The 56832-nt window shown below is 66.7% G+C and carries 54 protein-coding genes and 1 pseudogene (2 of these 55 running past the window's edge); 30 read left to right on the top strand and 25 right to left on the bottom strand.

Going from position 1 to position 56832, the window contains the following annotated elements:
• The 3 genes in view from ACFE6Z_RS11160 to ACFE6Z_RS11150 are tightly spaced (at most 1 nt apart) and all read left to right on the top strand, a layout consistent with a single transcriptional unit that may run on beyond the window.
• Positions 1–343 carry the final stretch of a gamma-glutamyltransferase gene (locus ACFE6Z_RS11160; RefSeq protein WP_375385763.1) on the top strand. Its footprint begins 1172 nt before the window's first position, so 343 of the gene's 1515 nt are visible here — the last part of the coding sequence; its start codon lies beyond the left edge, outside the window; the stop codon is at positions 341–343.
• Positions 340–1602, top strand: a complete 1263-nt coding sequence (locus ACFE6Z_RS11155; protein WP_375385762.1) for a M20 family metallopeptidase — start codon at positions 340–342, stop codon at positions 1600–1602. Before ACFE6Z_RS11160 ends, ACFE6Z_RS11155 begins: the two co-directional genes overlap by 4 nt.
• 1 nt (position 1603) lies before the next feature.
• Entirely contained in the window at positions 1604–2290 is a 687-nt protein-coding gene (locus tag ACFE6Z_RS11150; RefSeq protein ID WP_375385761.1) for a GntR family transcriptional regulator, read from the top strand.
• A 5-nt stretch (positions 2291–2295) separates the two neighbouring features.
• Here ACFE6Z_RS11150 and ACFE6Z_RS11145 read toward each other — a convergent pair whose 3' ends face one another.
• Entirely contained in the window at positions 2296–3774 is a 1479-nt protein-coding gene (locus tag ACFE6Z_RS11145) for a flavin-containing monooxygenase (RefSeq protein ID WP_375385760.1), read from the bottom strand.
• Between the two features lie 59 nt (positions 3775–3833).
• Positions 3834–4673 carry an EamA family transporter gene (locus ACFE6Z_RS11140; protein ID WP_375385759.1) on the bottom strand — a complete coding sequence of 280 codons (840 nt, stop codon included), beginning with the start codon at positions 4671–4673 and terminating at the stop codon, positions 3834–3836.
• A 39-nt stretch (positions 4674–4712) separates the two neighbouring features.
• Here ACFE6Z_RS11140 and ACFE6Z_RS11135 point away from each other — a divergent pair, with 39 nt between their 5' ends.
• On the top strand, positions 4713–6911 hold the full coding sequence (locus ACFE6Z_RS11135) for a hypothetical protein (protein WP_375385758.1): 2199 nt from the start codon (positions 4713–4715) through the stop codon (positions 6909–6911).
• Here the strand turns inward: ACFE6Z_RS11135 and ACFE6Z_RS11130 are convergent.
• The 3 genes from ACFE6Z_RS11130 to ACFE6Z_RS11120 are packed head-to-tail and all read right to left on the bottom strand — an operon-like array spanning position 6886 to position 9300.
• A complete protein-coding gene (locus ACFE6Z_RS11130) occupies positions 6886–7731 on the bottom strand; it encodes a hypothetical protein (protein ID WP_375385757.1) in 846 nt (281 codons plus the stop codon). The genes ACFE6Z_RS11135 and ACFE6Z_RS11130 overlap by 26 nt on opposite strands.
• A gap of 5 nt (positions 7732–7736) precedes the next feature.
• Entirely contained in the window at positions 7737–8351 is a 615-nt protein-coding gene (locus ACFE6Z_RS11125) for a bifunctional 4-hydroxy-2-oxoglutarate aldolase/2-dehydro-3-deoxy-phosphogluconate aldolase (protein ID WP_375385756.1), read from the bottom strand.
• On the bottom strand, positions 8344–9300 hold the full coding sequence (locus ACFE6Z_RS11120; RefSeq protein WP_375385755.1) for a sugar kinase: 957 nt from the start codon (positions 9298–9300) through the stop codon (positions 8344–8346). Before ACFE6Z_RS11120 ends, ACFE6Z_RS11125 begins: the two co-directional genes overlap by 8 nt.
• A gap of 121 nt (positions 9301–9421) precedes the next feature.
• On the opposite strand from ACFE6Z_RS11120, the gene ACFE6Z_RS11115 reads away from it, so the two are divergent.
• Complete coding sequence (locus ACFE6Z_RS11115) at positions 9422–11668, top strand: hypothetical protein (RefSeq protein WP_375385754.1); 2247 nt, start codon at positions 9422–9424, stop codon at positions 11666–11668.
• A 1175-nt stretch (positions 11669–12843) separates the two neighbouring features.
• Here ACFE6Z_RS11115 and ACFE6Z_RS11110 read toward each other — a convergent pair.
• The 5 genes and pseudogenes from ACFE6Z_RS11110 to ACFE6Z_RS11090 form a co-directional block, all read right to left on the bottom strand.
• Positions 12844–13002, bottom strand: a pseudogene (locus ACFE6Z_RS11110) (DapH/DapD/GlmU-related protein); the annotation flags it as partial.
• 448 nt (positions 13003–13450) lie between these two features.
• Positions 13451–14410 (bottom strand): hydroxyacid dehydrogenase, encoded by a 960-nt coding sequence (locus tag ACFE6Z_RS11105; protein WP_375385753.1) that lies wholly within the window; start codon positions 14408–14410, stop codon positions 13451–13453.
• Positions 14411–14448: 38 nt separating this feature from the next.
• Positions 14449–15303, bottom strand: a complete 855-nt coding sequence (locus ACFE6Z_RS11100; protein WP_375385752.1) for a sugar phosphate isomerase/epimerase family protein — start codon at positions 15301–15303, stop codon at positions 14449–14451.
• Between the two features lie 99 nt (positions 15304–15402).
• A complete protein-coding gene (locus ACFE6Z_RS11095; RefSeq protein ID WP_375385751.1) occupies positions 15403–16533 on the bottom strand; it encodes a M24 family metallopeptidase in 1131 nt (376 codons plus the stop codon).
• A 9-nt stretch (positions 16534–16542) separates the two neighbouring features.
• Positions 16543–17796 (bottom strand): Gfo/Idh/MocA family protein, encoded by a 1254-nt coding sequence (locus ACFE6Z_RS11090; protein WP_375385750.1) that lies wholly within the window; start codon positions 17794–17796, stop codon positions 16543–16545.
• Positions 17797–17906: 110 nt separating this feature from the next.
• On the opposite strand from ACFE6Z_RS11090, the gene ACFE6Z_RS11085 reads away from it, so the two are divergent.
• Genes ACFE6Z_RS11085 through ACFE6Z_RS11060 form a run of 6 tightly spaced genes read left to right on the top strand, consistent with a single transcriptional unit; the run spans position 17907 to position 24856 of the window.
• Entirely contained in the window at positions 17907–18701 is a 795-nt protein-coding gene (locus ACFE6Z_RS11085; RefSeq protein ID WP_375385749.1) for an enoyl-CoA hydratase/isomerase family protein, read from the top strand.
• On the top strand, positions 18698–19900 hold the full coding sequence (locus ACFE6Z_RS11080) for a glycoside hydrolase family 88 protein (RefSeq protein WP_375385748.1): 1203 nt from the start codon (positions 18698–18700) through the stop codon (positions 19898–19900). The genes ACFE6Z_RS11085 and ACFE6Z_RS11080 overlap by 4 nt, the downstream gene beginning before the upstream one ends.
• On the top strand, positions 19897–20643 hold the full coding sequence (locus ACFE6Z_RS11075; protein WP_375385747.1) for an SDR family NAD(P)-dependent oxidoreductase: 747 nt from the start codon (positions 19897–19899) through the stop codon (positions 20641–20643). The genes ACFE6Z_RS11080 and ACFE6Z_RS11075 overlap by 4 nt, the downstream gene beginning before the upstream one ends.
• On the top strand, positions 20633–21571 hold the full coding sequence (locus ACFE6Z_RS11070) for a dihydrodipicolinate synthase family protein (protein ID WP_375385746.1): 939 nt from the start codon (positions 20633–20635) through the stop codon (positions 21569–21571). Before ACFE6Z_RS11075 ends, ACFE6Z_RS11070 begins: the two co-directional genes overlap by 11 nt.
• A gap of 20 nt (positions 21572–21591) precedes the next feature.
• On the top strand, positions 21592–23586 hold the full coding sequence (locus ACFE6Z_RS11065; protein ID WP_375385745.1) for a hypothetical protein: 1995 nt from the start codon (positions 21592–21594) through the stop codon (positions 23584–23586).
• A 43-nt stretch (positions 23587–23629) separates the two neighbouring features.
• Complete coding sequence (locus tag ACFE6Z_RS11060) at positions 23630–24856, top strand: CaiB/BaiF CoA transferase family protein (protein ID WP_375385744.1); 1227 nt, start codon at positions 23630–23632, stop codon at positions 24854–24856.
• Here the strand turns inward: ACFE6Z_RS11060 and ACFE6Z_RS11055 are convergent.
• The 8 genes from ACFE6Z_RS11055 to ACFE6Z_RS11020 all read right to left on the bottom strand — a co-directional run bounded on the left by ACFE6Z_RS11055 (position 24851) and on the right by ACFE6Z_RS11020 (position 33218).
• Entirely contained in the window at positions 24851–25585 is a 735-nt protein-coding gene (locus ACFE6Z_RS11055) for a FadR/GntR family transcriptional regulator (RefSeq protein WP_375385743.1), read from the bottom strand. The two genes, ACFE6Z_RS11060 and ACFE6Z_RS11055, sit on opposite strands and share 6 nt — an antisense overlap.
• Positions 25586–25641: 56 nt before the next feature.
• Complete coding sequence (locus ACFE6Z_RS11050; RefSeq protein WP_375385742.1) at positions 25642–26553, bottom strand: carbohydrate ABC transporter permease; 912 nt, start codon at positions 26551–26553, stop codon at positions 25642–25644.
• Entirely contained in the window at positions 26550–27404 is an 855-nt protein-coding gene (locus ACFE6Z_RS11045) for a carbohydrate ABC transporter permease (RefSeq protein WP_375385741.1), read from the bottom strand. The genes ACFE6Z_RS11050 and ACFE6Z_RS11045 overlap by 4 nt, the downstream gene beginning before the upstream one ends.
• A 148-nt stretch (positions 27405–27552) precedes the next feature.
• Positions 27553–28848 (bottom strand): ABC transporter substrate-binding protein, encoded by a 1296-nt coding sequence (locus ACFE6Z_RS11040; RefSeq protein ID WP_375385740.1) that lies wholly within the window; start codon positions 28846–28848, stop codon positions 27553–27555.
• Positions 28849–28942: 94 nt separating this feature from the next.
• Complete coding sequence (locus ACFE6Z_RS11035) at positions 28943–29932, bottom strand: hydroxyacid dehydrogenase (protein ID WP_375385739.1); 990 nt, start codon at positions 29930–29932, stop codon at positions 28943–28945.
• Positions 29933–30069: 137 nt separating this feature from the next.
• Positions 30070–30945 (bottom strand): formyltetrahydrofolate deformylase, encoded by an 876-nt coding sequence (gene purU, locus ACFE6Z_RS11030; protein WP_375385738.1) that lies wholly within the window; start codon positions 30943–30945, stop codon positions 30070–30072.
• 37 nt (positions 30946–30982) lie between these two features.
• On the bottom strand, positions 30983–31855 hold the full coding sequence (locus tag ACFE6Z_RS11025) for a methylenetetrahydrofolate reductase (RefSeq protein ID WP_375385737.1): 873 nt from the start codon (positions 31853–31855) through the stop codon (positions 30983–30985).
• A 16-nt stretch (positions 31856–31871) separates the two neighbouring features.
• On the bottom strand, positions 31872–33218 hold the full coding sequence (locus ACFE6Z_RS11020; RefSeq protein ID WP_375385736.1) for an aminomethyl transferase family protein: 1347 nt from the start codon (positions 33216–33218) through the stop codon (positions 31872–31874).
• A gap of 261 nt (positions 33219–33479) precedes the next feature.
• On the opposite strand from ACFE6Z_RS11020, the gene ACFE6Z_RS11015 reads away from it, so the two are divergent.
• Positions 33480–34334, top strand: a complete 855-nt coding sequence (locus ACFE6Z_RS11015) for an IclR family transcriptional regulator (RefSeq protein ID WP_375385735.1) — start codon at positions 33480–33482, stop codon at positions 34332–34334.
• 284 nt (positions 34335–34618) lie between these two features.
• On the opposite strand, the gene ACFE6Z_RS11010 is transcribed toward ACFE6Z_RS11015, so the two are convergent.
• Positions 34619–34783 (bottom strand): hypothetical protein, encoded by a 165-nt coding sequence (locus ACFE6Z_RS11010; RefSeq protein WP_375385734.1) that lies wholly within the window; start codon positions 34781–34783, stop codon positions 34619–34621.
• Positions 34784–35055: 272 nt separating this feature from the next.
• Between ACFE6Z_RS11010 and ACFE6Z_RS11005 the strand changes: the two genes are divergently transcribed.
• A complete protein-coding gene (locus ACFE6Z_RS11005) occupies positions 35056–35478 on the top strand; it encodes a hypothetical protein (protein WP_375385733.1) in 423 nt (140 codons plus the stop codon).
• Entirely contained in the window at positions 35409–36491 is a 1083-nt protein-coding gene (locus tag ACFE6Z_RS11000; protein ID WP_375385732.1) for a DUF222 domain-containing protein, read from the top strand. Before ACFE6Z_RS11005 ends, ACFE6Z_RS11000 begins: the two co-directional genes overlap by 70 nt.
• Before the next feature lie 63 nt (positions 36492–36554).
• Here the strand turns inward: ACFE6Z_RS11000 and ACFE6Z_RS10995 are convergent, their stop codons facing one another.
• The gene (locus tag ACFE6Z_RS10995) at positions 36555–36929 is read right to left on the bottom strand and encodes a nuclear transport factor 2 family protein (protein ID WP_375385731.1); all 375 of its coding nucleotides are present in this window, start codon (positions 36927–36929) and stop codon (positions 36555–36557) included.
• 95 nt (positions 36930–37024) lie between these two features.
• On the opposite strand from ACFE6Z_RS10995, the gene ACFE6Z_RS10990 reads away from it, so the two are divergent.
• Both ACFE6Z_RS10990 and ACFE6Z_RS10985 read left to right on the top strand, forming a co-directional pair.
• On the top strand, positions 37025–37768 hold the full coding sequence (locus tag ACFE6Z_RS10990; protein WP_375385730.1) for a ParA family protein: 744 nt from the start codon (positions 37025–37027) through the stop codon (positions 37766–37768).
• Between the two features lie 88 nt (positions 37769–37856).
• Positions 37857–38144 carry a hypothetical protein gene (locus tag ACFE6Z_RS10985; RefSeq protein WP_375385729.1) on the top strand — a complete coding sequence of 96 codons (288 nt, stop codon included), beginning with the start codon at positions 37857–37859 and terminating at the stop codon, positions 38142–38144.
• A gap of 13 nt (positions 38145–38157) precedes the next feature.
• On the opposite strand, the gene ACFE6Z_RS10980 is transcribed toward ACFE6Z_RS10985, so the two are convergent.
• A complete protein-coding gene (locus ACFE6Z_RS10980; RefSeq protein ID WP_375385728.1) occupies positions 38158–38424 on the bottom strand; it encodes a hypothetical protein in 267 nt (88 codons plus the stop codon).
• Positions 38425–38631: 207 nt separating this feature from the next.
• On the opposite strand from ACFE6Z_RS10980, the gene ACFE6Z_RS10975 reads away from it, so the two are divergent.
• The 7 genes from ACFE6Z_RS10975 to ACFE6Z_RS10945 are packed head-to-tail and all read left to right on the top strand — an operon-like array spanning position 38632 to position 44325.
• Positions 38632–39195, top strand: coding sequence for a Dps family protein (locus ACFE6Z_RS10975; RefSeq protein ID WP_375385727.1), 564 nt, complete (start codon positions 38632–38634; stop codon positions 39193–39195).
• A gap of 1 nt (position 39196) precedes the next feature.
• Positions 39197–40264, top strand: coding sequence for an acyl-CoA dehydrogenase (locus ACFE6Z_RS10970; protein ID WP_375385726.1), 1068 nt, complete (start codon positions 39197–39199; stop codon positions 40262–40264).
• Positions 40264–41751, top strand: a complete 1488-nt coding sequence (locus ACFE6Z_RS10965; RefSeq protein WP_375385725.1) for a PIG-L family deacetylase — start codon at positions 40264–40266, stop codon at positions 41749–41751. The genes ACFE6Z_RS10970 and ACFE6Z_RS10965 overlap by 1 nt, the downstream gene beginning before the upstream one ends.
• On the top strand, positions 41748–42503 hold the full coding sequence (locus tag ACFE6Z_RS10960; RefSeq protein ID WP_375385724.1) for a glycosyltransferase: 756 nt from the start codon (positions 41748–41750) through the stop codon (positions 42501–42503). The genes ACFE6Z_RS10965 and ACFE6Z_RS10960 overlap by 4 nt, the downstream gene beginning before the upstream one ends.
• A 30-nt stretch (positions 42504–42533) precedes the next feature.
• A complete protein-coding gene (locus tag ACFE6Z_RS10955) occupies positions 42534–43502 on the top strand; it encodes an LLM class F420-dependent oxidoreductase (protein WP_375385723.1) in 969 nt (322 codons plus the stop codon).
• A 45-nt stretch (positions 43503–43547) separates the two neighbouring features.
• Complete coding sequence (locus ACFE6Z_RS10950; protein WP_375385722.1) at positions 43548–43796, top strand: hypothetical protein; 249 nt, start codon at positions 43548–43550, stop codon at positions 43794–43796.
• Positions 43797–43836: 40 nt separating this feature from the next.
• Positions 43837–44325, top strand: a complete 489-nt coding sequence (locus tag ACFE6Z_RS10945; RefSeq protein WP_375385721.1) for a GNAT family N-acetyltransferase — start codon at positions 43837–43839, stop codon at positions 44323–44325.
• Positions 44326–44363: 38 nt separating this feature from the next.
• On the opposite strand, the gene ACFE6Z_RS10940 is transcribed toward ACFE6Z_RS10945, so the two are convergent.
• Positions 44364–46718, bottom strand: coding sequence for an arylsulfatase (locus ACFE6Z_RS10940; RefSeq protein WP_375385720.1), 2355 nt, complete (start codon positions 46716–46718; stop codon positions 44364–44366).
• A gap of 158 nt (positions 46719–46876) precedes the next feature.
• Here ACFE6Z_RS10940 and ACFE6Z_RS10935 point away from each other — a divergent pair, with 158 nt between their 5' ends.
• The 6 genes from ACFE6Z_RS10935 (at position 46877) to ACFE6Z_RS10910 (ending at position 51215) form a co-directional block, all read left to right on the top strand.
• Positions 46877–47470 carry a ribonuclease H gene (locus ACFE6Z_RS10935; protein WP_375385719.1) on the top strand — a complete coding sequence of 198 codons (594 nt, stop codon included), beginning with the start codon at positions 46877–46879 and terminating at the stop codon, positions 47468–47470.
• Positions 47471–47565: 95 nt separating this feature from the next.
• Entirely contained in the window at positions 47566–48273 is a 708-nt protein-coding gene (locus ACFE6Z_RS10930) for a DUF2510 domain-containing protein (protein WP_375385718.1), read from the top strand.
• Position 48274: 1 nt separating this feature from the next.
• Positions 48275–49072 carry a sulfite exporter TauE/SafE family protein gene (locus tag ACFE6Z_RS10925; protein WP_375385717.1) on the top strand — a complete coding sequence of 266 codons (798 nt, stop codon included), beginning with the start codon at positions 48275–48277 and terminating at the stop codon, positions 49070–49072.
• A 71-nt stretch (positions 49073–49143) separates the two neighbouring features.
• Positions 49144–49593, top strand: coding sequence for a MaoC family dehydratase N-terminal domain-containing protein (locus ACFE6Z_RS10920; protein ID WP_375385716.1), 450 nt, complete (start codon positions 49144–49146; stop codon positions 49591–49593).
• Positions 49590–50069 (top strand): MaoC/PaaZ C-terminal domain-containing protein, encoded by a 480-nt coding sequence (locus tag ACFE6Z_RS10915; RefSeq protein WP_375385715.1) that lies wholly within the window; start codon positions 49590–49592, stop codon positions 50067–50069. The genes ACFE6Z_RS10920 and ACFE6Z_RS10915 overlap by 4 nt, the downstream gene beginning before the upstream one ends.
• 9 nt (positions 50070–50078) lie before the next feature.
• Entirely contained in the window at positions 50079–51215 is a 1137-nt protein-coding gene (locus ACFE6Z_RS10910) for a UDP-N-acetylmuramate dehydrogenase (RefSeq protein WP_375385714.1), read from the top strand.
• Positions 51216–51223: 8 nt separating this feature from the next.
• Here ACFE6Z_RS10910 and ACFE6Z_RS10905 read toward each other — a convergent pair whose 3' ends face one another.
• Genes ACFE6Z_RS10905 through aceB form a run of 3 tightly spaced genes read right to left on the bottom strand, consistent with a single transcriptional unit; the run spans position 51224 to position 55785 of the window.
• Positions 51224–52441: a pyridoxal phosphate-dependent aminotransferase gene (locus tag ACFE6Z_RS10905; protein WP_375385713.1), complete on the bottom strand. Its 1218-nt coding sequence runs from the start codon at positions 52439–52441 to the stop codon at positions 51224–51226.
• 40 nt (positions 52442–52481) lie between these two features.
• Complete coding sequence (locus ACFE6Z_RS10900; protein ID WP_375385712.1) at positions 52482–54077, bottom strand: isocitrate lyase; 1596 nt, start codon at positions 54075–54077, stop codon at positions 52482–52484.
• A gap of 55 nt (positions 54078–54132) precedes the next feature.
• The gene (aceB, locus tag ACFE6Z_RS10895; RefSeq protein WP_375385790.1) at positions 54133–55785 is read right to left on the bottom strand and encodes a malate synthase A; all 1653 of its coding nucleotides are present in this window, start codon (positions 55783–55785) and stop codon (positions 54133–54135) included.
• A gap of 237 nt (positions 55786–56022) precedes the next feature.
• Here aceB and ACFE6Z_RS10890 point away from each other — a divergent pair, with 237 nt between their 5' ends.
• Positions 56023–56832 carry the 5' portion of a helix-turn-helix domain-containing protein gene (locus ACFE6Z_RS10890; protein WP_375385789.1) on the top strand. The gene runs 615 nt beyond the window's last position, so only the first 810 of its 1425 coding nucleotides appear in the window; its start codon is at positions 56023–56025; its stop codon lies beyond the right edge, outside the window.

Below are 56832 nucleotides of genomic sequence, written 5' to 3'. Positions count from 1 at the left end.
AGCGCTGATCGAGCACGCCGACGGTGCCGTGACTGCCCTCGCCACGCCGGGGGCGGATGGCCAGGTGCAGACCCTGCTTCAGCTGCTCGCGGCGCGACGGTACGACCGCGCGGGTTGGCAGGAGGCGCTGACCCGCCCGCGATGGCGCACCGAGGATGGCAGGCTTCTCGTGGAGAAGGGGCACGCCGCCGCCGACGAGTTCACCGCTCGCAGTCACGATGTTCTCACGCGCCCTCATGGCGACCCCATCTTCGGGGCGGTCGTGATTGCGGGCACCGACGCCGGTGGACCGTTCGCCGCCGCCGATCCACGCCGTGGGGTTCAATCCGGAGGACTGTCATGATCGATCCCCACGTCGCCGCCACCATCGCGCACGAGGCAGAAGCCGAACGCGATTCACTCGTCACGCTCTCTGGGCAACTCGTCGCGGCACCGAGTGTCAACCCTCCCGGTGACACCCGACAGGTAGCTGCCGTGGTCGTCGCATTCCTCCGCGAACGCGGCATCGCAGCATCCGAGGATGCACTCGATCCCACGATGCCGTCCGTCTTGGCAACGCTCGATTCCGGCAGGCCGGGGCCGCATCTCGTGCTCAACGTGCACCTCGACACGATGCCGCCCGGTGACGAGACGGCGTGGACGCATCCGGTCTGGGAGATGACGCGCCAGGACGGCCGCTTGCAGGGTCTCGGCATGGGAAACATGAAAGGGGCCGTTGCAGCGATGGCGCATGCTCTCGTGCTTCTGGATTCGCACCGCGGCGACTGGAGTGGACGCATCACCTTCACGGCCGTCAGCGACGAGGTGGTGTTCGGCGACCACGGTGCGGCTCATCTGCTTGCTACTCGACCCGAACTCGTCGCCGACGGGCTGCTGTGCGGCGAGGGTCCCGGTTACCGCCGACTCGCCATCGGCGAGAAGGGAGTGCTGTGGCTCGCTCTGGATGCTGTCGGCGAGGCCGGTCACTCGTCATCCGTCCAGCGCGGTCGCTCGGCGACCGCGCGGCTTGCCGCGGCGGTGGTGGCTATCGACTCGTTGACGGGAGCACGTGGTCAGCTCGAGGGCGCTCTCGCTGAGACCGTCGTCGCCGATCCCGAGACGGCGCTGAGCCTCACGGTTAACGTCGGAACCATGTCCGCCGGCACATTCATCGGCCAGGTGGCCACGGCAGGGCGCGCCGAAGTAGACCTCCGTCTGCCGCCCGGAATCACCGCCGACCGCGCGCAAGCCCTTGTCGAACAAGCGGTGGCCGATGCGGTTCCTGACGGCACCGTTCGGGTGAGCCGTCTCAAGGGCTGGGACGCCAATGTCACCAGCCCGGAAAGCCCGCTCACGAAAGCCTGGACATGCGCATGGGAAGGGCTCAGCGCTGGGCAGATCCGCGCCGCGCCGATCGAATACGCCATCCGCCTGCCGGCGAGCGACGCGAGCCGCTGGCGCGCGCTCGGTGTTCCCGCCCTCTGTTACGGCCCGCAGCCCACGCTCTCGGCGGGCGTCGACGACTACGCGGAAGAGGATGAAGTGGTGCGCTGCACTGCGCTGTATGCACTCACCGCGCTCGCATTCTTGGGAAACGGCCGGTCCGCACGGGAGAATGGGTGACGTGACACTCTCCACCGCTGCCGCCCCGGGAAATCCTCTCGGCGGCGGTTCGCTGCCGACGCAGATCCACGAGTTGCTCGAAGAGGCGATCATCGCGGGCGATCTCGCTCCGGGAAGCCGACTGCGCGCGGATGAGATCGCCGCTCACTACGGAGTCAGTCGGATACCCGTCCGCGAAGCGTTCAGCGCGCTCGCCGAGGCCGGCTGGGTCGATTCCCGCCCGCGGTACGGCGTGTACGTGCGCGGTCGGTCGCGCGACGAATTGGCGGAGCTTTTCGAGGCTCGCGCCGGGTTGGAGCAGGAGATCGCTCGTCTGGCCGCCTCACGGCGCAGTGATGCCGACCTCGCGCGGATGGACGGTGTGGTCGAACGAAGCCGGCGCGCCGTCGAGGCCCGCAACACGAGCGGCCTGACGGATGCTGCGATCGAGTTCAACGCAGCCCTGCGAGATGCCGGGAAAAATGCCGTACTGACCGGGCTTTCGCTGAACTTGGAGAAGCGCGCGCGATTCTATTTCTCTCCGGTGGCTGACCTGCTCGGCGAGGAGTGGATCACGGGGCAGGAGCGTCTGCTCGGGCTGTTGCGGGCCGGCGACGAGAACGGCTCAGCCGCGTCCGCACGGCGCCATATCGAGGAGACCGGGCGCGCTGTCGCTGGACTGCTCGATTCCGCCGCCTTCACCAGCTGACCGGCTCAGACGGTCGCGGTGTACGTGCGAGCGGCGTCGCGGCGCACTGCGCGCGTATGGAAATCAGCCCACGCGATGCGGCGAGTGAGCCACCAGTAGGCCGTGACCATTCGCGGCCAGTTCTGCGTGTTGCGGCCGGTGGCGGTCGTGAACCAGTTCACGCATCCCGTGACCCAGACGCTCTTGGATGACCTCTTCTGCATGTCAGCGCTGAACGATGCGCTCGCGGATGCGGTCACTTCCATCGTGAACGGCCCACGTCGCCGCCACGCCTGCACCACGCGAGCAAGGTACGACGCCTGCCATTCGAGCATGACGAGCACCGAGTTCCACGCGGGGTTCGTATTGGGCCCGTACATGAGGAAGAAGTTCGGGAAGTTCGGCACTGCCATCCCGAGGTAGGCATCCGGGCCGGCCTCCCACGCGCGAGACAGAGCCAGCCCGTCTCTTCCCCGGATGTCGACGCTCTCCAGGAACGCGTGCGTCCGAAATCCCGTGCCGTAGACGACGACGTCAGCGGCGATCTCGACGCCGCCCTCGGTCGTCACACTGTGTGTGCTGAGATGGTCGACGCGGTCATCCAGCAGCTCGACGTTCGGTCGCTGCAGGGTGGAATACCACTCGTTCGAGACGAGGATGCGCTTGCAGCCGTATCTGTCGTCGGGCATCACCTTTGATCGCAGCACCGGGTCGGGGATCCACCGCTCCAGGTCTCTGCGGAAACGGCGTTCGGCGGGCGCGGCGAGCGCAGGCCACCGGATCAGCCGCGGGGTACGCAGCTCTTTCGAGAGATAGCTCTGCCACCGACGCAGACGCGCGCCGACCCTGCTCTGCGGCCCGTCGTACGGGTGATCGCCCTTTTCCAGGATGTAGCCGGGCGAGCGCTGAATGACGGTCACTCGGCGTGCCGTGGCGGCGATGGCCGGCACGATCTGGATGACGCTGGCTCCGGTGCCGACGACGACGACGTCGCGGTCGGTGATGTCGACCTCATGATCCCACCGCGCGGAGTGGAAGCTCGCGCCCTCAAAGGCATCTGCGCCGGGCACGTTCGGCAGGTTCGGCGTGCTCATCTGACCCGTGGCGGCGATGAGGATGTCTACGCTCTCGCGCAGACCTGAGGCGAACTCGAGCGACCACTCACCCTCGTCTTCGTGCCACTGCGCCGCGACGAGTTCTTGATCGAAGCGGATCAAAGGACGAAGGCCCAGCGCATCGACGGTGTGCTCGATGTATTGCTGAATCTCTTCCTGGGGGGCGAACCTGCGTGACCAGTCGTGCTTCGGTGCGAACGAGTACGAGTAGAGGAAAGAGGGGACATCGCACGCCGATCCGGGGTAGTGGTTCTCCCTCCACACCCCCCCGACGCGATCCGCCCGTTCGAACACGGTGACGTCCGCGCCCGCGCTTTTCAGCCGATACGCGGCTGCGATACCGCCGAACCCCGACCCGATGACCGCGACGCGTGGCGAAGTGGGTGCCATGACTTCTCCCTACTCTTTTGCAACACTATACTTTATACAGTATTCGAAGCAGATCCGAGTCAGAAGCTGGCGAACGGAAGCGCGATGACGGAGACAACGAGTCCTGCGAGCTGCCAGCGGTGAAGAGACTGGCCGAGGAACAGTCGCCCGATGAGCGCGGTCATGACCGGCGCGGCCGGGGCGAGCACCGCGACGAGCAGCAGATCGCCCACCGCCAGCGCGAGTACGAGAAGCAGGTTGCCCAGAACGTCCAAGAAGCCCACGAGAATAGGCAGAAGGACGAGGCGGCCCGGGCTACCCGAGACTGCGCCGCGACGGACTCTCCAGGCGGCGAGGGCGACGAGCCCCACTCCGGCGACGCCGAGCCGAGCGCCGACCAACGGCCACATTCCGTCTTCTGCGGGCGCGGCATTGATCAGGATCACGAACGCGGCGAACAGCACCGCGGCCAGAATCGCCATGGCCACACCGCCACGGGCCGAGATCCGCGTCGCGCGCGGTTGATGAGTCACGAGGACCACCGCGACAGCGCACAGCACGAGGCCCGTCACCCGGAACGGAGTGACCTGCTCTCCTGTAGCGATGCCGAAGACCGCGATCAGGGCACTGACGGTCAGGGCTATGGTCGCGCCGACGACGCCCACCGGACCTCTGGCGTACGCGACGTAGGCGACAGGAAGGCCGAGGCCACCGACGACCCCGGCCGCGAACCCGATGACGATCCCCCGTTCGGTCGGGACGCCCGGCAGTAGCAGCGCGAACAGGACGGCGAAGACGACCGAGGTCACCCCGGCGAGCGCGATCACGCGGGCAAGGGGGATCCTCTGCGCGCTCACACCGCCGAGCACGTTCCCGACCGAAATGACGAGCGCTTCGAGCAAGATCAGTACTACCGCCATTCGTAATATAATACGGACAACAACGGAGGATGGTTTCAGGTGGCAACGACCGCGGACCGGATCATCGAACTCGATATCGACGCGCTCGGTGGTGTCGGGAGCGCGTCCAAGGCTGCCGAGATCGTGAGCCGATTGATGCCGTTGTGGAAGGATGCGATCGGCTGCGGCAGTGTCGCCGGACTCGTGTTGAACCTCGGCTGGCTGATGGATCCGGTCACCCTCTTCTCCGGCGATCCGGGGCAGAGGCTTCCGATTCGTTCTTCCCGGCTCGCTGCATATGCCGACCTGACCTATCGCAGGCTGGGGGAGCTGGTAGCCGAGTTGCGACAAGAGGCGTTTCGCCGCGGCATCCCGACTCTGAGAATCGGGATGCTGGTGCTTGGCATCGGCGAGTTCGTGAATGAGATCGTGCGGGCGCCGGGGACAGGGACCGCGGGAACGCGGGAAGCCGCGCTCTATCAGGAGCGCGGCGAATGGTACGCCCGGCATCCCGAGCTCTTTCCGTTCTCTCCGGCCATCACCCTGCACGGGCCGGGAGTGGACTGGCGTCAGCCTCTGGGCGCGGACTCCGCCCGGTACGCGACAAGACCGTCGGGCATCGCCGGGGGCGCGTCGTTCGCCGAATTCTTCGCCGATCAGTGGGCGGCGGTTGCCGAGACGGTGGGTTTCGATCTCCTCCTGATGCGCGACGAGATGACGACGCCGGTCCACTCGGGACGAGTCGGGTTCGATGGCTCGTCGAACCCCGCAGATTCTGCGCAGGTCGATGAATGGACGACGGCTCTGGTCGCGGTCACCTCGACCGTGAAGCAACGCTCGCCCGGTACGTTCCTCATGCTCTACTCGAGCGGACTCTCTCCGACCGTCGAGCTCATCTACGGGCGGCTGGACATCGCCCGGGTCGTCGCCGAGGGTGAGATCGACGCCTGGATCGATCAGACGTGGGGCGGAGCATGGCAGGACTGGTGGGATGCCGGGTGGCAGGGTTGGAGCTTTCAGTTGAGCAACCTGCTGGCGCGGGCGGCGCTCATCGAGGCGGGTAACCGTCATCGATCCGAACCCTGTCGTCACTACCCGCTGTTCCAGCTTCTGGACGGCTGGGAGCCGTACGACACGCTTCATGACTATCCGGAGAAGCTGAAGTGGGGGATCTGGGCGTTCTCGCACGCCGCGACAAGAGCGGGCGAGACCTATCGGCCGCGCGATGGCGCGTACCTGGCGGTGGCCAACGACCGCACGGGCCGTCTGATCGGCTCCGATGATGTCGCATGGGTGGCCGAAACGGTGTCGGCGGCTGCCGAGAGCGCCTCTCACCTCGAACGCGTGCTCGGCCCAGAGCTCGTCATCCCGGGCGCACAAGCCGGCATCTACGCCTCTTCCACCGCAGAGTCCGTCGAAGACGCGGTCGGCTTCCTCGGCAAGTGGGGCGCGCCTGTGTTGGCGGCGATCGCAGCCGACCTCCGCGAGGACCAGAGCACCGAAGGTCGGGTACGGGCGGCGATCGAAGCGGATGCCGCCGGAACTGACGGCGCACCGACGCTGGTGGTGGGGGCACCCGAAGACCTGAGGAATTACGTCGCCGCGCTGCTCGGAGTCGAGCGACTGGACAGAGCAGCGCCGTCCGGCTATCGCCGTGGATTCACTGATGACCATCGAGAGCTGTCGGCGCAGTCCTGGCCGTACATGGGCAGGCGGCAAGCGACCGCGATCGTGCCGCCGGCTCACGTGATCTACGGCGGAGAGGACGGCCCCACCGCTGTCAGCGCGGGTGCCAACATCTGGTGGCTGCCGCCGCACGTCGCCAACGGCGCTGACCGGCGACTCACCCATTACCAGATCGGCACGGTCGATCCGCATGTCGCGGTCGCCCGTGCGTTCTCACGGCTTCGCGTCGACCGAGGCCTGCTGGCACTGGATCCGCTTCCTCGGCACGAAACGATCTCGCTTCACGGCTGGGTCAGCGCGGGCGTGCTTCACGTACTTATCGGCAACGTCGAGTCGGGGTGGATCGGCGATAGCCGGTATCCGCGCCGCGTGCTGGTGCGGCTGCCGGAAGAATTCCTGACCGGGTTCGAGAACCCGCACCTGGTCGTCGCCGACGGACCACCGGTGCCGGTGTGTGGCACCGCCGTCTCGGTGCGCGTCCCAGCCGAAGGCTTCGCGCTCGGTCGAGTTGTGGATCTGGAAACGTCGGGTGCGGCCGCCGCCGCGTTCACGATCGATCCCGAGATGACGTGATCGTTCCCCCTCTTACACACCGCAGGCGCACCCACCACATGAGCGGCAGCCCGGGGGTCAGCATCGTGACGCGCGCGTTCTGCACTGCTGTCGAGAGTGAATCAAAGTAACCCGTGCTCGGTTCGACGGCGATCACGGGTTCGCGGCTGAATGCGCGATTGTCGAACCACACCCCCAGATACGGGCACTGACGCGACCAGCTCATCTCCAGTCCGGCGCCGTAGCGGCGCACAAGGCGCGCTGCGAACACGGGCTCGGTCGGCTCCACGTACCACTTCCGGCTGCCCCGGGGCGGGACGGTATCGATTGAACCTTGCTCAGGGGTCAGTGCGACAACGCCTAAACCAGGATCCTGAACGTTGACGACCGTGCGCACGTGAGGGGGCAGTTCCACACGCGTCCCTGGCGGGGCAGCGAACTGGGGATGGGCCGCCCAGAGCAGGGGAACAGGCCCATCGAGCGCGAGCGCGGTGTACGACAGGAGTAGACCTGTCGATGTGGGATGGATGCTGCGCGAGAACCGATATCGCAATGATCGGCCGATGGCGACCAGGGTGTTGTCACCTTCGTGGGTGAACGGGGTATTCCACAGATCACCGTGATCGGGGACGTCGCGACCGTCCACGGAGCACGCGACGATCGACGGAACACATTCGTCCCAACCCGCCATCTCCGCGTCGACGAACGCGACATCGGGCCGGGAGACATCCTTCCCGTCGCCCTGAGCGAGCCACTCTGTTCCGCTGTCGTCCCGCAACGAGACGATCTTGGCTCCCCGCTCGGCACAGACGACCGCCGTCAGGCCGGGGCCTCGGGTCACCGATGTCACTCGCGCGCCGCGGCGATGGCCTCGAGCAGCCCGCGTGCGGTTGCTGCGGGGTCAGTCGCCTTCGTCAGCGAGCTGCCTATCCCCAGCGCGACCGCGCCTGCCGTGATCCACTCCCGCGCTGATTCGAGGGAGACCCCGCCGGTGGGCACGACCTCGAGGGTGGGGAGTGCGACCAGGACGTCTCTGAGGGAGGACGGCGCCCAGAGCGACGCCGGAAACAGTTTGACCATCGTGGATCCGGCGTCAAGGGCCTGGAGAGCCTCGGTCGGAGTCGCGACGCCCGGCAACGTATCCAAGCCGGCCGCACGCGCGCTCGCCACGACCTCGAGTCGGAACGCCGGGGAGACCACGAATCGTGCGCCCGCGTCAGCGGACCGCGCGACGTCGTCGCGGGTCAGGACCGTTCCCACGCCGATGTGCACGTCCGGGGGAGCACTGCTCGCAGCCTCCCGGACGATGTCGAGCGCACCGGGAGTGGTCAGGGATACTTCGACCACGCGCAGACCGGCCGACACCAGCGTGCGGACATCAGCCGCGGCCCGTTCGGCGCTCGGAGCGCGCACGATAGCCACGACTCCCTGTTCCCGGATCGCCGCGAGCACCTCACTCATGAGGCACCTGTGCGCCGGTAGCGAGATCTTCGGACGTCGGCAGACCTTCGATGTCGCCCACGGTCGCGACCACACGCGCCGCGAGTGTCGCACCCCGTTCGAGGGATTCTGACAAAGTGTCTCCTTTCACCAGGCCCGCCACCACGCCGGCGGCGAACGCGTCACCCGCGCCCACGGTATCGAGCACGTCGGCGGCCCGCGAGGGGACCGCTATCTCGGTCTGTCCGTCGTAGCCGACGGCGCCTTCTGGTCCCCGCTTGACGATGACCCAGCGGCATCCTTCGTCCAAGAGCACTCTCACCGCCAGGGACCGATCCTGCCCGGTGAGCAGTGCCAGTTCGTCGAGGTCGCCGATCGCGACATCCATCCGACCGCGCAGCCCGGCGAGGGCGTCCGTGAACGCGTCGGTGGGCGCCAGATGGGGCCGGAAGTTCGGATCCACGACGATGAGTGCTCCGGTCTCGCGCCCGCGCGTGACGGCATGCTCGACTGCCGCCCGCGCACTCTCGGAGCGCACGGCCGTGATGCCCGTCACGAAGACAGTCTGCGGATCGGGCTGCCACGCGGCGTCGACCCAGTCCGGCGAGAGTTCGGTCGCCGCGCTCGCACTGCGAAGATTCACCGCCCGGGCGCGCGTGAGACCTGCTGCCGGCTCTCGGACGAGCACACCCGTGCTGCGTTGGCTGCGACCGATGACCGCATCCACTCCCCACTTCCGCAGATCGCTCTCCACTGCATCGCCCAGTCCGTCCGATCCCACGATCGTCAGAAGGCGCGTCCGAAGTCCCAGCCGCGTGAGGGCGACCGCGACATTCGTCTCCGAACCTGCGACAGTGCGACGGTATCGGCTCGCCGTCTGCAGCGATGGCGTGTCATCGGAGATGAACACGGCGAGAGCCTCACCCAGCGTGAACAGTGCCGGGCCGGTCAAGCCGCCATCGACATCCATACCCCGCCCTTCGTCAGGAACTCAGTTCTACGCGTTCGTCGTGACACTCGTCGTCAAGCAAGACTAATAGTATTATCTTCATATTGAAGACGCACGCCACCGACTAGGGAAAGATGGGCCCATGACAACGATCGACGCGGACCGCTGGCTGGAAATCGACCTGTACTGGTTCGACAACGCGAACCTCGAAGCGTCGGCGACCGCGTTCTGGGAGCGCTTCTCGCCGTTCCTGCACGGTGTCGACGGGTGGAGGGGCGTCATCATCAATACGGGCTGGCTGGCCGACCAGATACTTTCGTGGCGAGGCGATCTCGACGAGCTCATCCCTTTCCCTTCCGGTCTGGGCAAGGACAAGTTCTTCCCCGACGAGGGACCGCTCACCGGTACCGAGGAAGAACGGAAAGCCGGGTGGCATGCGCGTTTCGACGAGCGTGGCGAGCGCGATACCGACGACTACCAGGAGTGGACGTACCGGCAGTTCGCGCAGCTGGCTACTCTGCTGAGAAACATCGCGCTGGACGCGTACGGAATCACAGAGCTACGGGTGGGCACGTTCGTGATCGGCTGGGACAGCATCTACGCCTGCGAGCCGTCCGCGTGGTCGAAGCGGCATCCCGAAGCGTTCTTCGAAGGCCCGTGGGTCGACCGTCTGTTCAACGTCGTCGCGAAGCTGACCGCCGACCCGGTTCCGACCGCGGCCTTCCCCGACGGCACCGAGGAGGGGCTTCCGATCTCGCGCTTCTTCGGCGCGCAGTGGGGTCATCTCTCTCGATCGGTCGGCCTCGACGCGATCGTGCTGCGCGACTCGATGATCGGCCAGGGAATCTACGAGCGGCTCGGGCCGTGGGGAGCCACCGCGCCCCAAGACCCCGCGCTCATCGCTGAATGGAACGCAGCCACTGCAGCCCTCGTGCGTGAGACGAAGCTTGCCGCCCCGGAAGCGCTCGTCATCGGATACTCGAACGCGGCGAGCGCTGTCTCAGACTGGCGCGTCAACTGCGTCGATCTCGAGTCGATCGCCAAGGAGGGGCACCTGGACGCGTGGATCGACCAGACCTGGGCGGGAGCGTGGAACGAGGTCGGACAGCGCGAGGATCTTTTCTGGAATCTTCCGCTTCAGGGATGGACGAACCAGCTCGGCTTCGTCCTGCTGCGCGCGGCTGCGCTGGCCGGGTCGAACGTGAGGCATTACGTTCTGACCGAGACGTTCGACGCCTGGGAGTCGTGGGACATCATCCACACTGCCCCAGAGCGCCTCCGCTGGGGAATCTGGGCCTACCTTCATGCCTTTCTGAAAGCGCCGGACGGGCTGCACGCTCCGCGCGGGACGTACATCTCATGGCTGAACCAGGGCAAGCGCCTGCTGACCCCTGAGGATGTCAAATTCCTTACCGAGGAGATCAACGCAGCCACGACGGACGCGCGTAACACCACGGAGGTCTTCGGACCGACCGCGGTGTATTCGCGACCCGCGATGGAATGGCAGAACGCGAATGCCCCCGAGGCCGACATCAAGGAGTGGATCGATGAGCAGATCGGGTACCTCGCGAAGTTCGGCGTTCCCGTGTCGTCCGTGACGCGCAGCGAGTACCTGGGAAGCGTCGAGAGCGACTACTTCATCATCCAAACACCTGTTCACCTGCCCGACGACCAGCTCGAACAGGTCTTGGGTCTCATCGAGGGTGGCCACCCGACGATGGTGGTCGGCAACCCGGGCGGAGGGTTCGATCCTCGTATCGCGGACGCGGTCGGGCTCTCGGGTGAAGGGGATCGCGCCGGCGAGACGAAGCTCGTCGCCGCGCGCGGCGCAGACGGAACCATCGACGTCGACACCACCGATGTGCCCGCCGAGTTCGAGATAGTCCACCCGTGGTCGGTGAATCACGCATCCAGCGACGTCGAGGTGCTCTACAGCGTAGATGGGTCGCCCGCCCTCGTGCGGCGCGGTGCCGTATCGGCGTGGGACCCGGCCGATGTCACCCACCGGGTCATGTTCTACACCGGTCAATGGGACTTCGGCCGACACAACGCCGACGTGTCGATGCGCACGCTCTTGGGGTCGCCGTTCCCGATCGTGATCACCGCTCGCGAGATCAATCGCGTGCTGCGATCTCACGATCTGCTGTCGGTGACCGATCTGGCGGCCGACGCTCCCGTCGCCGTGACCGCTTGGCGCACGGCCGACGGCACCATTCGCGTCCTCACCGGTGAGGTCGAGGAGGGCTTCCGGGACAGTACGGCGGGCGGCTGGCCGCTGGCCGTGTCGGTACCGGAATTGTCAGTGAGCGTCGAGGCGACACTCAAGTATGGGCAGTCCCTGCTGTTCTCGGTGACATCGGCGGGGATCTCGCAGGAGTGGGGCCGCTGAGCCTCGGGGGCGGGCCCTCACTTCTGAGGCACCCGGCCCCGTCAGTGGATCGAGGCGAAGCGCAACGCCGGCTCGGGCCGGTGCACCCCACGCGGTCGGTACCCAACCAGTTCGGAAAGGCCGATGAGATCGGCGAGCAGCCAGGCGATGGCCAGCCACATCTCTGTCCCCTGAAGCCCTGGCGTCGTGCTCGCCAGAGCGGAGGTCGTCGAGTTCGGGGCCTGGAAACCGAAACCCTGTCCATCGGTCCAGTGCCCGAGCACGTCTCGCAGCAGCCGAGTGGCAAGTGCCTGCACCTCGCCGGCCCGGTGGTCGGTCTGCTGACCGGCCAGCCACAGGGGGTGCGCCACGTCGAGCACGTTACACGCGGTCTGCCGCTCGGGGGCGAAGAAGGCGGGGTTGCGAGCATGTTCCAGCACGGTGTCCACGACCCGCACAGGGTAGGGGAGCGGTAGACCGAACTGAGCGAACGTTCCTCGGGAGGCGCGATAGAAGCCGTTGACGACCTGTAACAGCCCACCGTTACCCGCAACGGAGCCCCACATCCCGCTGCGCGGGTCAGCGCGGGTGACGAGCCACCCGATCAGGGCCTCCGCCGCGCCACCGGATCCGGGCGCGTTCTGCACGATGTTCCAGCGCAACGCCGTCCCCACCATGTCGACCCAGTGACCGGACGCCCAGGCCTGCCCCTCCCACGGGAGGCCGTCGAGCCGATCGACCAGCTCGGCAGCGCTGGCCTCGGCAATGATCCGTATGGGCTCGTCGAACCGGCTACCCAGAAGATCGAGGGCGTAGCCGACGCACAGGACGTGATAGTTCGCCCCGTAATCGAACAGATCCGTGACGGGTGCACTTTGACGTCCGTCTCCATCGAACATAGCGATGAGCCCGGTTGTCGGGTCTTGCAGAGCTCGTAACCGGCGCGCCTGTTCGGCGGCCGGAAGCTGGTCGGGTGCACGGGCCAGTAGCAGATCAGCGATCTCGACGGCGTCACACTGCGCCCGAACCGTGGCGGGCTGGCCCGGCCGGTCGATGAACAGGCCGTCGCGCACGTCGCCCCGCCAGGACCTCTCCAAGATGTCCTCCACCTGGTCGCGTGCTCGCCCGACGAAGGCGCTCAAACGCTCGCCGAGGTCGAGGTCGGGCTGACGAAGCGTCGCACCCGTCGGTGCAACACGCCAGCGCAGCAGCCGTGCCGGGTTGCCTCCGACCACCGCTCCTGGCTCGACGTTCTTGGTGACCACCGCTCCAGCCGCCACCACGGCCTTATCACCGATCGTCACTCCGTCCAGGATCACCACGTGCGAGCCGATCCAGACGTCGTTTCCGATCACGATGCCGCGCGAGGAAAGAGGCTGCCGGAAGACCTCGATGTCGGGGTCGGAGATGACGTGATTGAACGCGAGGATCGAGGTGTGGGCGCCGATGCGGACCGCGTCACCGAGCCGAATATCGCCGCGGATGACGGTGAAAGCGTTGATCGTGCAGTCGCGCCCGGTCCGGACTGAGCCAGTCAGGAAGGCGTGGGCCGCAATCCAGCTATCCGCTCCCAGGTCGAGGTGATCGGTCTGCACGGCGGCCAGGGCGCTGATGAAGCACCGCTCGCCGACCACCGCATCACTGCTGCTGATCAGCCCCTGCTGCAGGTCACGCTGGCGCTGCTGCTCGGCCGGGCTGCTGCTAGACCAGAACCCCCAGGGCGAATAGTCCCACAGGTGCGGGTCGAACGGGGATGTCGTTGCGTCGGTCATCTTGTCCTCACTGTCTCGTGGCTTGGTGACATCACGCCATCTGCGCCAGGTCTGATAGCCGGACCGGGTACCGCAGAGACCGGCCGGCGGCGAAGTGGTCTATCTCGTCCAGCGCGAGGGATGTCATGCGGTACACCTCGGTGCCCGCTGCGCCCGCGATGTGCGGGGTGAGCTGTACATTGGGCAGAGCGAACAGCGGATGCGCCGGCTCTAAAGGCTCGGGTTCGCTGACGTCGAGGATCGCCGAGATCCGGCCGGTGGCGAGCTCGCGCAGCAGCGCCTGGTGGTCGACCAGCCTGCCGCGCGCCGTGTTGATGAACGTCGCCCCATCCTTCAAGGCTGCGAGCTGGTGAGCCCCGATCATGCCCTCGGTCGAGGGGAGGAGAGGGGCGTGCAGCGACACGACGTCGGCGAGACCCATCAGCTCGTCCAGGCCGACGAGTCGGGCCCCGAGCCGTCGGGCCTCCTGCACAGTAATAGTGGGGTCGGCGACCACGCGGTCGAGATCGAAGGCTTCAAGCCGCTCCAGCACCCCACGCCCGATCGTCGAAGCGCCGATGATGCCGACCGTGCGTCCGAAGTTGCCCACCTGACCAGAACTCTCCGCGGGACGCGGCCGACCCGCGGCATAGCGATGGGTGGCCCCGAGCACATCCTTGCCGGCCAGGATGATCTGCGCGAGGGCGAATTCGACCACCGGGATGGCGTTCGCGGCCGCCGCCGTCGTCACCTGGACGCCCCGCTCCCAGCAGACCGGATCGACGTGGGCCTTCACCGTCCCCGCCGCATGCGCTATCAGGCGCAGAGCAGGCATCAGCTCCAGCGCGAAGGCGTCAACCCGCGGGCACCCCCAGCCGGTCAACAGCACTTCGACTTTGGCCAGGCGCTCGCGCGGTGCGGTCTCGAAGTCGGTGACAACGAGGGCCGGGTCGCACTCGGCGATGTCGAGGAGCCGCGCCGTCAGCGCCGGCGTGAAAAGCGCATCGCGCATGGCCGGACCATACATTGCCAGCACCACCTGCGGCTGAGTCATCGGATCCCCTCTCGACCCGGCCACTGGCGGTCGCTCCAGCGGCGAAACGAGCGACAAGCATCCTCCAGCGGAGCAGCCTCAGGATGCCAGGCCCGCTCCCACTCGAGGGTCACCGTTCCGGTGTAGCCGACGGCGACCAGCAGTTCGCCGAACGGGTCAGTGGGCAGGTGGCCGAGTCCGATCGGCAGCGGTGTCGCGCTCTCCGGCAGAGCAGCATCCTTGACCTGCACGCTGCCGCGACCATCAATCACCCACGGACCGAGCGCGGCCCAGGTATCGGTCAGCGACTCTCCCACGCGCCAGGGGTGCACGAGGTCCCAGATGGCGCCGACCGGTGACTCGACACGGCCGAGGACCTCGGCGATCAGCGCTCCGGTGGGATGCGAGTCGTGGGTTTCCAGAGCCGGCACCACTCCGCACTCGGCCGCGTACGCCGCCACTGAGTCCAGGCGACGGGCAGCCCGGTCGGCAACCTTCTCGCGGGACTCCACCAGCTCGGGCACTCGGTCCTGGGTTGACGGGTGGGTGGGGGCACCCGGGAATACCCGAACCACCGGAGCCCCGAGGTCGCCGGCCACATCCAGCGCAGCGATCAGCGCGCCGAGCACCAGGTCGTCAGGGAGGTCCGCCGCGACGCGCACATAGCTGGCTACCCCGGTGATCGTCACGCCCGCGTCCGCGATGGCGCGTCGGATCTCGCGCCGCCGACGCCGTGTCATGGCGGGATCGGCGATCTCGCCGGTGCTGAGCCGAAGCTCCACGCCACCGATTCCGGTCTGACGAAGAGACGTCAGCACATGGGCGAGATCCTCACCCGGCGCTCCGAGGGTCGATGCGGACAGCACGACCATACTGAACCTCTTCCTCTGATGGTTATTCCATATTATAAGACTTTATTCAGTCTTTGAGAGCAGGGTCCACTCACGCTTCCCACGCCCGGCAGCATTTCGTCAGCCGGCCTGCAGACCGTGATCGAAGTCGGTCAACCGGACGAGGCCTTCTGGTCTAACCTCGAACATCCACTCGAGCCGCACTCCCCCGATGTCCGGGTCGTACACGCCCGGCTCCAGGAGGATAACCATGCCTTCCTCGAGCGGCGCCGACTCGCCCGGAATGATGCGAGGGAACTCGTGGACGGAGGTGCCGATGCCGTGACCGGTGTGATGTCCATACTCGTAACCGGCATCCGCGATCACCGATCGCACCGCATGGTCGACGACCCCTGCGGGCACGCCCGGGGCTGCCACCCGGATGCCCGCCTGCAGGGCGCGTGCGGCGAGTTCATGCAGCCGAGCGAGCCCACTGGTGGCGGTGCCTAACACGAAGGTGTTGCACGAGTCGGACCAGTAGCCGCCGATCCGGGGCGCGAGATCGGCGAGGACGATATCGCCCGGCTCGATGCGGCGCGTCGTCGCCCAGCCCGCAACGCCGCTGGTGCGCGGGATGCCGGTCAGAAGGTCACCCGCGAACGCGACACGCTCGCCGGCGGCGGTCTCGACCGCGAGACGGATCAGGGCGAACAGCTCGAGCTCGGTCATTCCCGGCCGCGCGAAATCCACGGCGGTGCGCTGGGCGATCGCGGCCATCCGGGCGCTCTCGCGCAGGCAGGTGAGTTCCTCATCCGTCTTGACCATCCGCGCTCGCGCGAACTCGGTCGTGCCGTCGACGATCTCGACGCCCCGTCGGCGCAGCTGTTCAGCGACCGTCCATGGCAGGGTCTGCGGTTCCACCGCGATCCGCCCCGACACGAGGGCTGCGTCGAAGGCCGCCGCGACCGCAGCGGTGAAGTGATCGACGTACGGCTCCGGCTCTGCGGCCGAGAACCCGACGTGGGAGAAGACCTGATCGGCTGAGGACGCCTCCGCGCTCGCCGCCTCGAGGTTCGACACCACCAGGCGCACGGCTCCATCCGGCCCGACCAGTGCGAGGGACGGCCCGCCCGAAAACGGTGAGACACCCGTTTCGATCGGGACCACGTGGCCACTTGCGTAGCAGACGCTGTCGGCGCCGCTCAGGAGCGCCCATCCGGCATCGACCCGGGCGGCTGCGGCGGCGATGCGTCGAGAAGTTTCTGCGGACACGACGCGCTCCTAACGCTGCGTGGGTGCTGCTCCGAAGTCGGGGATGTCCAGTCTGACACCGCCCGCCAACGCCGACTCGTGCGCCATGAGACCCGGGATGATCCATCGAGCTGAGTTCCACGCATTCAGATTCGGGATGACGTTCGTGGCGCAGGCGGTGGCGAAGTCGTTCACGAGGAACTGGTGCGAACCTTCGTGTCCGTTGTGCATACCGTCGAACTCCGGCGGCAGCATCCCGCGTTCACTATCGTGCACCGGCGCGAACCCGCTGCGGAACGTACCCCGGAGCGCTTCTGCGACACCGGCATCCGCCAACGCAGCGTCGTCTGCATCCTCTTCGTCGCCATCTTCGTCGACGTAGTGGCCTGGAGCGCCCGACGACGTGGTGATCTGATCGAAGACGCTGTGGAACCCGTCGAGGTCCTGCCAGACCGCGGATCCGGTCTGCTGCTCGAAGCTGCCGCGGGTGCCGAACAGGCTCATCCGCACCTCCGGACGCTCGTTGGGCACCCCGATCCGGCGGAACTCGTTGATGCGCATCGAGCCGCCGTCGGCCGTGGCGAACAGGGCGGATTCATTGCTGAAGGTATTACCCCAGAGCGACGCCTCCGCGTTGAAGACGCCGTCATCCTCTCGGTCTGCGAAGCCCACGCACGACACCGAGGTGGCGTACGACCCGGTCACGGCGAGCACGTTCGCTATAGAGTGCGTGGGGTAGAACATCGGCGGGATACTGGCGGTACGTTTCCAATCCGCTCCGCCGCTGAATTTGTAGGCGTCGTAGAACCCCTGCGACATGTCGTGAATGTATTCGCCCTCCCCGAACACGAAGTGCCCGAACCGGCCCTGCTGCCATGCGTTCCGGCAGAAAACCACGGCCGGGTAGTAGTAGCTGGTCTCGCCGGTCATATAGGTCAGACCGGTCGATGAGACGAGCTCGATAATCTGCTGGATCTCTTCGACGGATACGCCCATCGGCACCGCCGAGTAGACGTGCTTACCGCGCGAGAGGGCCTTGATCGACATCGGTCCGTGCAGCCAGCGTTGCGTGAAGATTGCGACGGCGTCGATGTCAGAATCGAGCAGCTCGTCATAGCTCGAGAACGCGCGATCGATACCGAACCTGCGAACGACGCGGTCGACCCGGTCCTCATGGACGTCGCACACGTACACATCGGAGATGAGGGGGTGGGCTTGGAAGAGATCGATGAACTGCGGAGAGAACTGCCCCAGACCCACAATGCCGATCTTGATTTGCTCCATGAACTGCTGCGCCTTCCTCGGTTGCGACCTGGCTATCCAGATAGTACATTTATATGATAATTCGCGTGATGGGGCAACCCTCACACACAGGTCGTCGAAGGAGATCACCCATGGCGGGACACACGGACGGCGAGGTGCGCCTCGAGCGCATCGGTTATGTCGGCCACATCATCATCGATCGGCCCGGCAAGCTCAACGCCATGACCGTCGCGATGGACCACCAGATGAACGATCTCGTCTATGAGATCAACAACGATAAAGGCATCCGGTCTGTCCTGCTCTCGGGTGCCGGTGAGCGCTCGTTCTGCGCGGGCAGCGACATCACCGACCTCGACGAGTACGGCGACAACTGGAGCTATCGCAACCGCTTCGATGCCCGAGGCGACTATGCCCGCGCGGTGTGGCTGCTGCGAAAGCCCGTCGTCGCCGCCGTGCACGGCTACTGCATCGGCGGCGGTCTGGAGATGGCGGCGGCCTCTGACGTCCGCATCGGAACCCCGGATGCCTCCTTCGGCGCCGGCGAGATCAACTGGGGGTGGCACGGGGGCTCGGGGCAGACCCAGCTGCTCACTCACCTGCTCGGGCCGGGGTGGGCCTCGCGTCTTCTGCTGACCGGCGAACGGATCAGTGGCGAGGAAGCGTATCGAATCGGACTCATCCAGCACCTGGTCCCTCGAGCCGATCTGATCGACACCGCGCTCGCGCTGGCCACGACGATCTCCGAGCGAGCGCCGATCGCCGCTGAGCGCGTGAAGCACATGGTGCGCGTCGCTCAGAACGTGCCGCTCGAGACCGGCCTCCTGGTAGAGAACGACTCGTTCTCGTACCTCATGATGACCGCCGATGCCGCAGAGGGTCGTGCGGCCTTCGCCGAGAAGCGCGCGCCCCACTTCGAGGGCCGATGACCGCCTTGTCGGGTGTGGCCGCCGGCGATCAGGGCGTCGCGTGGGGAGTCGAGGTTTACGTCGCGTCCGATGATGCCGCCGATGCACTCGCCCAGACCCGCCGTGCCGGCGCAGCCACTTCTCACGAGGATTCGCCCGAACTCGCCGCGTCGGTGGCAGATGCACTCATCCATCTGGGATTCAAGACCTGGGATTTCGGCGACTCGGTAGCGTTCGAGGCGCTCATCGCCGCTTCGGACGTGCTGGGCGATGAACGATGGGTTCGTTTCGCCCACGGCTACGGCCGCGCATGGGCGACCCGATCGCGACCGTTCGTCCGGCTGGACTGCACCGTTCCGGGTAGGGCCCTCGTGGGCATCGCCACTCGGTTCGGCGACGCTCAGCTGTTGCACACGCTGAAGGACCTCGCCGACTACCTCATGACGAGGCCGACCCTCGATGGCGTCTTCGAGACGTGGGAGCGATCGCCGCTGCTCGCCCCGTATGGGGATGCGACACTGGATGATCACGCGCAGGCGCTGCTTGAGCATCCGCCCGCCGGCGTGTTCGTGGACTGCCTGCACTTCGATCCGCCCTTTTTCGCGGCATTGGGCGTTGCGCTCGATGACTCCGCGTACCTCGACGCCGGAATCGAACAGGCGCTCGGGTACATCCGGCAACTGCAGACACCGGACGGACTCTTTGACCACTTCACCCTCCGAGGTGAGGCCGGCAGCTTCGGCCCGGGATGGGGCCGCGGCCAAGGCTGGGCGATTCTCGGTCTGCTCGAGGTCATCGACAGCATCGATCACTTCGGAGGGGACGACCGCACGGAGGTGCGCGAAGCGCTCGCCGCATCCGCGCGCGCGCTGCTGCAGACGATGGTCGGGCTGCAGCGCGAAGACGGCCACTGGTTCGCGGTCGTGACGGATCCGGACTCGGGTGACGAGTTCTCCACGGCCGGCTTCATTGCCTTCGCGCTGCACACCGCTCTCGATGCGGGGATCGTCCAGGGTCACGAGATGATCGCAAGCCTGAGCCTCGCGCGCCAGGCGATCCTCGCCTCGCTCGATGACCGCGGTCAGTTGCGAGAAGTGTCCGCTGCCGTCTACGCCTCCACCGAGCCCACGCACTACGGCCGCGTTCCGCGCGGTTATGTTGTGCCGTGGGGGCAGGGCCCTGCCCTGCTGGCGCTCGTAGCAAAGGGGAACCAATCGTGACAGCGAAACGCGTGTTCTTGACCGGGGCCGGCAACGGCATCGGAGCGGCCACGGCGCGCGCGTTCGCGCAGGCCGGTCACGACGTCATCGTGACCGATATCGAGGGGGACGCCGCGGCCGCGGTCGCCGCCGAGATCACCGCGTCGGGCGGATCGGCGAGTGGTCATCGACTCGACGTGGCTGACGAGCAGGCATGGACGGCGCTAGGCGAAGAGCTCAGCGCGGACGGCCGGTCTCCGGGCGTTGTCGTCAATAACGCGTACACCCTGGTGAATGCTCCGGCCCACGAGCAGACGGAGGACGAGTGGAACCGCCAGTTGTCGGTGACCCTCTCTTCGGTGTACCGGTCGGTGCGAACGTTCCACGCGAGCCTGCAGGAGGCCGAAGGCGCGATCGTGAACATCGCCAGCGTCCATGCGGTCGTGGCGTGGCCGCTGCGGCCCGCGTACGCGGCCGCCAAGGGCGGGATCGTCGCGCTCACTCGGCAGCTGTCGATCGACTACGCGCCCCGAGTGCGGGTCAACTGCGTCCTTCCAGGCTCGATCCTGACGCGCGTCTGGGACGCCGTCGACGACGACGGACTCGCTCAGGCAGCCCGTCAGGCTTCGCTCGGACGTCTCGGGCGACCGGAAGAAGTCGCCGCGGCAGTGCTGTTCCTGGCGGGCGATGCCGCGTCATACATCACCGGCGCATCGCTCGTGGTCGACGGCGGGCTGACCAGTTCGATGCTCGATGTCGGCTGAGGAGTCTGCGCGAGCGATCTTCAGCTTCGAAGGCGTGATCCCCGTCCTGGAGACGCCCTTCACGAGCGGCGGCGAGATCGACGCAGCCGGCTTCGAGCGGGTCGTCGGCCACGTGATGGAGGCCGGAGCGGCCGGCGTGATGTTTCCGGGCTTCGCCAGCGAGTTCGCCAAACTCAGCCAGGAGGAGCGCCATGAGCTCGCGCTGATTATGATCGCCGCGACCCACGAGCGGCCGGGCACGGCATCCATCGTGTCGGTGCCAGACCATGCGACCACGCTGGCGGTCGCCGAGGCACGGTGGGCCGCCGAACACGGCGCCGACGCGATCAATCTGCTGCCGCCCTTCTTCATGAGCCCCAGTCGGGAGGCCATCACCGAGCACCTCGCTCACGTCCTGGATGCGGTCCCCGACACGCCGGTGATCGTCCAGCTTGCGCCTGGCCTCACGGGCAGCGCTTTCGCTGCTGAGGACTTGGCAGCCCTCGCCAGCCGGTTCGCGAATCTGGCCGCCGTGAAGGTCGAGGCGGTGCCTCCGGGACGAATGGTGTCGCATTTCGCGGCGATGGAACCCGCCCTGCCATGCCTAGTCGGCTACGCGGGACTCTTTCTGCCCGACGCGCTCGCGCGGGGCGCGCGGGGCGTGCAGCCGGGCTGCAGCTTCGTCGAGCTCTATGAGACTCTCTGGGCCCACTGGTCGCACGGGGACTTACCTGCTTTCACCGCGCTGCACCGGCGGATGGTGCCGTACCTCCTCGAATGGATGCAGAGCGCCGAGCTGATCGTTCAGGTGGAGAAGACCATTACCGTGCGCCGAGGTCTCATCGATTCCGACGTCTGCAGAACACCTGGCTACCGGTTGGACCGGTACGAAATCGACAGCATCGACCGATTCCTCGCGGAGTTCGCCGACGAACTCGCCCCGGCCTGATCACCACCGAAAGGCATATCATGCGCTCCACCGACCTGACCGTGACCAGCGACGGCGTCACCCTTCGGCTGGCCACCGCCTCGAACGGGCGGTTCCGCCTGTTCACCGAGGGCGCGGACGGCCCGGACTGGTTCGCCACCTTCGGCACCGAGGCGGTCCTGGTCGTCGCCGACGCGAATACGCGGGGGCTCCAGATCTCCTTCCGCCCCGCGCCGGATCGAACACCCGCCGAATTTGACGATCTCGTACTCACCGCTGCGGTCGAGCTCGGGAGTACGGCAGGCCGAGACCCGCGTCGGGTCGCCAGCATCCGGCTCTCGGGTCCGGCGGACTACCCGCTCGACGAATATCGCGGGCTCACCATCACGCCGCGTGCGGACGGGTCGCTTCGTGATGAGTGGCGCTACCTGCTTCCGGACGGCGACGGACTGTGGATGCGCGCTGACGGCACCGGTCCCGGTTCGCGGGCACGTCTCGTCTTCCACGAGCACCGGATCTCGCTCCCGATGAGTGCCCTCGTCGACGGCAGCGGCGCGGCGCTCATGGTCTCGGGCGTCGGCGGCAACGACCATGCCATCGATTTCTGCATCGGCGTCGACGAGAACGACTTGTCGGGCATGGGCTTGGTCAACTTCGCATCGCTCGGGACGTGGCACCACGATCGCGAATGGCGGGTCGCGTCGATCCCGCAGGGTGGAGTGGAGGTGCTCGCCGACGAGATGGCGGCGCAACTGCGTGAGCAGGGTGTGCGTCTGCTCACGCAGACCGAGAAGATGACCGAGCGAGGTGTGCCCGAGAGGCTGCATGATTCGGTGGGCGGCACCGTGCTGTGGTGCCACTTCGACACTCTGACGAGACAGATCGTCGATGACCTCGCAGCGGCGGAACTCTCTTCGGTGATGGTCATGGGCCGGCCGGCTGATGCGGCCGCCACTCGAGCGCTCGCCGCCTCGCTCTATGCGGGCGGACCGTATTTTCAGACCTACGATGTCTTTCCGCCCGGTTCCGTGGAAGAACTGGGTTGGCGGGGCGTATACCCGCCCGAGGGGGCGACCACGGGCTGGCCGGGAGACCTCATCCATGATCGCGAGGGGTGGTTGAACGCCGGCTGGCGCTATCTCCCCTTTGCTGAGGGCGAGCAGTTCTGGAGCACGGAGGAGTACCTCGATGCTTCGGGGAGCGTGTCTCGACGATCGCGCGCAGTGCACAACGCGACCACCGTCCAGACGTATCGACGGTGCCCTGCCAGACATCGCCACGTCGTCGAGGAACGCGGCATCCCGATGCTCGAATCGTTGGGTGCGACCGCGCTCTTCTACGACATCGCGACGGCCATGTACGCGCTCGAGTGCTACAGCCCCGATCACCCCGTTCACCGCATCGAAGACATCCAGCATCGCCTCGGCATTCTGGAACTGCTCGGTGAACCGGGTCGCTTGGTGCATTCGGAGGCGGGAAAATGGTGGGGCATCGATCACGTCAACACTTTCGAGGGCCTCTTCTCGTACGACTGGGAATTCAACATCGGATCGATCCAGCTCGAGGACTACCCGGTCAATCATGCGCGCCGGGGGTTCGAGTTCAATCTCGAACACCGCGTTCCTTTCTTCGGAATGGTCGCGCGGCAGTCGATCGCACGCACCATGTGGTGGGGCACTGGACAGGACCGGCACAGCGAGACGTGGGGTTCGAATAACGCCATCACCGCTCTGTTCGGGGCCAATCCCATCTATATCGTCGATCCGGATCATCCCCTCACGCCGGGAACGGATCGATGGGACACGTTCATTCGAGCGACGTCATCGTTCGATGTCCTGCGACGCGTGGCGGGCGATCAGAACGTCGTCGCCTACGAAACGGACGGACCTGATCTCGGCCGAAGCGTTTTCGAGGGTGGGGCGTCCGTGGAGGCGAACGTGGGACTCGCGCCCGCGGGCGGACTCGCTCCGGGTGAGTACGTCGTTCGGGATGCCAATGGCGCCACCGTCGCGCGCGTCGTGCATGCCGCGCAGTGAGATATGGCATGATAATATGACTAATACTGGATGGGAGTACGACATGGTTGAATCGGCAGGGGCGCTCGATGGTCTCGTCGTCTTGGACGCCACGCAGATGTTGGCCGGACCTCTTGCGGCTACCCGCCTCGGCGACCTGGGCGCGGACGTGATCAAGATCGAGCCGCCGCGGACCGGGGAGTTCAACCGTACCCATGGATTCGAGGATGTGCGCATCCACGGAGAGATGAGCACGTTCACCGCCGTCAACCGCAACAAGCGCAGCCTCACCCTGGATCTCAAGCATCCGCAGGCTCGTGACGTGATCGAAGACGTGGTGGGCAGGGCAGACGTTTTTCTGCAGAACTTCCGCCACGGCACCGCTGACCGCCTCGGCGTGGGGTATGACCGTCTTCGCGAGATCAATCCGCGACTGGTGTACTGCTCGATCAGCGGCTATGGATCTTTCGGACCCTACCGGGATCGCCCTGGCCAGGACCTCGTCGTTCAGGGCTATTCGGGCTCGATGTTCTCCGTCGGCAGCGCCGAGGACCCGCCCGAGCCGGGCGCACTCTGGGCCGCAGACGTCATGACGGGGTACCAGGCCGTCATCGGCATCCTGGCGGCCCTGCGGGCCCGGGAGACCAGTGGTCGCGGCCAACATGTGGAGATCGACATGCTGTCGGTCGTCCTCGACGCGCAATTGCAGGAGCTCGTGACCTTCCTGAACGCCGGACGAGCTCCGACACGCACCCACGAGCGCTCCGCCCATGCATCCATCCCCGCGCCATACGGCGTCTATCGCACGTCCGATAGCTGGATCACCATCGCCATGTCACCGTTGCCCGCGCTCGGAGAGGTGCTGAACGACGATCGGCTGCGAAGCCTGACCGACTACAACGACGGGCACATCCACAAAGATGAGGTGTACGCCCGGATCAAGAACGCCTTCATCGGTAAGACGACCGCCGAGTGGATGGCGCTCTGTGACACGGTGAACGTGTGGGCAGGCCCCGTATACGACTATGCCGACCTCGCGGAAGACCCACATGCTCTCGCGACCGGACTCTTCGTAGAGCAGCCCGGTGCGATCGAAGGGCTCAGCGTCCGCACGGTGCGCCCGCCCCTTCGCCTCTCGGATTCCCCTCCCACCATCCGACGCGGCGCTCCGGTGCTCGGCGGCGATACACGAGCGATTCTCGAGAGCCTCGGCTACAACGACGATCGTATCGACGCGCTGATCGAGGCCGGGGCGGTCTCCGACGCGGTTACGAGTGCCGTCGCTTCATGACCTCGACGTCGACCGGGGGCCTTTGCCCCCCGATCGCTGGAGTTTTCTGACGTCGTCGGCCGCGGCCTCGAGAAGCGTCGTCATGAGGGCGCGCGCGGCCACCGGGTCGCGATGCTCGACGGCTATCGCGATCTGGCGGTGCATGTCGAGCCCGCGGTTGATCGACACCCGGTGGGAGTGGACGTACTGATCGCGGGCTGAGAGGCCGATACCGATGATGACGCTCAACTGATCGACGAGCTCATTATGCGTGGCCGCGATCAGACCGAGGTGAAATCGGAGGTCAGCCTCGGCGATGGCATCCGCGCTCGCCCCCTCGATCGCCATGCCGTCCACCGCCGCGAAGAGAGCCGTCACGTCATCCTTCGTTCGGCGCTGCGCTGCCAGTTCTGCGGCGGCGGGCTCTACCATCACGCGGACCTCGTGAAGTTTCTCGAGGATCGCGACGTCGGTGACTGAGTCGAACTGCCATCGCAGCACATCGGGATCGAGCAGGTTCCAATTCGTGCGCTCGCGCACATATGTACCCCGACGCGGCCGTGCGTCGATCAGCCCCTTGCCGGCCAACACCTTCAGCGCCTCGCGCACGACAGTACGACTGACGTCGTACGACGCCGCAAGGTCTTCCGTGTCCACCGTCGCCCCCGCGATGAGTTCGCCACTCATGATCCGCAAGCCGAGTTCGTCAACAACGCGACCGTGCAAGCCTCGATCTGGATAGCGCTTCACTGGGCTCCGCCGTTCTCTTCAGTGCTCCAAACTCATCATATTATCAGCGCAACGACTCATGCCTTGACGGCGCCTGCAGTGAGTCCCGCCCGCCAGAAGCGCTGCAGCATGATGAAGGCGATGATCAGTGGGACAACCGACAGGAACGAACCGGTGATGACGTCGGCGTACGGCGTCTGGTTCGTCTGGTTGAACCAGTTGAAAATGCCGAGGGTTACAGGGAACAACGACTGGTCTTTCAGCATGACCAGAGGAAGGAAGAAGTTGTTCCACGTCGCGACGAAGCTGAAGAGGAACACCGTGATCAGAGCGGGGCTCATGATGCGCAGCCCCATCGTGAAGAAGATGCGCAGTTCGCCTGCGCCATCCACCCGCGCCGCTTCGATGATCTCGTCGGGGATAGATGCATCGGCGTAGATGCGCGACAGATACACGGCGAACGGGCTCACGAATGCCGGCACCAGCACCGACCAGTACGTGTTGACCACGCCCACCGCGGAGAAGAGCAGGAAGAGCGGAATCGTCAGCAGCGCTCCGGGAAGAAGAACGCCCGCGATGATGGATGCGAAAACGATTCCCTTTCCGCGGAAGTCGAATTTGGCGAGAGCGTAGCCGCACGCGGCCCCGAGGATCGTGGCAGCCGCCCCGCCCACCGTCGCATACAGGATCGAGTTGAGCAACCACACGATGAATGATCCGTCGTCCCGCGTGAGGACACTCTCGATGTTGCCCCACAGGTTCCAGTCCGAGAACCAGAAGCCGTTGGAGTTGAACAGGTCGCCGGCGGTCTTCGTCGAAGATACGAACAGCCACCACACCGGAAGAAGAAAGTAGATCGCGGCGATCACCAGGATGAAAGTCGTGCCCGTAGTCGCGACGATGCTGGACTGCGGACTGCGCGCGGACGCACCCCTCCTCGGACGCCGGGCGCCGACGACAATGGTTTCGGTCTCGGTGAGATTTGTCACGTCTGCCTCGATGTCACTCGGTAGTAGATGGCCGACAGCACACCTGCGAAGAGCGCGATGAGCACACTCGTCGAGGCCGCGACCCCGAAGTCATTGCGCCCGAACGCGGCTTGCAGTGCCGCCATGGTCGGGACGTATTCACTCGTCACAAACGGTGAGATGACGGAGAGGACTTTGGGCTCGTTGAAGGTCTGCACCGTACCGATGATCGACAGCGTGCCTGAAAGGATGAGGGCCGGCCGCAGGTGAGGGAGCTTGATCTGCAACGCGACCTGCCACTCGTTCGCGCCATCGATCTTGGCCGCTTCGTAAATCTCGCGGGGTACGCTCTGCAGCGCCGACAGCGCGATGAGCATGTTGTACCCGGCCCAGGACCACGTGATCATATTCGCGATCGACCAGAGCACGACGTCGCGGCCGAGGAAGTCGACGGTGATACCGAGATCGGCGAATCCCTCCACGATCGGGCTCAGATTCGGTCCGTACAGATATGACCAGAGAATGCCCGCGATGACACCCGGTATCGCATACGGGAGGAAGTAGAACAGGCGGAACGCGCGGTTCCCTCTGCCCACCTTCGAGTCGATCAGCAGCGCAAGCGCGACGGCCAGGATGAGCATCGCCGGCACCTGGACGAGCCCGAGGACGACGATCCGAAGCATCGAGGCCCAGAACGTACCTGATTGGAGCACAGTGAGGTAGTTTTCAAACCCGACGAAGACCGTCTTCACCCCGCCGAATCCGAGCGATGAGGTACTGCGCAACGTGAACAAGCTCTGGCCGACGGAGTAGACGATCGGCGCGACGTAGATGATCGCGTAGAGGATCATGAACGGGCCGACGAGGTACACAGCGGCGTTCCTCTGACCCCTCTTCACGTCACCCGGGTGACGGCGGGGAACACGGGTTGAGGTGTTCCCCGCCGCTGTGCGGCTTTCGGTCGTTACCACGGATACAACTCTCGTCTCGACCGTGATGATAGCCCGCCTGATTCGCCCATCATTCTGCGCTCGCCGAGATGCCGCGGTCCTTCATGTCAGCCAGCGTACTTTTCTGCACGTCGTTCGCCACATCCACGAAGGTGCCCTGACCCGAGGCGACAGAAGCCAGACCGTCCGTGTAGGCCGTTGCCGTGGCGTCGTAGGTAGGCCCGAACGTCCACGAGGTGTCGACGTTCTTGGCCGACGCGGCGAACTCGTCGTAGACGACCTGACCGCCGTAGTAGTCGACCCCCTGCTTCAGCACATCCAGGTTGAACGCGTCGTTCGCTGCAGGGTAGAGCCCGCCGCGGATGAGAATGTCCATGCTCTCATCGGAGCTGTTGAGCCACGTAGCGAATTTGGCGGCCTCAGCCGGGTGCTTGCACCCCTTCAGGACGACCGAAGCGGAGCCGCCGTGATTGGCGGTGTCTTCGGAGCCCTCCCACTTGGGCATCTGCGCCACTCGCCACTGGCCGGCCTGATCGGGCACGTTGTCCGGCAACGTCGTGTAGTTCCACGATGCACCGACGAAGGAGAGGATCTTGTGATCGATCAGCTGAGGGAAGAGTCCGGCATCGTAGCGGGGTGTGATCGTAACCAGCTTCTTATCGAGGAGGTCCTGCCAGAAGTTCGCGACCTTCAGCGAGCCGGTGTCGTTGATCCCGACCTTCCATTCGTCGCCGTCAATCGTCGTCCAGCGTCCTCCGGCCTGAGCGACCAGACCCGCATAAGCGCCCACGTCGTCGGGGCCGAGGAATCCGAGACTCACGGTGGGGTCCTGTGCCTTCACCTTTGCAGCATCCGCGGCGTACTCTTCCCACGTGGTCGGTACTTCGATTCCGAACTTGGCGAACTCGTCCTGGTTGTAGTACATCACCATGGGCCCGCTGTCCTGAGGGATGCCGTACACCTCTCCACCCGCCGACGCCGACGCCCACGTCCAGTCGAGGAACTTGTCCTGGTACTGGGCCGCCACGTCGGTGATGGGCATGAGGAGATCGTCAGCGACGAAGTTCGGCAACGAGAAATAGGCCATCTGCGCCATGCACGGCGCATTGCCGGCCTGCACACCCGCGCGGATCGCCGGGTTGGCCTCATCCGACCCCGTGGTCGTCCTGAGCTTGACCTGGATGTCGGGATTCTCCTTGTTCCAGATGTCGATGGCATCCTGGAGCTCGCTCACCCAGCCCAAGTACTCTATCTCGATGGGCCCCGAGGATTCGGCAGGCCCGGAGCCTGCCGAGCATCCTGCCACGACCAGGGCGGCTACGGCGGTGAGGCCGACTGCTGCGAGCGAACGCTTCATGTGGTTCATTTGGCTCTCCTTCGGGTCAGATGAATTTATATTATACGATAATTGGACGGATTCTAGGGTCGAAATGAACTTGTAACTTTCGGGGCATGCAGGCTCATGCGAGCCGGTCGTAGTTGGCCAGATCCACCTCGTGCTGCAGCGGTTGCCCTGCGAGATATCGCTCGATCTCTTCAACTGTGATCAGACCCTGACCCCGACGGGCCTGCCGCGTGACTCCCCCGATGTGGGGTGAGAGCAACACGTTGGGAAGCCCCCACAGTGCGCTGGAAGCGGGCAGCGGCTCCACGTCGAAGACATCGAGCGCCGCGCTTAGCCGCCCGCTGATCAGTTCGGCTTCCAGCGCCGCGCCATCGATGATGGCCGCGCGGGCCGTGTTGATCAGGATGCCGCCGTCGGCGATCAGTCCGAGCCTGCGACCGTCGAGCATCCCGCGAGTCTCATCGGTCACGGGCGCGTGATTGACGACGACACGGGACGCTCGCAGCAGATCCTCGAGCGGGACGCGTTCGACCTGTAGCTCGGCGGCATCCGTCTCCGACAGGAACGGGTCGTGGACCAGGACGCGGGAACCCAGAGCGCGAGCAAGGCGGATATAGATCCGGCCGATTCGGCTCGCGCCGATCACCCCGATCGTGGAGCCGGCGACGGTATCGCCCGCAGGACGGGGGACGGCCGCTTTCCAGTCGCGCTCGGCATGCATCCGCCGGTCGACACTGTGCAGCGAACGCAGGAGCGAGATCGTCGAGTAGAGTGCCATTTCGGCCACGGACTGCGACAGGGCTGCTGTGGATTGACTTACCCGTACACCATCCGCGATGAGAGTCTTGCGAATGATCGAACGGATGGTGCCGGCGCTGTGGGCGATGAACCGAACGCGATCGGTGGGGCCGAGCCGGTCAGGGAGCGGCGGGGTCTGCCAACCCGTGACCAGGACGTCCGCTTGCAGTCGCTCCGGGCCACCGCTCGCCCCGACGAAACTCACGTCCCCCACCGCCTGCAATCGCTCGCGTACGTCGCGATCGAACAACTCGTCCACGACGGCGTCGGGCATGTTGACGATTACGACCGGGCTGGATGCGACCATCAAGCCCCACCCCCCACGTGCTCCCGGTAAGCGTTCCGCAAGTACGGCGCGACGGCCTCACTGAACGACTGCGTCATCGGGTCAGCCCCTGCGCGAGGGATGGTCGGCGTCATTGTCATGGTCTTCTTCTCGTCGGTTCAGGCAAAAACGATGGTGTGATTTCCGTGCCGGATAACCCGATCCTCGGCGTGCCAACCGACGGCACGAGAGAGCACGGCACGTTCGACATAGGCGCCCCGAGCCTGCAGGTCGTTCGCGCTCATGGCGTGAGTGACGCGCGCAACGTCCTGCTCGATGATCGGTCCTTCGTCGAGTTCCGCGGTCACGTAGTGCGAGGTGGCACCGATCAGTTTGACCCCGCGGTCTTTTGCCCTGCGGTAGGGCGCCGCACCCACGAAGGCGGGGAGGAAGGAGTGGTGGATGTTGATGATCGGCACGTCCGCCTCATCGAGGAAGGTGTCGGAGATGATCTGCATGTACCGTGCCAATACGAGGAAATCGACGTTGCCTTTCACCAGTTCCAGGATTCTGGTCTCGGATGCCGACTTGTCTTCCGGGCGCGATGGAACATGGAAGAACGGGACTCCGAACGAACGGACATCCGCAGCGATCTTGGTGTGGTTGGAGATCACCATCGGAACCGTCACCGGCAGCTCGCCGCGGCGGTGGCGCCACAGCAGTTCGAGAACGCAGTGATCCGCGGTGGACGCCAAAATCGCCATACGCTTCGGAATCGACTGATCCGTGAGTCGCCAATGCATTCCGAAGGGCGTCAGCGTCGCCTGGAGGTCGTCTTCGATCTGCGGAAGGACCGCACTGAGCTCAGGCCGGTGGAAGACCACCCGCTGAAAGAATGCACCACCGTTGGCGTCGTCGGAGCACTGGTCGAGAGAGACGATGTTCCCGTTGTTTCGCGTGATGAGAGCGGCCACCGCGGCGACGATGCCTGGCTGGTCGGGGCCGTGCAGTACCAGGCACGCACGGTCCTGGAGAGCCTGGGCGGGCGCAGTCATGTCGCTCCTGGGTGTGTCGAGCGGCTTCTCTGGTCTGTCATGAGTGCGAGGCGATGTACGCGTTCGCCCAGTCGGTCGTGGCTCGGATTCCTCCGAAAGGGTAGAAATGCAGCTCGACCTTCCCGGCGCTCTGATCGTGTGAAAGCAGGCCCGAGAGATCGTCGATGTATCTTCCGGGGCCAGCCGTGCCGACGAGGTTGGTCAAAGAGAAGCCGTACTTTTTCACGATCATGGCGTTCGCGCCGACGCCGAACCGGCGAGCGAAGCCGAGCAGACGCTTGACGCCAGCGGGCCCGGGGGTGCCGATGCGTATCGGACTGTCGATTCCGCGCGCGCGGACGGCGCCGACCCAGCCCACGACCGGGTCGGCGTCGAATGCGAACTGCGTGAGGATCGCAGCATCCAACTTTTGTTGTGCCAAGGTGGAGACCTTGTCCTCGAGGGATCTCCACAGGACATCGTCGGAAATGTGGGGGTGCCCCTCCGGGTAACCGGCGATGCCGACTTCGTGCACCCCGTAGTCCAGAAGCAGGCCTGTGCGGATCAGCTGCCAAGCGCTCTCATAGGGACCTTCAGGTGTTGCCGGATCACCACCCACGACGAACACGCTTTTCGTTGCGCCGACATCCTGCAGGCGACTGAGGAATTCCTCCAGAGATGCGCGAGAGACGATACGGCGTGCGGAGATGTGGGGCACAGGTTCGAACCCGAGGCTCCTCACCAGCCCGGCGGCAGCGACTCGCGTCTGGAGATCCTCGTTTGCGAGGAAGGTGACGTTGATCTTGGTGCCCCTCGGAATGGCTTCGGAGGCCTCGCGGAGCGCGCCGATGTCCTTGCCCGTCATTTCCAGTGAGAAATTGCGAACCAGTTCGGCGGATCCGGTGCCTGCCGGAGTTGACGTGCGGACCATCTCAGCGTCTCATCTCTTATCGGTCGCGGTATTGGCTGCGCGCGAAATCGTCGAACGGCGCCGGGGCGACGCGCGCTCGCACCACCACCTGCCGGTGGGGTTCGACCTGCGGCTTGCTCGTCACGGGCGATTCGCCCCAGATCAGTTCGACCGAGGTGCCATCTGCGATGTCGGCGTCAATGGAAGCGAGCGAAACGAAAACCTGGTCGTTGACGAGGTATCCGACGTCGGTCGAGATCCCGATAGGCCTTTCCTGGAGAAGGACGGTGTCGTATTGGTGATAGGCGTACCGGGCTTTGGGGAACTCGAGGAACTTAGCCGGCGTGCCCGGTTGCAGTTGCGAGTTGAGGATCTCGCTCACATCCGCCGGCTCCCACACGAGCGTGACCTTCCGTCTGCGTGGCGCCTCGGCAAGGCGCTCGAGCGCGGCACGGCCGATGAATTCGTGATCGAACTTCACGTTGCGGGAGTAACCCAGATCGTAAGGAGTGAAATAGTAGTCTTCGATCGCGCCAGGCGAGAACGAGCCACCGAGCGACCCGACCCGTGAGGCAGGAAGCCATGCTCGGTACGGCTCGAGCTGGTCGGTGAAGATCGCGGGGACAGGTGTGGGGATCCATCCGGCTTCGAGCGGTGTACTGGAGTACGCGCGCGCTCCTACGGCTCTGATTCCGAAGTCGGCGCCCGCCTCGAGGAGGGCTTCCCGCACGACCTGAGCGTCGCCGAACGGACCGAAGAGTTCGAAGCCGGGTTGCCCGGCCATGCCATGCCGCAGTGCACGCACCGTCCGTCCGGCGATGCGGAAAGAGGTCATATGGAAGAACTTCACCTCGGGCACCGGGCTCCCGGTGACCGCCTCGATCAGTGAGAGCGCATTGGGGCCTTGCAGTTGATAGCGGAAGAATTCCGGGTCGCCCGAGCGCGTCAGCGCATGCCCGTCCAGCCGATAGCGCACATCGAGAGAGCTTTCTTCGATGTTGTATCGGACCCAATCGATGAGCGAGTGCTGCCCCACCAGGTCGAAGCTATTCTCCGCGAGGTAGAACAAGATGCCATCACCGATGACATAGCCGTCGTGGTTGACGGCGACGAGCTGCTTGGCGATGTCGACGCGGAAGCCTGAGAACGTGTTCACCGCGAGGCTCGACAGCAACGCGAGCGCATCCGTCCCCTCGATGAACAGGTTGTTCATGTGCTGGGAGAGATCCATCAACGCCACGGATTCTCGCCACGAGCGTTCCTCGTCGCGCCAGTTCGTGAACTCGAGCTGGATGGGAAAGATGAATGCCGGAAAATCGGTGTTACGCAGCAGGGGGACCGCCCCGCCCGCTCGGGCGATGGCGCGTTCCAGGGTTTCCGACACGCTGACTTCTCCTTCGATCGATCGGCCCGCGCCGCCGCGGACCTCATCACGGTCCGCACGCGAGCCGGTCGCTACTTCCTGAGCTGACGCGAAGCCCTTCATCCCGATCTCCTTCGATCTGACGTGCCGTTGAGTGTGCCGTACGCGATGGTGCGCCGTGCGCGGTCAGGTTAAGTCTGAAAGCCCAGCCGCGAGGAGCGTGATTACCTATGATGTGGAAAGTGAATGCATCCGCGTCGCGATCCGCGAGAGGGCTGAGAGATGGCGAGACACTCCGAAGGCGAGTCGGCGCTCAATCGCGCGCTCGGTGTACTCGACGCGTTCAGCGTCGACCATCCCTTCCTCACGCTCTCCGAAATCGCGCGACGGACTGACCGCCCCATCTCGACGACGCACCGGATCGTGAGAGAACTCGCCAGCCAAGGTCTGCTCGAAGTCCTGGAAGACCGGCGCTATCGCCTGGGAAACCGGCTGTGGGAACTGGGAACCCGAACGCCCGGTGCCCTCGGGCTCAGAGAAATAGCTCAGCCGTTTCTGATCGACCTTCACAGACGTCTCGGACAGCATGTCCAATTGGCCGTTCGTTACGACGTCGACGCCCTCGTGCTGGATCGGATCTCCACTCCTGATGCCGTCGTGAACGCCACGGTCGTCGGCGGTCATATGCCGCTGCCGCATACCGCCCTGGGGTTGGTGCTCATGGCCTTCGGGCCGGAGGGTTTGGTCGAAGAAGTCGTTGAACGGGGCTTGCGACCACCGACACCGGCTGCTCCGCAGACCGCTGAACAACTCCAGGAGGCAGTCGATCTGACGAGACGACGCGGCTACGCTGTGGCCGACGGATACATCTTCGGCGGATCTCGAGGCATCGCCGTGCCGGTCTCAGGCGCGCACGAAGTCGTCGTAGCGGCCTTGGGCATGGTGGTCCCGAACGACGCGACCGCGACCCGCCCCATCGCGTCGGCTCTGCGTCGCACCGCGGCCGGGATCGGCAACACACTCGCCCGCGCGTACCTGCCTGCGGGACACCCGGACGCGCTCCCTGGGGGCGCAAGCCGCTACCTCGTGAGATCGTCGGCATCGTCCATGCGGTTTCTCGGGCAGCGACGTCGATGACCGGCCACATTTTCACTCACCGGAAACGCGCCCCGTTGCGCAGCGAGGGTTCTACCGCCGTCATCGAAATAGGCACTCGGATCTACGTTCCGTCCATCGGTCGGGTCGGTTTTTCACTGATCCGATCAAGCGCGGCAACGATCGCAGATACGCAGAGGCGACGGAGTCATCCTGGAACACCAACGAAACCATCGTCCATCAGCGCGGGGCACCGCCCGTAGTTGACGCTCGCGCCGACCCTAGAGAAGGCCCGCCGTCGGCCCGGCGAGTCGGCTAGCGCCAAATCATTCGTCCGCGGGCTCCTGACTAGCCAACTCGTCGGCGTCAGCGCTGTTGATCAGGTCATCGTTCGCATCCGCGTCAACGATTTCGTCGCCATCGACCTCGCGGGTGGGCGGGTCGTCGCTCTCGGGGAGCGGGAGGGGCACGATGGGAACGACATTCGACATATTTGTCACCTTTCTCGGGCTTGCAGAGTACGACTCGCGTTTCGCGGCGGGAAAGGGGGTTGACTGTCCGCCCGGCGCGAGGTCGACGCGAACGCGCACTGACGGAGTCATCGCTTCGCGGCGGTCGAATAGGCGCGCGCGCCGTGCCTAGACCCCCCGCCGATTCCTCCCCAAACATCCTTAAATAGATGTTTCCCACAGGCGCGGAATATCCTCCCTGATCTGGCGCTCATTCGCCTTGGAATGTCGGTGGCCCTGATCAGAATGGGGGTATGGAGAACCTCGTCGGCACCCTTGATGGGGTGGATGCTGCGCTCGGCGACATGGTCGCGGCAGCGTTTTCCGGTGAAGGGCTCCGCGGGGTGAGCGACGAGGTGCTGATCGCGGTGATCGCTGCCGCGGCACGGATCGGCCGCCATGCGGACGCGCTCCTGATCGAAGGGGCCGCGCAGATCGATGACCGGTGCACGCTCCCGTCAAAAGAGGAGCAGATCGCCGGCCGGTACGGGTGCCGGAACGCGTCCGAACTCCTCCAACGCGCCACCCGACTCTCCTCCCGCACGGTCGGCACCCTCCTGACCGCTGGGCGGGCGGTCATCCGCCGGGTCGCGCCGTCATCGGGCAGGTGCTCCCCGCCGAGTATCCGGCGCTGCGGGGGGAACTTGCTGCGGGGCGGGTCGGGGTCGACGGGATGATCTCCGTCGTCGGCCCGCTCCGCGACGTCACGGCGGTCGTGGGCGCGGCCGCACATCTCGCCGCCGACCAAGAGCTGGCCGCCTGCATTCGCGGGGAAGGCCCCGAGGCTGCCCCGTCACCGTGTGCGGACGATCTGCGTGCGATGGCGACGGTGTGGGCGACCTACCTGGACCAGGACGGCGCGGAACCCCGCGAGACCCGCGCGCTCCGTAAGCGTTCGTTCACCATCGGGGTGTGCCGGGACAATCTCGTCCCCGTCCGCGGGAACCTGCTGCCCGAAGTCGGCGCGCAGCTGCAACTCGTCTTCGACAGCATCCTCAACCCGAAAAACGACGACACCGACACCGCCCCCGGCGGCCCGTGGTTCGGCGACACCCCCGACCCCGGCGAACCCCCCTACGTACGCGACGCCGACCCCCGCACCCGGGCCCAGCGGCAGCACGACGCGTTCGCGACAGTCCTGTTCAAGATCGCCGGGTCCGGTGCCCTTCCCACCCTCGGCGGCGCCGCCCCCACCCTGGTCGTCTCCGTTCGCGCCGACGATATGCAGTCCGGCCGCGGGTATGCACACATCGACGGGATCACAGACCCCGTCTCACTCACTTTCGCCCGCCACATCGCCTGCACAGGTGCTGTCCAACGGGTCCTCACCGACGGACGCGGCCGGATTGTCAGCATCGAGACCTCGGACCGAGTGTTCAACCATCAGCAGCGCAAGGCGATCGCGTTGCGTGACGGGGGATGCGTCATCCCCGGCTGCCACGTCCCCGTGTCATGGTGCGAAATCCACCACGTCACCGCGTACGCGAACGGCGGCCCGACCCACACCGACAACGGCGTCCTGCTCTGCTGGTACCACCACCGCACCCTCGACAACGGCCACTGGCAGATCCGGATGATCCACGGCACCCCCGAAATCCGTGGACCCCACTGGTATGACCCGCAAGGAATCTGGCGACCAACCACCACCGCCCCCACCCGCATGCGCGAACGAATAAGGCGACAGACATGATCGACACGCTTCGTGCCTTGTCGTCGGTTTGCGCATCCTCAAGCCCGGGCTGCGACCGCTCGGTCAGGCTTGGTCTTCGCGCACCGGCGTTGGCTCCATGTACCACTCGACGAAGTCGCGGGCGCGACGGTCGTCGGCGAACGTGATGACCCAGAGGTTCGCGTACGTCCTGCCGTCGTCGTAACGAGTGATGCCCTGCACGACTCCGATGCCGTCGGAATGGATCAGCGGCGCACCTTCGAAACTCCATGTGCCGGGTTCGTCGCGATGGGCGAGCCATCCGTCGACGATTCCCTGCCGACCCACCCACGGCTCGGGATCGAGGGGACTGCCTGCATACCTGGCGTCCTCGGTGAACAGCGCCTCGATGTCGGCGCGTTCGTTCGAGGCCCAGGCGCGAAGGTAGGCATCCAGCCAGTTCTGCACGGTGTCGTCCATGTCCTACATCTATCTCGGGGCGCGGACATCGGGCAAGCGAGCGTCGGGCAAGCAGGGCCCTGGGTCGGAATGGCGGGGCGTGCGAGGATGGGCTCGTGGCGGCAACGGTGATCGCGGTGTACAGCACCAAGGGTGGGGTCGGAAAGACGACAACCGCCGTCAACCTCGCCTGGCAGGCGGCATCCGAAGGGCGCAGCGTGCTGCTGTGGGATCTCGATCCCCAAGGCGCGGCGACGTGGCTGCTGCAGGTCAAGCCGCACCTGCGCGGCGGAGTCGAGGCGCTTGTGCGCGGCAAGAACGCCGCGCACAAGGCGGTGCGCGAGTCGGAGTTCGACCGGATCGATGTACTGCCCGCAGACGAGAGCTACCGTGACCTCGAGATCGCTCTGGATGCGGCGAAGAAGTCGTCGTCGCGGGTGACCGAAGCCCTGCGCCCGCTGCGCAAAGAGTACGACGTCATCATCCTCGACACCCCGCCCGGAGCATCGCTCGTCGCAGAGAACGCCCTGCGCGCCGCCGACGTCGTGGTGCTTCCGCTCGTTCCCTCGCCGCTCGGGCTGCGTTCGCTGGAGCAGGTGCGCAGCGTGATCAAGGATGCCAGCAGCCGCGTCACGCTCGTCGCCTTCCTCTCGCAGGTGGACCGGCGCAAGCGCGCACACATCGAGGCGCTCGAGCAGCTCCCCGCCGCCCACAAAGAGATCGGCGACGGCTATGTCGGCGCCAGTGTGGTGGTCGAGCGCATGGGCGAGCATCGCGCACCGGTCGGCGCATATGCCCCCACCTCGGACTCCGCCAAGGCGTTCGCGAACCTGTGGAAGCGCGTGCGCCGCGCCTCCTGAGTGCGAGCCTGGGCGCCGGACGCGCAATCCGCACGGCGTCGCGATCGAGACGGAGCATCCCGGGGCATGGAATTTCCTTCAAGTCGAGGTGGACGGCCGGGTCCTGCATCCCGTCGTCGGCGCGGGCGGCATGACGCGTGCTGCGGCACACGCGCGCGTCCGCGCACTGCTCGTGCGATACGCGGAAGACATGCCGTTCGCGTCCGAACTGGTGAGCGCGTGGGATGCCGGAGCCCGAGACGACACCGTCTACGCAGACCGGTTCCTCTGGGCGATCTACGAGGCGGACGACGCCACCGCGGGCGCGCACGAGTGGGTCGACGACCTCGCGACGTCGCTGCGGGGATCGGGGTCGAAGGTACGCGTCGCCTGGTGACGCGACGTCGCTTTCACACGCGAGGTGGCCGCGCGGACGGGATGGGGATCGGCTTGGTGCCGCCGCGCGGGCGCGATTCCCACATGACGAGGTCGGTGAGGGCGACCTCCGCGGTGGCGTAGACATGCGGCAGCGGGATGCTGCTCTGCCACGAGACCTCCACCTCGTCGTCGTCGGTCCTCGCGAGTCGGGCGATGAGGGCAGCATCCGCTGTTCTGATCTCCCACACGCCGGACCTGCGCTCTGCGAGCGTGAAACTCCTCGGTCTTCGAGGTTCCATCAGTCGTCTCCTTCGACGCCATGGCCCGACCTGACGGGTGCGTCGACTGTAAGTTGCTCGTCGCCAGAGGCAAACGGACTTGACGGTCGAGGGGAAGGCGGCTACTCGGGCGGGAGCGCACGCCCGCGCGCGGCGAGATCACCGGCTTGTCAAGTCCCCTTCGCAGACCGAGGTGGCCAACTACCGTCGCAGCAGGAGGTGGCTGATATGGCTACGACAGAGAAGGCGAAGACCTCGACCACGACGACCCGGCGCGCAGCGGGCGGCACGGGGGTGAAGGTGACCCGACGTCAGAACGCGGAGAAGGGCTTCGTGGCATCGAAGGGTCTCGATGACCGGCTCCAGGCAGTCCTCGTCGACCTGCTGGAGTTGGCGATGCAGGGCAAGCAGGCGCACTGGAACGTGGTGGGCCGCAACTTCCGCGACACGCATCGCATCCTCGACGAGATCATCGAAGCCGCACGCGAGTTCAGCGACACGGTCGCCGAGCGGATGCGGGCGCTCCACGCCGTTCCGGACGGACGCAGTGACATCGTCGCGGCGACGACGACTCTTCCCGAATACCCGCAGGGCGAGATCGACACGACCGAGACCGTCGACCTGATCACGGTGCGCCTCGAGGCAACCGTCGGCACGATGCGGAGCGTCCATGACGACGTCGACGAGGAAGACCCGACGAGCGCCGACATCCTCCACGCGATCATCGAGAAGCTCGAGCAGTTCGCCTGGATGGTCAGCGCTGAGAACCGCACCCCGGCAGCGTCGCGCTGACATGCGGCGGGCGGTGCTCTCGGCCGACGGTGAGCCGAGCGCTGTCGCGCAGACCGTCGTCGACAGTGCCGAAGACGTGCCGATGCTCGGCACGCACGTCGATGCGACGCTGGACTGGTGCGTCGGGGTCGGCCGCACGGCCCCCCGGGTGGGCGGCGGCTCGACCCCTGCACTCTGGGAGATCCTGGCCGGAACCGCGGCGATGAACGTGTCGGCGGCGCGGATGCTCGAGCCGCACCTCGACGCGCTCAGCATCCTCCACGAGGCAGGCGTCGATCTCGTCGCAGGCCACGACGAGTGGGGGATCGAGCAGGTCGACGCGGGCCCCGACTCGTCGTGGGGGGTGTTCGCCGCCGAGGGGCCCGGTGCGCGGCTGGACGCACACAACTCCGCAGGCACATGGCGGCTCAACGGCACCAAGCCGTGGTGCTCGCTCGCCGGCCACGTCTCGCATGCGCTGATCACCGCCTTCGTCGATGACACGCATCGCCGGCTGTTCGCCGTCGGGATGCGGTCGGCCGGCGTGCGTCCGCACCGCGACGAGTGGTTCGCCCGCGGCCTCTCGCACGTGGTCAGCAGCCCGGTCGACTTCGATGATGTGGTGGCGGTGCCGGTCGGTGGGATCGGGTGGTATCTCTCGCGTCCGGGCTTCGCGCGCGGCGGGATGTCGGTCGCGGCGTGCTGGTGGGGCGCGGCCGACGGGATCGCCGCAGCGCTCGTGCCCCCGGCATCCTCCGAACATGCCGATCAACTCGCCCTCGTCCACCTCGGGCGGGCCGACGCTGCACTGTGGGGCGCGCGGGCCACGCTCGTGGAGGCGGCGCGGACGATCGATGACCCCCGCCCGGGCGTCGACGAGCGGCTTCTCGCCGAACGGGTGCGCGCCGTCGTGTCGGATGCTGCGACGATCACACTGGCGGAAGCGGATGCTGCGCTCGGCCCCGCTCCGCTCGTCTCCGATCACGACCACGCGCGGCGCGTCGCCGACCTGCACCTGTACCTCCGCCAGCATCACGGTCTCCGCGACATCGCGCGCATCGGTCGCGCGGTCGCCTCGGTGGGTCGCTGATGGTCGCCTTCACGCATCTCGACCCGGGCACCGACGAAGCGGTATGGCACGCCGACCCGCGGCTGGGCTCGCTCCCGAGCATCGGGAGTGAGCTCCGACGCTCGAGGGCGCACGGCGGGAACGGTGCGAGCTCGCCGATCGCCGAGCTCGTCGTGGTCGCGGCCCATCCCGATGATGAGACGCTCGGGGCGGCAGGCCTCATGCGGACCGTCGCGGGCGCGGGCGGGCGCGTCACCGTGATAGTCGCGACGGACGGCGAGCGATCACACCCCGACTCGCCGACGCATTCGACCACGCGGCTCGCCGCGCTCCGTCGCAGCGAGGTGGAGGCTGCGGTGACGACCGTCGCACCCGCGGCCGAGATCGTCTTCCTCGGGATCGGCGACGGGACGCTCCGTCAGAACGTCGCGCACCTGACCGACGCGCTGGCTGCGGTCGTCGATGCGCTCGCGCCCGATGCTCGCGCGGGAGCCGTGGTGGTGGCGCCGTGGTCGGGCGACGGACACTCCGATCACTCGGCGGCCGCGCAGGCCTGCGCCGACGTGTGCGCCCCGCGCGGGATCGCCCACTTCGGTTACCCGATCTGGCTGTGGCACTGGGGGAGACCCGACGATGCCCCCTGGACGGACGCGTTCGCACTCGACCTCAGCGCCGACGACCTCGAGGCCAAGCGCCGCGCGATCGCGCTGCACGCGTCTCAGATCGCGCCGCTCTCCGCGGCTGCCGGCGATGAGGCGGTCGTCCACGACGGCATGCGCGCGCATTTCGAGCGCGGTGTCGAGGTCTACATCCGCGAGCGCACAGCTGGTGAGCGCCCTGCTGGTGACCGCAGTGCAGATGAGCGCCCTGCCGACGAGCGCGCCGGCGAGTCGATGCCCGCCGACTGGTTCGATGACTTCTACCGCCGCAATGAAGACCCGTGGGGTTTCGAGACCCGGTGGTACGAGGAGCGCAAGCGCAGCATCCTGCTGGCGGCGCTTCCTCATCGCGACCTCGGTCATGTCCTGGAGATCGGGTGCGCCACCGGGCTGATCACGCGCGAGCTCGCCCGTCGTGCGCGGCGCGTCGTCGCCGTCGACGGCGCGCAGGCTGCTCTCGATGTCGCACGAGACCGCGTGGCTGGCCGGAGTGCCGACGATCGCAGGGCCGAGGTCACCTTCGTCCACGGTCACGTGCCTGGCGACTGGCCGGCCGGCCGCTACGACACGATCGTGCTGTCCGAAGTCGGCTACTACCTCGATCCCGACGATCTGTCGGAGGCGATCCGCCTGATGGCACGCGACCTCGCGGACGACGGATGCCTCGTGGCCTGTCATTGGCGGCATCCGGTCAGCGAGTATCCGCAGACCGGAGACGCCGTGCATGCCGCGCTGCGCGCGACGCCGGGCTGGGAGGCCACGGTCACGCACGAAGAGCGCGACTTCATCCTCGAGGTGTTCAGCCCGGCACCGGCCAGGTCGGTCGCCCAGCGCGAGGGGCTCGTATGAGCTCGGACGCCGTCACCCGAGTCATCGTCGTCGTGCCCGTCCACGACGAAGAGGAACTTCTCGACGCGTGTCTCAGCGCGCTCGAGGTCGCCGTGGCGCGGGCGGAGCGGACGGGCATCGCGTGCGAGGTCCGCGTCGTCCTCGATGACTGTGCGGATGCCTCGGCCCTCGTCGCCCGCAGGCACCCGTTCACCGTCTCCACGATCAGCGCGTCGCGAGTCGGAGCGGCGCGCGCCCACGGTGCGTCGGCGGCGCTCGCCGAACTGGGCGGCGCTGATCCTCCCACCGTTGATCCTCCCGCCCTTGATCTTCACCGGGTCTGGATCGCCAACACCGATGCCGACTCCCGGGTGCCTCCCTCGTGGATCGTCGCCCACGCCCGCCTGGCCGCCTTCGGCGCCGACGTCGTGCTCGGCGCAGTGCGGCCCGACTTCGCGGATCTCACGCCCGTCCATCGGCGCCACTGGCTGCGAACGCACCCGCGGGGGGTGCCGACCGGTAACGTCCACGGCGCGAATCTCGGCATCCGAGCAGATGCTTACCTCGCCGCCGGCGGCTTTGCGGCGGTCGCCGAACACGAGGATGTCGGGCTGGTCGAGCGGGCACGCCGAGCCGGAGCGCGTGTGCAGGCCAGCGCGTCGCCCGAGGTGGTCACCTCAGGACGCCAGGTCGGGCGCACGCCCGGCGGTTACGCAGGATTCATCCGCGCGCTGGCGGCCGAGCTGAATCGACGATCGGTCGACGTCGAATGATCCGCAGATGAAGAGAGAAGGAGCCTCGCAGTGAGTGCACGGTTCGGGTACACGTTGATGACGGAGCAGAGCGGCCCGCGAGAGCTCGTGTCGTACGCCGCGACGGCTGAGGCCATCGGGTTCGATTTCGAGGTGTCGAGCGATCACTTCTCGCCGTGGCTGACGAGTCAGGGGCATGCGCCCAACGCATGGGTCACCCTCGGGGCGGTCGCGCACGCGACCTCGACCGTGGAGCTCATGACCTACGTCACCTGTCCGACGATGCGCTATCACCCCGCCGTCGTCGCCCAGCAGGCCGCTACGCTCCAGCTCCTCTCGGAGGGGCGCTTCACGCTGGGGCTGGGCTCCGGCGAGAACCTGAACGAGCACGTGATCGGCGAAGGGTGGCCCTCCGTGCAGGTCAGGCAGGCCATGCTCGAAGAAGCCATGCACCTCATCAGGGAGCTGCACTCGGGCGAGCTCGTCACGTGGGAGGGCGACTACTTCCGGGTGGATTCGGCACGCATCTGGGATGCTCCCGACACGCCTGTTCCGCTGGCTGTGGCGGTGTCGGGCGACAGCTCGATCGAGCGCTTCAGCGGTCTCGCGGATCACCTGATCGCCGTCCAGCCCGCAGGGGAACTCCTCACCGCGTGGGACGAGGCGCACGGGCCGGGATCGCGCAAGATCGGCCAGATGCCGGTGAGCTGGGACCCCGACGAGAAGACCGCCGTCGCCCGGGCACACGATCAGTTCCGCTGGTTCGGCGGCGGATGGGCGGTCAACGCCGACCTGCCCACCCCGGCCGGATTCGCGGGAGCCAGCCAATTCGTCCGGCCGGAAGACATGGCCGACGCGATCCCCTGCGGTCCTGATCTCGACAAGATCGTGGCGGGCGTCAAGGAGTACCTCGACGCCGGGTTCACCGACGTCGCCCTCGTCCAGGTCGGCGACCAGGCGCAGGCCCAATTCCTCGACGAGGCCGCCGCGCCCCTTCTCGAGAAGCTGCGGGCCCTCTGAGCTGGGCCGTTTACACCCCACGAAAACAGACAGTCAGGAGACGTCATGAAAACCTTCTTCACCTGGATCCTCGTCATCGGCATCGCCGCAACGGCGTATGTCCTGGGCGCCGAGGCCGGTCGATCCCGATACCGGGAGGTCGTCCACGCGGCCAAGACGTTCTGGAACGACCCGAATGTCGCCAAGGCCCGCACGCGTGCCGTCAAGAGTGCGAAGAAGGCGACGGCGACAGCATCCAAGAACGCGGACAAGGCCCGCAAGCGGGCTGTCAGAAAGCTGCAGAAGGCGCTCTGACGCCGGCGAGCTGCATTCGGATGTTCTCGAACGAGGGGGGATGCTCATGGACGATGTCGTGATCCGACCCATCCGTCAGGACGATGCCGGCGAGGTACTGACGGTCCAGCGTGCGGCGTTCGTGACGGAGGCGCAGATCTACGGCGACCCTGCGCAGGCGCCGCTCATCCAGACGCTCGATCAGCTGACTGCCGAGCTGGCGGATGCCGGCGGCTTCGTCGCGCTGGTGGGGGAGCGCATCGTCGGAGCAATCCGCACGAGCGAGGGCGACGATCTGCTCTTGATCGGTCGCATCGCGATCGCCCCCGACATGCAGGGCATGGGGATCGGCTCTCGGCTGCTCGCGGCCGCGGAAGAGGCGACGACCTGTTCGGCCGCCGAGCTGTTCACCGGCAGCCTCAGCGAGGCGAACATCCGGCTGTACGAGGAGAGCGGATACCGCGAATCGGCGAGCATCGACAACGGGGACGGAACCGCGCAGATCTTCCTGCGCAAGCAGCTCCGCCCCCGCTCGCACGCCGTGCGCTGACTCCGTCGTCGCCCTCGCGTTTCGTCGGGTGCGATGTCCTACTGGTGGCGCATGGCCGCCTGCAGCCATTCCTCCGGGTCGAGCAGGTGGCTGTGATCGTCGAGGCCGAGATCGATCTGCGCCCAGTGAATCGTGCCGGTGAACTCGGCGCCCCATGTCTTGTAGCCCTCGTATGCCGGCATCCCGGTGTCGCAGCCGACGTCGAGGCCCTCGTCGAACGAGAAGTACATGGGGTGCGTGCGCTCCACTTCGGTGATCCCCTGCGGCGTGCCGTCGATGAAGAGGGTCACCGTCCCACCGCGCCCTATGCCGCCACCGGCATATGCGAACTCGGCACGGACCTGATGGATGCCGGAGCCCACCGCATCCGTCGACAGCACCGTGCTGCGCAGCAGACCGCAGTAGTTGTAATGGAAGCCGAGCTTTCCGGCTTGGCCGAAGAACGACCAGCCCCCAGTCCGCCCGCCCTGTGCCACGATCGCGCCTTCGAGCGCCCCGTCTTCGGGCGCCACGATCTCGGCGGTCACCGACCACGAGCGGTTCTTCACGTTGATCGCGACGTTCTCGTTGAGCCGGGTCATCCCCGGGTAGAGCCGCAGCGTCTTGCCCTGCACGATCGTCGGGCGACCCGCGAACTCCGGGTTCATGCGCTGGGCGGCGCGATCATCCAGCGGGATGACGTTGTAGCGCGTCGCCTCGATGAGGAAGAGCTGCTGCAGCTCGGCGAGCTTGGCGGGATTCTCCTTGGCGAGGTTGTTCGACTGCGTCCAGTCGACAGTGGTGTCGTAGAGCTCCCACACGTCGTCGGAGAAGTCCGGTGCTGCGCTCACGACGTCCCACGGCGTGCGATGCCGCGTCTGGGCAGTCCAGCCGCGGTGATAGATGCCGCGGTTTCCCATGATCTCGAAGTACTGCGTGTGGTGGCGTTCGCCGGCCGCCTTGTCGTTGAACGAGTAGGCGAATGAGGTGCCGTGCATCGGCACTTGGGTCACGCCGTTCACGGTGTGCGGCTGCGCGAGCCCGGCGAGCTCGAGGATCGTCGGGGCGACGTCGATGACGTGGTGCCACTGGTCGCGCACTTCGCCCTTCGCCTCGATCTGCGACGGCCAGTGCACGATCGTGCCGTTGCGCGTGCCGCCGTAGTGGCTCGCGACCTGCTTGGTCCACTGGTACGGCGTGCACATCGCGTGCGCCCAGCCCACGGCGTAGTGGTTGTAAGCCTCAGGTCCGCCGACCTTCTCGAGGTTCTCCTGCCAGAACTCGACGGTCTCGTACTCGGCCCCGCCGTTGGCTGCGGTGGAGAGCATGAACGCGCCCTCCAGCCCGCCTTCGGCCGAGGCGCCGTTGTCGCCGATGATGAACAGCACGAGCGTGTCATCCAACAGGTCGAGCTCTTCGATCGCATCGATCACGCGGCCGGTGTGGAAGTCGGCGTACTCGAGGAACGCGCCGTAGACCTCCATCTGGTGGGCGAGGATGGGGCGACGCTCCTCGGGCGTCTCATCCCAGGAGGGAATGCCTTCGCTGCGCTCGGTGAGCACCGCATCGTGGGGGATCACCCCGAGCGCCTTCTGACGGTCGAAGGTCTCTTCGCGCAGCTTGTCCCAGCCCTGGTCGTACTTGCCCTTGTGCTTGGCGATCCATTCCTTCGGGACATGATGCGGCGCATGCGTCGCTCCGGGCGCGAAGTAGACGAAGAACGGCTTGTCAGGCGTCAGAGCCTTCTGCTGGTTGATGTAGGCGATCGCCTTGTCGGCCAAATCCGGCATCAGGTGGTAGTCGGGATCAGTGGGCGGCTCGATGAAGCCGACGCCGTCGATCAGGGCCGGCGTCCACTGGTTGGTCTCGCCGCCGATGAACCCGTAGAACTTCTCGAAACCGCTGAAGGCGGGCCAGTGGTCGAACGGACCGGTCGGACCCGACTCCCAGACGGGCACTTCGTGGCACTTGCCGAACTGGGCGGTGTTGTACCCGGACTGGCGCAGGATTTCGGGCAGCGGCACGCACGAGTTCGGCCGGGTTGAGCGATAACCCGGCGACGGCGTCGCAGTCTCGGTGATCTGGCCCATGCCGACCTGGTGGTGGTTGCGGCCGCTCAGCATCGCCGCGCGAGTCGGCGAGCAGATCGCCGTTGTATGGAAACGGCTGTAGCGCAGACCGCCGTTTGCGAGCCGCTCGGCGGTCGGCATGGGCACCGGTCCACCGAACGCACTGGATGCCCCGAATCCGACGTCATCCAGGAGCACGAGAAGCACATTGGGCGCCTTCTTGGGCGGCCGCTTCATCTCGATCGGAGGAAGCTTCTCCTCCATCTTCTTCGCGTCCATCACCATCGGGCCTGTGTAGACCTGATCGGGGATGGGCAGAACGCTTCCGGGGAGGACTTCAGACACGGTGCTCTTCTTTCGTCGACGACACGGGCTCTCTCAGCCTAGAGCGAGACCTCGCTCGCCGCGATGGCGCGATCGCGGCCGGCACGGGGGCGGTGCCTCCAGGGCCGAGACCCCCGTTCGGGTAGCCTGCTGAGGCAGCGAGCGGGGAGGACGAGCGGATGTCGGAGCAGCAGGACGCGACCGGAACGGCCGGGTCGCGGCATCCGTACATCGTCGCGACAGACGGCGCGTGCCAGCGCAATCCCGGCCCGGCAGGGTGGGCGTGGGTCGGTGAAGACGGGCAGTGGGCGGCCGGTTCACTCGCCCACGGGACCAACAACATCGGCGAGCTGCTCGCGCTGCTCAATGCGGTGCGCGACCACGCCGACGTGCCAGACCTGTGTGTGCAGGCGGATTCGACGTACGCGCTCGACACCTACCGGTCGTGGATGGACAACCACGCCAGGCGGGGCTGGAAGACCACGGCAGGCGCGCCCACCAAGAACGCCGACATCCTGCGCGAGATGATCGCCGTGCGCGATGCGCGCAGGGCGGCGGGGATGCCGGATGTCATCCTCGAACACGTCCGAGGTCATTCCGGCCACCGCCTGAACGGATGGGCCGACGAGCGGGCCGTGCGTGCCGCGCAGCACGGAGCCGAAGGCCGCGAGGGCGTCTGGTACTCGCGCGGCGGCCACCCCCGGTTGGATGTCTCCGTGGATGCCCCCACAGCCGGCGAGGACACCCCTCGGCGGGCGCGCGCGGCGCGCTGAGTTCAGCGCTCGAGCGAGACTCCACCGGTCTTCGCCGGACCGCTCCCCGGTAGGCTGTGGCGAGCGCCGCGCTCGGCGCCGGAAGCGAGGCGGTCATGACGGCGACACCCCCAGGCTGGTACGACGACGGGCACGGCACCCTGCGGTGGTGGGACGGTGCGCAGTGGTCCGCGTACGTGCACACCCCGGATGCCCCGGACGCTGTCGCCCCGGCCGCCGCCCCGGCTGTCGCCCCGGTCGCCGTCGCCCACTCCGCCGTCGTCGAGCGCCGCACGTCGAAGCTCTGGATCGTCTGGGTCGTGCTCGGGGTCGTGGTGCTCGGGCTGGTCGTCCTCGCGGCGATCCTGATCGCGCTGTTCATCGGGATCTTCTCGCAGGCAGTCTCCTCCGGCACGCCGGGAGGCACCTCCACCAGCGCGCCGGCCGGGTCCGCCGACGAACAGGACGCCGTTGCGGCGGTGAAGATGTACGACCAGGCCTGGGCGAACGCGGACTGCGACCAGCTGTTCACCTCGACGACCACCGCGTTCCGCGATGCCAATCAGCTGACGGACTGCCCCACATTCGAATCGCTCTCGAACGACTTCACCGACACGAAGGACAACTACCTCCTCACGGTGGACGACGTCCAGACGCGCGGCACCACGATCACCGTCGAGACCACCGAGACCTACGATGCGCTCTTCGACGATTCGGGCAACCTGCTGGACACCCCCGAGCCGTACGGGAATTACTACACCTACACGCTGGTCCGCGATGGTGAACTGTGGGCGATCGACTCGCTCGAGTCCGTGACGAACTGACGTGACGGCAACCCCCGCTCGCCCACCCCGCACGATCCGCTTCGTTCTCGCCTGTGTGGGTATCGGCCTGGCTGCGGGGCTCCTCTCCGGCCTCTTCGGTGTCGGCGGCGGCACGGTCATCGTTCCGCTCCTCGTCCTCCTCCTGAGATTCGACCAGCGGCTCGCGGCGGGCACCTCGCTCGCGGCGATCGTCCCCACCGCGACGGTCGGGGTGATCTCATACGCCCTGCACGGCTCGGTCGCCTGGATCCCTGCCCTCATCCTCGCCGCCGGCGCCGTGATCGGCGCGCAGGTCGGCACGTGGCTGCTGCCGCGCGTGTCGCAGACCGCCCTGCGCTGGGGGTTCGTCGCCTTCCTTGCGGTGGTGATAGTGAGCCTGTTCATCGTGATCCCGTCCAGAGCCGCCGGCCTCGAGCTCACGCTGGTGACGATCCTGGGGCTCATCGCGCTGGGGCTCATTACCGGGGTCCTCGCCGGCCTCCTCGGAGTCGGCGGCGGAGTGATCGTCGTCCCCGCCTTGATGCTCCTGTTCGGCACGAGCGACCTGATCGCCAAGGGCACATCGCTCCTCATGATGATCCCGACCGCGGTGTCGGGCACGATCGGCAACCTCCGCAGGCAGAACGTCGACCTCGTCGCGGCCGCGCTCGTCGGCGGTGCCGCCTGCACGACCACGGCCCTCGGAGCCTGGATCGCGACCCTGGTCGATCCGCTCCTGGGCAACATCCTCTTCGCCGCCTTCCTGACCTTCATCGCGGTGCAGATGGCGATCCGCGCCGTCCGCGGTCGCGCCCGCTGACAGCATCCGCTCTTCATCCGCCGTCCGCGGCCGCCCCGTGGTGCGCGCGGCGCGATCGATAGGATTGGGGGATGCCGGTCAACCCAGAGCTCGTGGGCCGGGCGTTCCCGCCCACCCCGCCCTACCTCGTCGGTCGGGAGAAGGTGCGCGAGTTCGCCCGTGCCGTCTTCGCCGAGGATCCGCAGCACTTCGATCCCGTCGCGGCGCAGGCTCTCGGGTACCCGGACGTCGTCGCGCCTCCCACGTTCGCGATGGTCGTCCAGGACGTGACGCTGCAGCAGCTGCTGGCCGAACCCGACTCGGGGATCGTGCTGTCGCGGATCCTCCACGGCGAGCAACGGTTCCGCTATTCGCGACCCATCGTCGCCGGGGACGAGCTGACCGGAAGCCTGCGGATCACCTCGATCCGCGCGGTCGGGGGCAATGCGATGGTGACGTGCGAGGCCGAGATCACTGATGTGCGGGGAGAACACGTGGTCACGACGACCTCGCTCCTGGTCGTCGGTGGAGACGCGGCATGAGCGGCCTCGAGGTCGGCGAGGTCGTCGCCGAGCGAGACGTGCACCTTACCCGCGAATCGCTCGTGCGATATGCGGGTGCATCGGGCGACTTCAACCCGATCCACTACCGCGACGACGTCGCCGAGTCGATGGGGCTGCCCGGTGTGCTCGCGCACGGCATGCTGACGATGGGCCTCGCCGTCGAGACGCTCGTCGGCTGGCTCGGCGACTCGGGCCGGATCATCGAGTACGGCGTGCGCTTCTCCAAGCCCGTGATCGTGGATCTCGTCGAGGGCGCGATCGTGCACGTGGTCGCGACCGTGGGCGCCGTCGATGACGACATCGCCCGCATCGACCTCAAAGTGACGCACGACACTGTCACTCACGACACTGTCACTCACGACACCGTCACTCACGACACCGTCACTCACGGCACGGTCGAGCACGGCGAGATCGCGGTGCTCGGGCGGGCCCAGGTGCGGATCCGGCTCGTCTAGCGGATGCCGATGACCGACGTCGACCCGATTCCGCTCGCGCAGCTGACCACGCTGCGCACCGGCGGTGCATCCGCACGCATGATCGACGCGCACACCGTCGACGAACTCGTCGAGGCGCTCCGCGACACCTGGTCAGACGGCGAGCCCTGGCTGGCGCTCGGCGGTGGCTCCAACCTGTTCGTCGGCGACGAGCCGTTCGAGGGCACCGTCGTGCGCATCCTCACGAGCGGGATCGAGCGTCTGCCCGCGTCGCGCCCTGGCCTCGTGCGGCTGAAGGTGCAGGCCGGACACTCGTGGGACGATCTTGTCGCCTATGCGGTGGGCGAGGGACTCGCCGGTATCGCCGCGATGTCGGGCATCCCCGGCACGGTCGGTGCCGCGCCGGTGCAGAACATCGGGGCGTACGGACAGGAGATCGCCGAGACGCTCGTTGAGGTCGATCTGATCGACGAGGCGACGGGCGCGGTCTCCACCGTCCCGGTAGGCGAGCTGGGGCTGGGATTTCGCACGTCGGTGTTCAAGCACCATTACGGCTCGCTTCCGCAGCGCCCTGCGGTGATCCTCTCGGTCACTTTCGAGTTCGCCGAGGTCGGCTCGGGCGATCTGCCGGTGCGGGGAGAGCAGCTGCGGACCGCCCTCGGGCTCGGGCCGACAGCATCCGTGTCACTCGGATGGATCCGCGATCACGTGCTCGAGACCCGCCGGCGGAAGGGAATGGTGCTCGACGCCGACGACCCCGATACGCGCAGTGCCGGCTCGTTCTTCCAGAACGCGATCGTGTCGGCGGGCTTCGCCCGGACACTTCCCGACGCCTGCCCCCGATGGCCGTTGGCGCCGCTCCTCGACCCGGTCACCGTCATCCCGCTCGATGCTTACGACGGTGTGGTGCCGCTCACGACCTCCGGGGAGTCCGACGTCAAGGTCAGCGCGGCCTGGCTGATCGAGCACGCCGGAATCCGCAAGGGGTTCTCGCTCCCGCGCTCGCGGGCGGCCGTCTCGACCAAGCACGCCCTGGCCCTCACGAACCGGGGCGACGGCACGGCTGCAGAGCTCGCCGAACTCGCCCGGTTCATCCAGGGTCGCGTGCAGTCGGAATTCGGTTTGATCCTGCAGCCCGAGCCGGTGCTGGTGGGCGTCGAGCTCTAGCCGACGCCTTACGCCGTACCGAAGAGCTTCTGCAGGCGCTGCACGCCCTCCAGCAGCTGGTCGTCGCCCAGCGCATACGAGAGGCGGAGGTATCCGCTCGGCCCGAACGCCTCACCGGGGACGGCGGCGACCTCCGCCTTCTCGAGGATGAGGTCGGCGAGCTCGAGGCTCGTGGTCGGGGTGACGCCCTCCCACTCCCGGCCGAGCAGCCCGCGCACATCGGGGTAGACGTAGAAGGCTCCGAGCGGGGTCGGCACGCTCATGCCGGGGATCTTCGAGAGCTCGGCGACGATGAGCTGTCGACGACGATCGAAGGCCGCACGGAACTCCTCGGCCTCGGTCTGCGGGCCGGTGAGCGCCGCAAGCGCCGCGCGCTGGGCGATGTTGTTGACGTTGCTCGACAGGTGCGACTGCAGGTTGGCCGCGAGCGTGATCGCGCGCTTCGGGCCGACCATCCAGCCCACCCGCCAGCCCGTCATCGCGTAGGTCTTCGCGACACCGTTGACGAGGATCGTCTGCTCGGCCAGCTCCGGGACGGCCTCGACGATCGACACGGCCCGCACCCCCTCGTAGACGAGGTTCTGGTAGATCTCGTCCGTGATGACCCAGATGCCGTTCGCGAGCGCCCACTCGCCGATCGCCCGGGTCTGCTCGGGCGAGTAGACGGCTCCGGTCGGGTTGGACGGCGAGACGAACACGAGCACGGTCGTTCGGTCGGTCCGTGCGGCCTCGAGCTGCTCGACGGTCACGAGGTAGTCCTGGTCGGCGTCGGCGAACACCTCGACGGGCACGCCGTCGGCGAGGCGGATCGCCTCGGGGTACGTCGTCCAGTAGGGAGAGGGCAGCAGCACCTCGTCGCCGGGGTTCACGACCGCCTGGAACGCCTGATAGACGGCCTGCTTGCCGCCGTTGGTGACGACGATGCGGGATGCCTCGACCTCGAGTCCCGAATCGCGCAGCGTCTTGGCGGCGATGGCCTCGCGAAGCACGGGGAGACCCGCCGCCGGCGTGTAGCGGAAGTTCTTCGGGTCGTGGAGGGCTTCGGCCGCAGCATCCACGATGAACTGCGGCGTCGCGAAGTCGGGTTCACCCGCCGCGTAGCTGATCACGGGGCGCCCGGCGGCCTGGAGCGCCTTGGCCTTGGCGTCGACCTTGAGGGTCGCCGATTCGGCGATCGCGCCGAGCTTGCGGGAGAGGGCGGGGGTTGCACGAGCGCTGTCTGTCACGCGATCCAGCGTACCGGGGCGCCTGAACGCCGATGCGAGCTCAGCTGAACTGACTCATCGTGTTGTGCTGACCGCCGGCCTTGAGGGCCGCGTCGCCGGCGAAGTACTCCTTGTGGTTGTCGCCGATGTCGCTGCCCGCCATGTTCTGGTGCTTCACGGTGGCGATCCCCTCGCGGATCTCGCGGCGCTGCACACCTCTCACGTAGGCGAGCATGCCCTCCTCGCCGAAGTAGCCCTTGGCGAGGTCGTCGGTCGACAGCGCCGCCGTGTGGTAGGTCGGGAGAGTGATCAGGTGGTGGAAGATCCCGGCCCGCGCCGACCCGTCGCGCTGGAAGGTGCGGATCTTCTCATCGGCCAGCCGTGCCAACTCGGTGTCGTCGTACTCGACGCTCATGAGGTCGCTGCGGTCGTATGCCGAGACATCCTCGCCCTGTTCGGCGAGAAGGTCGTAGACCTGCTGGCGGAAGCTGAGGGTCCAGTTGAACGAGGGGCTGTTGTTGTAGACGAGCTTCGCATTCGGGATCTGCTCGCGGATCGCGTCGACCATGGCGGCGATCTGGTCGACGTGCGGCTTCTCGGTCTCTATCCACAGGAGGTCGGCACCGTTGCGCAGCGACGTGATGCAGTCGAGCACGACGCGCTCCTTACCGGTTCCGGAGCGGAACTGGTACAGGTTGCTGGCGAGGCGCTTCGGGCGCAGCAGCTTGCCACCCCGCGTGATGACGACATCGCCGTTGCCGAGATCGGAGTGCGAGATCTCCTCGGCATCGAGGAAGGAGTTGTACTGGTCGCCGAGGTCGCCGGCCTCGTTGGTGACGGCGAGCTTCTGGGTGAGGCCGGCGCCCAGCGAATCGGTCCGGGCGACGATGATGCCGTTGTCGATGCCGAGCTCGAGGAACGCATAGCGCACCGCGGTGAGCTTCGCGATGAAGTCCTCGTGCGGGACGGTGACCTTCCCGTCCTGGTGGCCGCACTGCTTCTCATCCGACACCTGATTCTCGATCTGGATGGCGCACGCGCCCGCCTCGATCATCTTCTTGGCGAGGAGGTACGTGGCCTCAGGGTTGCCGAAGCCCGCGTCGATGTCGGCGATGATCGGGACCACGTGCGTCTCGAAGCTGTCGATCTGCGACTGGATGAACTCCACGGCGGTGTCATCGCCCGCGGCGCGCGCGTCGTCGAGCTTCGTGAAGAGCAGGTCGAGCTCGCGGGCGTCGGCCTGACGGAGGAAGGTGTACAGCTCCTGGATGAGGGCCGGCACCGAGGTCTTCTCGTGCATCGACTGGTCGGGCAGCGGTCCGAACTCGGAGCGGAGTGCGGCGACCATCCAGCCAGACAGGTAGAGGTAGCGCTTGTTCGTGGTCTTGAGGTGCTTCTTGATCGAGATCAGCTTCTGCTGCCCGATGAAGCCGTGCCAGACCCCGAGCGACTGGGTGTACACCGACGAGTCGGCGTCGTACTCGGCCATATCGCGACGCATGATGTCGGCCGTGTACTGGGCAATCGAAAGCCCCGTCCGGAACCGGTTCTGCGCCCGCATGCGAGCGGCGGACTCGGGGTCGATGGCATTCCAACGCGAGCCGTGCTGCTCGGTGAGCGCCCGGAGCGCCTCGATGTCGTTGTGGTAGGCGGTCATGATCTTTCCTTTGCAGTGGTGTGGGCCGGCTCGCACGAGCCCGGGTCGTTGGGCGTCACGCGAAATCTGTGAGGAAGCGCGAGTAGGCCGGAAGCGTCAGGAACGCGGGGAACTCCACCCCGAGGGCGACCTCGCGGAAGATCTCCGCCGCGTCGTCGAAGCGGTCGCCACCGGGCTGTTCCGGATGCCGCTCGACCTCGCCGAGCACCTGGTGGAGCAGCCCCTCCACGTACTCGCGGGTGATGGCGGTGCCGTCCTCGGTGAGGCGGTCCTGATGGATCCACTGCCACACCTGCGAGCGCGAGATCTCGGCGGTCGCGGCATCCTCCATGAGGTTGTCGATCGCCACGGCGCCCAGGCCCCGCAGCCACGCCTCGAGGTAGCGGATCGCGACCGACACGTTCGCGTGCACGCCCGCAGCCGTGACCGGGCGTCCGATGTGCACATCGAGCAGATCGGATGCTGTCACCTCGACGTCGTCGCGCTGCCGGTCGAGCTGGTTCGGCTTGTCGCCGAGCACGGCGTCGAACTCGGCCATCGCCGTCGGGATCAGGTCGGGGTGCGCCACCCACGTGCCGTCGAAGCCGTCGCCGGCCTCGCGCTTCTTGTCGGCGGCGACCTTCTCGAACGCGCGCGCTGTGACCTCGGGATCGCTGCGGTTCGGGATGAAGGCACTCATCCCGCCGATCGCGAAAGCACCGCGCTTGTGGCAGGTCTTGACCAGCAGCTCGGTGTAGGCCCGCATGAACGGCACCGTCATCGTGACCTCGCTGCGGTCGGGCAGCACGAACCGCGCGCCGCGACCGCGGTAGTTCTTGATGATCGAGAAGATGTAGTCCCACCGGCCGGCGTTCAGGCCCGCGATGTGGTCGCGCAGCTCGTAGAGGATCTCCTCCATCTCGAATGCCGCAGGCAGGGTCTCGATGAGCACGGTCGCGCGAACCGTGCCGTGCGGGATGCCGATGTACTGCTCGCTGAACGAGAAGACGTCGTCCCACAGCTTCGCCTCTTCGCTGGATTCGAGCTTCGCGATGTAGAAGTAGGGTCCGCGGCCGTCCGCGATCAGCTGCGTCGCGTTGTGGAAGAAGTACAGCCCGAAATCCACGAGAGAGCCTGAGGTCGCCAGCGCCCGGCCGGTGCGGTCGGTGAACTCCAGGTGCGCTTCGGAGAGGTGCCAGCCGCGCGGGCGCATCACGATGGTGGGCGTCTGCTCGGCCGTGACGGCGTATGTCTTGCCCTGTTCGCTCGTGAAGCTGAGCTCGCCGCGGATCGCGTCGCGCAGCGACAGCTGACCCTCGATGACGTTCTTCCAGGTGGGCGAGGTCGCGTCCTCCTGGTCGGCCAGCCAGACCCGCGCGCCGGAGTTGAGCGCGTTGATCGTCATCTTGGGATCGGTCGGACCCGTGATCTCGACGCGGCGGTCCTCGAGCCCGGGCCCGGCGCCGGCGACGCGCCACTGCGTGTCGTGACGGATGTGTGCGGTGTCTTCGCGGAATCGCGGATCGTGCCCGTTGCCGATTTCGAACCGGCGACGCATCCGGTCGGCGAGACGGTCGTGGCGACGGCCGCCGAAACGCTGGTGCAGTTCGGCGAGGAACGCCAGTGCCTCGGGGGTGAGGATCTCGTCGTACCGCGGACCGATGCGGCCCAGGATCTCGATGGACGGCTCGTGGGTCTGGAGGGGGATCGGTCCGGTGCGAGTGCGCATCGGGGTGGCGGTTGCAGGTGTCATCGTCCTGTCTTCCTGTCGTGGACCGGCTGTGTGTGACCGGCTGTGGGTCGTGACTCCACTCTGAGAGAAGTTCCGACGATGCCCTCGCCAAACTCAATGTGAAGAATCTCGTTATTTCTGCTTTCATGACAGAATCGCCACATGCCGACCGATGTGAACCAGGGTTCCGCCCGCGATCTCGATGACGCCCTTCGACAGGCTCGGGAACCGGAGGTGGACTCATTGACGATCGGCCGCCGCATCCGCCAGTTGCGCTCGGAGCGCGGCATGACGCTCGAAGAACTCGCGACGACCGTCGACCGTGCCCCCAGCCAGCTGTCGATGATCGAGAACGGCCGGCGCGAGCCGAAGCTCACCCTCCTCCAGGCGATCGCCCGCGCACTCGGGAGCACGCTGGATGCGCTGCTGGAGACCGAGCCCCTCGACGAGCGCTCCACGCTCGAGATCAGCCTCGAGAGGGCGATGCGGGGCCCGACCTTCCAGGCCCTCGGGATCCCGCCGTTCCGCATCGGCAAGACCGTGCCGACCGAGGCGCTGAAGACCATGCTCGCGCTGCAGGGCGAGATCGACCGCCTCCGCGACGAGCGAGCGGCCACACCGGAGGAGGCGCGCCGCGCCAATGTCGCACTCCGCAGGCTCATGCGCACGCAGGACAACTACTTCCCCGACCTCGAGACGCAGGCCCGCAGCATCCTCTCCGCCGTCGATCACCCGGGCGGCCCGCTCACTCAGCGCACGGCGAGCGACATCGCGGCCCATCTCGGATTCACCCTGCACTACGTGCCCGACCTGCCCCAGACCACGCGCAGCGTCGCCGACCTCAAGAACGGGCGGCTCTATCTCTCGAGCCGGCTGACGGCCAAGGGCGACCCGCGGACGGCCGTGCTGCAGGCGCTCTCGTCGCGCATGCTGGGGCATTCCGAGCCGACCTCGTACGCCGAGTTCCTCCGTCAGCGCGTGGAGACGAACTACCTGACCGGCGCCCTGCTGATCCCTGAGGAGCACGCCGTCCCGTTCCTGCAG

Source organism: uncultured Microbacterium sp., assembly GCF_964244775.1.
Lineage (GTDB): Bacteria > Actinomycetota > Actinomycetes > Actinomycetales > Microbacteriaceae > Microbacterium.
This window is presented reverse-complemented; position numbering and strand designations above follow the sequence as displayed.

Coding starts and splice junctions, on each gene's coding strand:
- ACFE6Z_RS10970 (WP_375385726.1), top strand. CDS start 39,197: ATGCGGCGGGCGGTGCTCTCGGCCGACGGTGAGCCGAGCGCTGTCGCG.
- ACFE6Z_RS10945 (WP_375385721.1), top strand. CDS start 43,837: ATGCTCATGGACGATGTCGTGATCCGACCCATCCGTCAGGACGATGCC.
- ACFE6Z_RS11025 (WP_375385737.1), bottom strand. CDS start 31,855: ATGGTCCGCACGTCAACTCCGGCAGGCACCGGATCCGCCGAACTGGTT.
- ACFE6Z_RS11090 (WP_375385750.1), bottom strand. CDS start 17,796: ATGGAGCAAATCAAGATCGGCATTGTGGGTCTGGGGCAGTTCTCTCCG.
- ACFE6Z_RS10910 (WP_375385714.1), top strand. CDS start 50,079: ATGACCGACGTCGACCCGATTCCGCTCGCGCAGCTGACCACGCTGCGC.
- ACFE6Z_RS11040 (WP_375385740.1), bottom strand. CDS start 28,848: ATGAACCACATGAAGCGTTCGCTCGCAGCAGTCGGCCTCACCGCCGTA.
- aceB (WP_375385790.1), bottom strand. CDS start 55,785: ATGCGCACTCGCACCGGACCGATCCCCCTCCAGACCCACGAGCCGTCC.
- ACFE6Z_RS10980 (WP_375385728.1), bottom strand. CDS start 38,424: ATGGAACCTCGAAGACCGAGGAGTTTCACGCTCGCAGAGCGCAGGTCC.
- ACFE6Z_RS11010 (WP_375385734.1), bottom strand. CDS start 34,783: ATGTCGAATGTCGTTCCCATCGTGCCCCTCCCGCTCCCCGAGAGCGAC.
- ACFE6Z_RS10965 (WP_375385725.1), top strand. CDS start 40,264: ATGGTCGCCTTCACGCATCTCGACCCGGGCACCGACGAAGCGGTATGG.
- ACFE6Z_RS11115 (WP_375385754.1), top strand. CDS start 9,422: ATGACAACGATCGACGCGGACCGCTGGCTGGAAATCGACCTGTACTGG.
- ACFE6Z_RS11125 (WP_375385756.1), bottom strand. CDS start 8,351: ATGAGTGAGGTGCTCGCGGCGATCCGGGAACAGGGAGTCGTGGCTATC.
- ACFE6Z_RS11005 (WP_375385733.1), top strand. CDS start 35,056: ATGGAGAACCTCGTCGGCACCCTTGATGGGGTGGATGCTGCGCTCGGC.
- ACFE6Z_RS11070 (WP_375385746.1), top strand. CDS start 20,633: ATGTCGGCTGAGGAGTCTGCGCGAGCGATCTTCAGCTTCGAAGGCGTG.
- ACFE6Z_RS11155 (WP_375385762.1), top strand. CDS start 340: ATGATCGATCCCCACGTCGCCGCCACCATCGCGCACGAGGCAGAAGCC.
- ACFE6Z_RS11120 (WP_375385755.1), bottom strand. CDS start 9,300: ATGGATGTCGATGGCGGCTTGACCGGCCCGGCACTGTTCACGCTGGGT.
- ACFE6Z_RS10915 (WP_375385715.1), top strand. CDS start 49,590: ATGAGCGGCCTCGAGGTCGGCGAGGTCGTCGCCGAGCGAGACGTGCAC.
- ACFE6Z_RS11015 (WP_375385735.1), top strand. CDS start 33,480: ATGGCGAGACACTCCGAAGGCGAGTCGGCGCTCAATCGCGCGCTCGGT.
- ACFE6Z_RS11145 (WP_375385760.1), bottom strand. CDS start 3,774: ATGGCACCCACTTCGCCACGCGTCGCGGTCATCGGGTCGGGGTTCGGC.
- ACFE6Z_RS10935 (WP_375385719.1), top strand. CDS start 46,877: ATGTCGGAGCAGCAGGACGCGACCGGAACGGCCGGGTCGCGGCATCCG.
- ACFE6Z_RS10995 (WP_375385731.1), bottom strand. CDS start 36,929: ATGGACGACACCGTGCAGAACTGGCTGGATGCCTACCTTCGCGCCTGG.
- ACFE6Z_RS11100 (WP_375385752.1), bottom strand. CDS start 15,303: ATGGTCGTGCTGTCCGCATCGACCCTCGGAGCGCCGGGTGAGGATCTC.
- ACFE6Z_RS11080 (WP_375385748.1), top strand. CDS start 18,698: ATGACCGCCTTGTCGGGTGTGGCCGCCGGCGATCAGGGCGTCGCGTGG.
- ACFE6Z_RS10975 (WP_375385727.1), top strand. CDS start 38,632: ATGGCTACGACAGAGAAGGCGAAGACCTCGACCACGACGACCCGGCGC.
- ACFE6Z_RS10960 (WP_375385724.1), top strand. CDS start 41,748: ATGAGCTCGGACGCCGTCACCCGAGTCATCGTCGTCGTGCCCGTCCAC.
- ACFE6Z_RS11085 (WP_375385749.1), top strand. CDS start 17,907: ATGGCGGGACACACGGACGGCGAGGTGCGCCTCGAGCGCATCGGTTAT.
- ACFE6Z_RS10950 (WP_375385722.1), top strand. CDS start 43,548: ATGAAAACCTTCTTCACCTGGATCCTCGTCATCGGCATCGCCGCAACG.
- ACFE6Z_RS10900 (WP_375385712.1), bottom strand. CDS start 54,077: ATGACCGCCTACCACAACGACATCGAGGCGCTCCGGGCGCTCACCGAG.
- ACFE6Z_RS11060 (WP_375385744.1), top strand. CDS start 23,630: ATGGTTGAATCGGCAGGGGCGCTCGATGGTCTCGTCGTCTTGGACGCC.
- ACFE6Z_RS10920 (WP_375385716.1), top strand. CDS start 49,144: ATGCCGGTCAACCCAGAGCTCGTGGGCCGGGCGTTCCCGCCCACCCCG.
- ACFE6Z_RS11140 (WP_375385759.1), bottom strand. CDS start 4,673: ATGGCGGTAGTACTGATCTTGCTCGAAGCGCTCGTCATTTCGGTCGGG.
- ACFE6Z_RS11035 (WP_375385739.1), bottom strand. CDS start 29,932: ATGGTCGCATCCAGCCCGGTCGTAATCGTCAACATGCCCGACGCCGTC.
- ACFE6Z_RS10930 (WP_375385718.1), top strand. CDS start 47,566: ATGACGGCGACACCCCCAGGCTGGTACGACGACGGGCACGGCACCCTG.
- purU (WP_375385738.1), bottom strand. CDS start 30,945: ATGACTGCGCCCGCCCAGGCTCTCCAGGACCGTGCGTGCCTGGTACTG.
- ACFE6Z_RS11065 (WP_375385745.1), top strand. CDS start 21,592: ATGCGCTCCACCGACCTGACCGTGACCAGCGACGGCGTCACCCTTCGG.
- ACFE6Z_RS11105 (WP_375385753.1), bottom strand. CDS start 14,410: ATGCGCGATGCGCTTTTCACGCCGGCGCTGACGGCGCGGCTCCTCGAC.